General features: G+C 58.2%; 45 protein-coding genes and 15 tRNA genes (2 of these 60 cut by a window edge). 18 read left to right on the forward strand and 42 right to left on the reverse strand.

What is annotated here, in order from left to right; translation table 11 throughout:
* The 7 genes from HY011_00575 to HY011_00605 all read right to left on the reverse strand — a co-directional run.
* Positions 1-967, reverse strand: partial view of a polysaccharide biosynthesis/export family protein gene (locus tag HY011_00575; GenBank protein ID MBI3421421.1) — the 5' portion only. 173 nt of this gene lie to the left of the window's left edge; only the first 967 of its 1,140 coding nucleotides appear in the window; its start codon is at positions 965-967; the stop codon falls past the left edge of the window.
* A gap of 78 nt (positions 968-1,045) precedes the next feature.
* Positions 1,046-2,404 (reverse strand): O-antigen ligase family protein, encoded by a 1,359-nt coding sequence (locus HY011_00580; protein MBI3421422.1) that lies wholly within the window; start codon positions 2,402-2,404, stop codon positions 1,046-1,048.
* A 67-nt stretch (positions 2,405-2,471) separates the two neighbouring features.
* The gene (locus HY011_00585) at positions 2,472-3,662 is read right to left on the reverse strand and encodes a hypothetical protein (GenBank protein MBI3421423.1); all 1,191 of its coding nucleotides are present in this window, start codon (positions 3,660-3,662) and stop codon (positions 2,472-2,474) included.
* A gap of 482 nt (positions 3,663-4,144) precedes the next feature.
* Positions 4,145-4,780 carry a hypothetical protein gene (locus HY011_00590; GenBank protein MBI3421424.1) on the reverse strand — a complete coding sequence of 212 codons (636 nt, stop codon included), beginning with the start codon at positions 4,778-4,780 and terminating at the stop codon, positions 4,145-4,147.
* A 281-nt stretch (positions 4,781-5,061) separates the two neighbouring features.
* Positions 5,062-10,281, reverse strand: coding sequence for a PAS domain S-box protein (locus tag HY011_00595; GenBank protein ID MBI3421425.1), 5,220 nt, complete (start codon positions 10,279-10,281; stop codon positions 5,062-5,064).
* Between the two features lie 275 nt (positions 10,282-10,556).
* Positions 10,557-12,365, reverse strand: a complete 1,809-nt coding sequence (locus HY011_00600; protein ID MBI3421426.1) for a nickel-dependent hydrogenase large subunit — start codon at positions 12,363-12,365, stop codon at positions 10,557-10,559.
* Positions 12,366-12,508: 143 nt separating this feature from the next.
* Positions 12,509-13,444, reverse strand: a complete 936-nt coding sequence (locus HY011_00605; GenBank protein ID MBI3421427.1) for a hypothetical protein — start codon at positions 13,442-13,444, stop codon at positions 12,509-12,511.
* Between the two features lie 642 nt (positions 13,445-14,086).
* Between HY011_00605 and HY011_00610 the strand changes: the two genes are divergently transcribed.
* The 13 genes from HY011_00610 to HY011_00670 all read left to right on the forward strand — a co-directional run bounded on the left by HY011_00610 (position 14,087) and on the right by HY011_00670 (position 26,472).
* Positions 14,087-16,405, forward strand: coding sequence for an SDR family oxidoreductase (locus HY011_00610; protein ID MBI3421428.1), 2,319 nt, complete (start codon positions 14,087-14,089; stop codon positions 16,403-16,405).
* Between the two features lie 67 nt (positions 16,406-16,472).
* Positions 16,473-16,718, forward strand: coding sequence for a DUF4160 domain-containing protein (locus tag HY011_00615; GenBank protein ID MBI3421429.1), 246 nt, complete (start codon positions 16,473-16,475; stop codon positions 16,716-16,718).
* Positions 16,690-16,962, forward strand: a complete 273-nt coding sequence (locus HY011_00620) for a DUF2442 domain-containing protein (protein ID MBI3421430.1) — start codon at positions 16,690-16,692, stop codon at positions 16,960-16,962. The genes HY011_00615 and HY011_00620 overlap by 29 nt, the downstream gene beginning before the upstream one ends.
* 6 nt (positions 16,963-16,968) lie before the next feature.
* On the forward strand, positions 16,969-18,126 hold the full coding sequence (locus HY011_00625) for an SDR family oxidoreductase (protein ID MBI3421431.1): 1,158 nt from the start codon (positions 16,969-16,971) through the stop codon (positions 18,124-18,126).
* A gap of 103 nt (positions 18,127-18,229) precedes the next feature.
* The gene (locus HY011_00630; GenBank protein MBI3421432.1) at positions 18,230-19,642 is read left to right on the forward strand and encodes a polysaccharide pyruvyl transferase family protein; all 1,413 of its coding nucleotides are present in this window, start codon (positions 18,230-18,232) and stop codon (positions 19,640-19,642) included.
* Positions 19,643-19,653: 11 nt separating this feature from the next.
* The gene (locus HY011_00635) at positions 19,654-19,956 is read left to right on the forward strand and encodes a BrnT family toxin (protein MBI3421433.1); all 303 of its coding nucleotides are present in this window, start codon (positions 19,654-19,656) and stop codon (positions 19,954-19,956) included.
* The gene (locus tag HY011_00640) at positions 19,937-20,287 is read left to right on the forward strand and encodes a hypothetical protein (GenBank protein ID MBI3421434.1); all 351 of its coding nucleotides are present in this window, start codon (positions 19,937-19,939) and stop codon (positions 20,285-20,287) included. Before HY011_00635 ends, HY011_00640 begins: the two co-directional genes overlap by 20 nt.
* Positions 20,284-21,954, forward strand: a complete 1,671-nt coding sequence (locus tag HY011_00645) for an AMP-binding protein (protein MBI3421435.1) — start codon at positions 20,284-20,286, stop codon at positions 21,952-21,954. The genes HY011_00640 and HY011_00645 overlap by 4 nt, the downstream gene beginning before the upstream one ends.
* 118 nt (positions 21,955-22,072) lie before the next feature.
* On the forward strand, positions 22,073-22,876 hold the full coding sequence (locus tag HY011_00650; GenBank protein MBI3421436.1) for an enoyl-CoA hydratase/isomerase family protein: 804 nt from the start codon (positions 22,073-22,075) through the stop codon (positions 22,874-22,876).
* An 11-nt stretch (positions 22,877-22,887) separates the two neighbouring features.
* A complete protein-coding gene (locus tag HY011_00655) occupies positions 22,888-23,334 on the forward strand; it encodes a hypothetical protein (protein ID MBI3421437.1) in 447 nt (148 codons plus the stop codon).
* 38 nt (positions 23,335-23,372) lie between these two features.
* Positions 23,373-24,374: a ketoacyl-ACP synthase III gene (locus HY011_00660; GenBank protein ID MBI3421438.1), complete on the forward strand. Its 1,002-nt coding sequence runs from the start codon at positions 23,373-23,375 to the stop codon at positions 24,372-24,374.
* On the forward strand, positions 24,374-24,619 hold the full coding sequence (locus HY011_00665; GenBank protein MBI3421439.1) for an acyl carrier protein: 246 nt from the start codon (positions 24,374-24,376) through the stop codon (positions 24,617-24,619). The genes HY011_00660 and HY011_00665 overlap by 1 nt, the downstream gene beginning before the upstream one ends.
* Before the next feature lie 116 nt (positions 24,620-24,735).
* Positions 24,736-26,472 carry an AMP-binding protein gene (locus HY011_00670; protein MBI3421440.1) on the forward strand — a complete coding sequence of 579 codons (1,737 nt, stop codon included), beginning with the start codon at positions 24,736-24,738 and terminating at the stop codon, positions 26,470-26,472.
* Between the two features lie 283 nt (positions 26,473-26,755).
* Here HY011_00670 and HY011_00675 read toward each other — a convergent pair whose 3' ends face one another.
* Positions 26,756-29,962: a hypothetical protein gene (locus HY011_00675; GenBank protein ID MBI3421441.1), complete on the reverse strand. Its 3,207-nt coding sequence runs from the start codon at positions 29,960-29,962 to the stop codon at positions 26,756-26,758.
* 48 nt (positions 29,963-30,010) lie between these two features.
* Complete coding sequence (locus HY011_00680) at positions 30,011-34,612, reverse strand: hypothetical protein (protein ID MBI3421442.1); 4,602 nt, start codon at positions 34,610-34,612, stop codon at positions 30,011-30,013.
* Positions 34,613-35,005: 393 nt separating this feature from the next.
* Here HY011_00680 and HY011_00685 point away from each other — a divergent pair, with 393 nt between their 5' ends.
* The gene (locus tag HY011_00685) at positions 35,006-35,908 is read left to right on the forward strand and encodes a diacylglycerol kinase family lipid kinase (GenBank protein MBI3421443.1); all 903 of its coding nucleotides are present in this window, start codon (positions 35,006-35,008) and stop codon (positions 35,906-35,908) included.
* A gap of 61 nt (positions 35,909-35,969) precedes the next feature.
* Here the strand turns inward: HY011_00685 and HY011_00690 are convergent, their stop codons facing one another.
* The 33 genes from HY011_00690 to HY011_00850 form a co-directional block, all read right to left on the reverse strand.
* The gene (locus tag HY011_00690; GenBank protein MBI3421444.1) at positions 35,970-36,911 is read right to left on the reverse strand and encodes a glycosyltransferase; all 942 of its coding nucleotides are present in this window, start codon (positions 36,909-36,911) and stop codon (positions 35,970-35,972) included.
* Between the two features lie 240 nt (positions 36,912-37,151).
* Positions 37,152-37,616 (reverse strand): RES family NAD+ phosphorylase, encoded by a 465-nt coding sequence (locus tag HY011_00695; protein ID MBI3421445.1) that lies wholly within the window; start codon positions 37,614-37,616, stop codon positions 37,152-37,154.
* Entirely contained in the window at positions 37,613-38,044 is a 432-nt protein-coding gene (locus HY011_00700) for a DUF2384 domain-containing protein (GenBank protein MBI3421446.1), read from the reverse strand. Before HY011_00700 ends, HY011_00695 begins: the two co-directional genes overlap by 4 nt.
* Before the next feature lie 122 nt (positions 38,045-38,166).
* Positions 38,167-39,879 carry a M28 family peptidase gene (locus HY011_00705; GenBank protein MBI3421447.1) on the reverse strand — a complete coding sequence of 571 codons (1,713 nt, stop codon included), beginning with the start codon at positions 39,877-39,879 and terminating at the stop codon, positions 38,167-38,169.
* Positions 39,880-40,005: 126 nt separating this feature from the next.
* Positions 40,006-40,320, reverse strand: coding sequence for a cell division protein ZapA (locus HY011_00710; protein MBI3421448.1), 315 nt, complete (start codon positions 40,318-40,320; stop codon positions 40,006-40,008).
* Between the two features lie 116 nt (positions 40,321-40,436).
* Complete coding sequence (locus HY011_00715; GenBank protein MBI3421449.1) at positions 40,437-40,709, reverse strand: hypothetical protein; 273 nt, start codon at positions 40,707-40,709, stop codon at positions 40,437-40,439.
* A gap of 92 nt (positions 40,710-40,801) precedes the next feature.
* A complete protein-coding gene (locus HY011_00720) occupies positions 40,802-42,910 on the reverse strand; it encodes a phenylalanine--tRNA ligase subunit beta (protein MBI3421450.1) in 2,109 nt (702 codons plus the stop codon).
* Positions 42,900-43,187, reverse strand: coding sequence for a hypothetical protein (locus HY011_00725; protein ID MBI3421451.1), 288 nt, complete (start codon positions 43,185-43,187; stop codon positions 42,900-42,902). The genes HY011_00720 and HY011_00725 overlap by 11 nt, the downstream gene beginning before the upstream one ends.
* 33 nt (positions 43,188-43,220) lie before the next feature.
* Positions 43,221-43,661 carry a DinB family protein gene (locus HY011_00730; protein MBI3421452.1) on the reverse strand — a complete coding sequence of 147 codons (441 nt, stop codon included), beginning with the start codon at positions 43,659-43,661 and terminating at the stop codon, positions 43,221-43,223.
* A gap of 9 nt (positions 43,662-43,670) precedes the next feature.
* Entirely contained in the window at positions 43,671-44,057 is a 387-nt protein-coding gene (locus HY011_00735; GenBank protein ID MBI3421453.1) for a HEPN domain-containing protein, read from the reverse strand.
* Positions 44,038-44,382: a nucleotidyltransferase domain-containing protein gene (locus HY011_00740; GenBank protein ID MBI3421454.1), complete on the reverse strand. Its 345-nt coding sequence runs from the start codon at positions 44,380-44,382 to the stop codon at positions 44,038-44,040. The genes HY011_00735 and HY011_00740 overlap by 20 nt, the downstream gene beginning before the upstream one ends.
* Positions 44,383-44,408: 26 nt before the next feature.
* Entirely contained in the window at positions 44,409-45,455 is a 1,047-nt protein-coding gene (gene pheS, locus HY011_00745; GenBank protein MBI3421455.1) for a phenylalanine--tRNA ligase subunit alpha, read from the reverse strand.
* Between the two features lie 196 nt (positions 45,456-45,651).
* Positions 45,652-46,419 (reverse strand): DUF4332 domain-containing protein, encoded by a 768-nt coding sequence (locus tag HY011_00750; GenBank protein ID MBI3421456.1) that lies wholly within the window; start codon positions 46,417-46,419, stop codon positions 45,652-45,654.
* A gap of 311 nt (positions 46,420-46,730) precedes the next feature.
* Positions 46,731-46,934 carry a 50S ribosomal protein L35 gene (gene rpmI, locus HY011_00755; GenBank protein MBI3421457.1) on the reverse strand — a complete coding sequence of 68 codons (204 nt, stop codon included), beginning with the start codon at positions 46,932-46,934 and terminating at the stop codon, positions 46,731-46,733.
* 30 nt (positions 46,935-46,964) lie between these two features.
* On the reverse strand, positions 46,965-47,567 hold the full coding sequence (gene infC / locus HY011_00760) for a translation initiation factor IF-3 (protein MBI3421458.1): 603 nt from the start codon (positions 47,565-47,567) through the stop codon (positions 46,965-46,967).
* A 102-nt stretch (positions 47,568-47,669) separates the two neighbouring features.
* Entirely contained in the window at positions 47,670-49,634 is a 1,965-nt protein-coding gene (thrS, locus tag HY011_00765) for a threonine--tRNA ligase (GenBank protein ID MBI3421459.1), read from the reverse strand.
* A gap of 341 nt (positions 49,635-49,975) precedes the next feature.
* Positions 49,976-50,047 (reverse strand) — tRNA-Val (locus HY011_00770).
* A 73-nt stretch (positions 50,048-50,120) separates the two neighbouring features.
* Positions 50,121-50,912, reverse strand: a complete 792-nt coding sequence (locus HY011_00775) for an enoyl-CoA hydratase/isomerase family protein (protein ID MBI3421460.1) — start codon at positions 50,910-50,912, stop codon at positions 50,121-50,123.
* Between the two features lie 143 nt (positions 50,913-51,055).
* Complete coding sequence (locus tag HY011_00780; GenBank protein MBI3421461.1) at positions 51,056-51,604, reverse strand: HNH endonuclease; 549 nt, start codon at positions 51,602-51,604, stop codon at positions 51,056-51,058.
* Positions 51,605-51,658: 54 nt separating this feature from the next.
* Positions 51,659-51,733, reverse strand: a tRNA-Arg gene (locus HY011_00785).
* A 135-nt stretch (positions 51,734-51,868) separates the two neighbouring features.
* Positions 51,869-51,956: transfer RNA gene (locus HY011_00790), tRNA-Ile, on the reverse strand.
* Between the two features lie 11 nt (positions 51,957-51,967).
* Positions 51,968-52,044 (reverse strand) — tRNA-Arg (locus HY011_00795).
* Positions 52,045-52,081: 37 nt separating this feature from the next.
* Positions 52,082-52,156: transfer RNA gene (locus tag HY011_00800), tRNA-Phe, on the reverse strand.
* A 7-nt stretch (positions 52,157-52,163) separates the two neighbouring features.
* Positions 52,164-52,239: transfer RNA gene (locus HY011_00805), tRNA-Arg, on the reverse strand.
* An 11-nt stretch (positions 52,240-52,250) separates the two neighbouring features.
* Positions 52,251-52,322: transfer RNA gene (locus HY011_00810), tRNA-Pro, on the reverse strand.
* An 8-nt stretch (positions 52,323-52,330) separates the two neighbouring features.
* Positions 52,331-52,403: transfer RNA gene (locus HY011_00815), tRNA-Ala, on the reverse strand.
* Between the two features lie 94 nt (positions 52,404-52,497).
* Positions 52,498-52,570, reverse strand: a tRNA-Val gene (locus HY011_00820).
* A 5-nt stretch (positions 52,571-52,575) separates the two neighbouring features.
* Positions 52,576-52,647 (reverse strand) — tRNA-Gln (locus tag HY011_00825).
* A gap of 3 nt (positions 52,648-52,650) precedes the next feature.
* Positions 52,651-52,723: transfer RNA gene (locus HY011_00830), tRNA-Thr, on the reverse strand.
* A 4-nt stretch (positions 52,724-52,727) separates the two neighbouring features.
* Positions 52,728-52,800: transfer RNA gene (locus HY011_00835), tRNA-Gly, on the reverse strand.
* A gap of 81 nt (positions 52,801-52,881) precedes the next feature.
* Positions 52,882-52,954 (reverse strand) — tRNA-Asn (locus tag HY011_00840).
* Between the two features lie 251 nt (positions 52,955-53,205).
* Positions 53,206-53,278 (reverse strand) — tRNA-Asp (locus HY011_00845).
* Positions 53,279-53,290: 12 nt separating this feature from the next.
* Positions 53,291-53,365: transfer RNA gene (locus HY011_00850), tRNA-Ile, on the reverse strand.
* A 280-nt stretch (positions 53,366-53,645) separates the two neighbouring features.
* Between HY011_00850 and HY011_00855 the strand changes: the two genes are divergently transcribed.
* The 4 genes from HY011_00855 to HY011_00870 all read left to right on the forward strand — a co-directional run.
* On the forward strand, positions 53,646-54,650 hold the full coding sequence (locus HY011_00855) for a zinc-dependent alcohol dehydrogenase family protein (GenBank protein MBI3421462.1): 1,005 nt from the start codon (positions 53,646-53,648) through the stop codon (positions 54,648-54,650).
* A gap of 116 nt (positions 54,651-54,766) precedes the next feature.
* Entirely contained in the window at positions 54,767-56,005 is a 1,239-nt protein-coding gene (locus tag HY011_00860) for an MgtC/SapB family protein (GenBank protein ID MBI3421463.1), read from the forward strand.
* Positions 56,006-56,346: 341 nt separating this feature from the next.
* Positions 56,347-57,405, forward strand: coding sequence for an aspartate-semialdehyde dehydrogenase (gene asd, locus HY011_00865; GenBank protein ID MBI3421464.1), 1,059 nt, complete (start codon positions 56,347-56,349; stop codon positions 57,403-57,405).
* A 26-nt stretch (positions 57,406-57,431) separates the two neighbouring features.
* Positions 57,432-57,671, forward strand: partial view of a hypothetical protein gene (locus HY011_00870; protein ID MBI3421465.1) — the 5' portion only. The gene runs 72 nt beyond the window's last position; only the first 240 of its 312 coding nucleotides appear in the window; it begins with the start codon at positions 57,432-57,434; its stop codon lies beyond the right edge, outside the window.

The raw sequence follows: 57,671 nt of genomic DNA on the forward strand, positions 1-57,671 counted from the left end.
GGCCTCCGGTAGCGGGGTCGTCGCGAAAGATCACGGCGCGGTTGGAGGCGGCTTTGAAGAGCGTGCCTTGGGCGAGCGCCACGGCTTGGCGCAAGGTCGTGCCTTCTTTCAAGGGGTACGAGCCGGGCGCATTCACTTCGCCCGCCACGTAAAAGACATCAATCACCGGCACCGTCACCACATCGCCCGGCTCAATCAAAATGTTTTGCTCAAACTGGCCGCGAAACAGGCCGCTGATCTGGGCGGTAATCAGTTCGACTTGCGTGTCGGCCTCATCGCTGTTGACCTCGGCCTTGATCCCGGCGGCATTACCATTCGCGTTCGCCGCAGCCGGTTCCGTCTTCGCGCCTGCACCCTTCTTTTCGCGAATGACAAAGGCGGTCGAGCCATGATTGTCCTGCAAGCCACCGGCAATGGTCAGCAAGCGGAACAGGGTCGGGCGGCCTTCGATCATGTAAACGCCCGGCGCGCGGACAGCCCCCTGGATGAAAAAGCTACGGCTGTTGTATTGCTTGACGACGACGCTGACTTTGGGGTCTTTGAGATAACGCCCGCGCAAGCCATCCGCGACTTGCTTCGACAACTCTTCGGTCGTCAGGCCCGCCACCTTGATCTGCCCCAAATGTCCCATCAGGATCATGCCGGCGGCATTGATCTGAAAGTTGCGCGACAGTTCGGGCGCGTCTTCGATGGTGACTTCGATGACATCCTTGGCGGCCATCCGATAGTCTTCATTGGAGAGCATAATCACTTCCGGCCCGCGCGCATTGCCGCCACCGCCGCCGTTTGAAGTGGGAGGCGGATCGAACCGTTTGGTCGTCGCGGGCGCGCGTTGTTGCGCCCAGGCCGGCAAACCCAAACAGCTTGCCACAGCCAGCAGCGCCACAAACCGCAGCGTCAAGCGCCCAAACGACCATTGCCGATCAAAGAACAATTCTATTTCCCTTAAAGAGCCAAACTGCTTCATAACCACGACCTCCTTGTGAGGTGGAGGGATTCAGCATTTATCCGAGAACGGACGCGCGGGGCCAGCGACGCTGCTGAATCAAATTGTTTTTGCCGTCTTCTGGCTGCGCGCCGGGGTGCCAATGACAGAGACAAAGGCAGCGAGCAACAAAAACAACAGCGAATTCGAAGGTAACTGCAAATTGAAATCAAAGAAACTATGCACCAACATTGCAAAAACACCACTCCCGGCACCCAACACCAACGCAGCCAACGCCGGATCGGGATGTTGCACCCCACGGAAAAAGCTGCGAAAGAAAACGATCAAAAACCAAAGCGCCAAACCACCGCCAACCAACCCGGCATCTGCCAGCACTTGCAAATAATCGTTGTGAGCTTCGGCCACTGGCAGATATGCGCTATCCCAGTTCGTGAACTGCGGAAAGGCCGTTTGATACGCGCCCAAGCCAACACCCAGCACCGGATTGGCGGCGATCAATTTCAAGGTTCCATCCCAGATGACGCCGCGACTGGAATACAAGGTCTGTACGCCCTGCCCGGCTTCACCCGATACCCGACTTTTCGCCAGACGATCCAGCACCGGATCAACGCCCACCCAGAAAATCCCGCCCAGGATAGTCACGAGCACCAAAACCCCGACGCTCACCCGCGAGAGCAACAAGGCGCGTTGATGCAGCACAGGTTGCCCGGCACGGACACGCCTTTTTTGCGCGACCCATAAACTCACCGCCAGGGCAAAAAGCACACTGCTGAACATGCTGATTAAGCCGCCCCGGGAAAGCGAAATGACCGCCGCCACGCCCATCACCACAGCGGCAAATCCATAAAAGAGCCGCGCGTCCCGGCGCACGCTTTTGAGCAACACCATGGCCAGCGGGATGGGCATCAGCATCTCGACATAACCGGCAAAATGGTTCCGATTCACAAACGGCCCGAAGACTCCCTCTTTTGGGAACGTCGGTTCGATGAACCAAAAAAACTTGCCATTCCAGGAAAAATGTTGCGCCAACCCAAAAACTGCAAATAGCAAACCATAAAATGCCAGAAACCGGCCCACCGCTTCAATCCGCTCGCGTTTCGTCAAAAAGTTCGCCGCCAGCAACATCGCCGCTAACAAACAACCGAGTAAGAGCACGCGCAAGCGGGTCGCTTCGACATCCGCCGACAGGCTGCGGATTTGCCCATCCGCTTCCGTCACCGCCACACTTTGCGCCAAGCCAACCAGGAGCAGGGCGAAAACGGGCCAACAGAGCGCCGGCACCAACACAACCAATTGCTGATCGAGTACAGCCTTGACAGCCCAGAGTATCAGCAAAATCGTAACCGCCAATTCAAAGAGCGCCACCGACCAGGGTTCGACAGTCCCAAACGCCAAGGCTGTAAAAACCAGCAGCACGATCAATCCGGCAGAGATAATCTTATCCAAGGCGGCACCCATGGGTTGATTGCAGCCCGCGCCCAATCACAGCGGCGACAGGTCAAAGAGAAATTCCTGAACTACAAAACTACTGTTCACGCAGCACGAAATCATCCAACCAAATCGCCCCGCTCGTCGGATCGTCATAGGCGTATTTAGGAATACGTACCAAAGCGATATTGACCCCTGCACTGTCCAGCGGTGCCGTAAATTCAAACTGCAAATGCTGCCAGTCTTTTTGGCCCGGTTCGACTGGGGCCGACGTCGCCAGAATGCTGCCCGCATTGCGCACCGCCAAGCGCGGCCCTTCAGGCGTCACCAACTGCTCAACTTTGGCATAACATTCGAGATGGTATTGTACACCCGGCCTGACGGCCGCTAACTGAAAAGTTTCACCATTGAGCGTAGTGGTATCACGTCCGAGAAAGATCACTTTTAAGGCTCTTGAGCCGCCCCGGCCATGCTCGGCATCAATGCCAAAGCGCGCGAATTTGCTCTCACCCAAATACCAATCGAATTGGCTTAACGACTTCGCCACCGGCGGCAACTCGAAGTCTCCGTTCCAAAGCAAATTGCCCGCATTCGGCTTTGCAGCGCCAATCAAATCAAGCCAGACCATACGCGCCAAGGCAGTTTGTTTGCGCGCGATCAAGGTATTGATGAACTGTGCGCATTGCGGATCAAGTGCGGCTTTGTGCCGATCAAGCGTTTTGAACAGTGTTGCGGCCTCGGCAAACAAATCCTGTTCGGCAAAAAATTGCAGCAGCGCCATCTGCGCTTCAAACTTCGTGCCGGTCACTGCGTGCAGCAAGGCCAGTCTTTTACCTCCGACCTGCCACAATAAGTCAAAAGCCAGCGGATAAAGGCTCGCATTTAGCTCACCTGCTCGAGCAAAGGCTGGCACAGACTCTTCAACCCTATCCAAGCGAACAAGCAAATTCGCCAACGCCCAATTTGCATCGCTGTTGCGGGGCGCCAATGCGACCGCACGCTGCAAGGACTTTTCCGCCGCAGCCGCTTCACCCACGCCTTCCTGCGCTTGCCCCAATATCTGCCAGGCGGCGTCATTATGAGGGATCAGTTTCACGGCCTGCTCGGCATAGGGGAGCGCGGCGGCAAAATCGGTTTTGTCGCGAATCAAGGCTTTCGCCATCCCCAGGTTCAACCGGGCCGAATGCGGCCAAGTGCCTAAAGCAGCGGCATAAACACTAGCCTCAAAGGTGAACCGGACATCGGATAACTGCCGCACGATGAAATGTGCCCGGATCAGACTGAGCATTAAACCGCTCACCAAGAAGACTGGCAACAACAACGTAAGCTTTGCGGCAGGCCGATCAAGCTTATAAAAAAGTATCACGTGAATAACCTTATCATTACCCAAGGTGAGGAAAAACGGGTAAGGCAACGGCTTGATGATAACTGTCTCGTCACTAAATTATGCGAAAACCGGCGGCTGGCCGTGTCTGATTCAGCCAGCAAAGCACCATTCTCTTGTGTGCGAAGGTAAACGCCCTTCTCTCCGCCCACAGTGGCTCATCAAATATTTATTATTTTCAGTTTGTGGCGCCGTCCTTTTAATTGGACAGCTTCGGTAGTTGGAACGGCGATGTGAAAGGTCTACGGGGAATTATGTGCCGGTTGATATTTGATGAGCCGTCCCCGCGCGTACTGAGCCTAGTGCAAAGCCAATCAGCCGCTTGGAAATAAGCCAAACCTGAAAACTTTGCACCAGCCTCGACGCGCTTACTAGCACCTAAAATCTTACGGAAGCGTTACAGAAGCAGGAAAATCTTTCTGCGAGACGGCAACACCGGTAGCAATTGCAGCACCACCCGCACCCGCCAACAAGGCGGCGATTGCCCCCGCGCCCAAGGAGCCGCCACCGCCGCCGCCACTGCCTTTGGCAACCAACGGATTACAACGGCTTCCTTTTTGAGAATTGACCGCTAAGGTGGCAGGCTCTTTGCCATCCGCACCAGACATCCCGGCAGGGGTCGTAATCGCGACCTTTACCCCAGCCGTGTTATTGACTACGGCATTGCCAGTCAGCAATTCACCACTGATTAAGCCGTCAGAAAAACGCACGACCATTTGCGCGCCCGGCGACAATTCAATGTGACCGAGCTTGCCCAGATTAACCGTGGCACTATTGCCTGACGTGCAAGCCACACTGATGCGGCTATCACTCAAGACCGTGGTACCGGTAATCGCGCGCTTGCCATTCAAAGTGACCGAGCCGTTGACGGTTAACTGCCCTTTCAGATTCGTCTCGTCTCCTTTTTCAGCAATTGCTTTCGGAGCAGTCCCTGCAAAGGTTGGTGAGGGCAAAGGAGCGCCAAAGCTGCACAGTGCCAACCCCAAGACGATAACTGCTAATCGTCGGAGTTTGTTATTCACGTTTCTTCCTCCAGAAGATGACCTGATCAAAGGTCAGGAACTAAGGGGCACGGGGATGCAAGAGGCGTTACTACTTTAGGGGCGCGCGCAGATTAGCGCAGAAGCATATCTTTTTCAAACTTAAAATTATCGTCCGGTGCCGCAGGGGGAATTTTTGTTAGGCACTACTCAGCCATTGGCACGCGCTCAGAGCAATTCCCCATCACTAAAGTTGCCAGCCGCGGAAAATTTCTTTTGCACGCGGGTCTTATTGCAAGCTTGAGCCCTTGAAAAAAACCACGCTACAATTCGATGCCAGCCTCACTCCGGCCCAAGGTACGCGCGACCATGCGCGCCAATTCGACCGGCTCAATCGGCTTCGCCAAATGTACCTGGAAGCCGCTTTCAAGCGCTTTCTGACGATCCTGGCTGCTGGCAAAGGCAGTGAGCGCAAGGGCGGGCGTTGCACCGCCTTCTTCGGCAGCAAGGGCGCGCAGTTTAGTGATGAAGACGTAACCATCTTCGACAGGCATGCCGATGTCCGAAACCAGGAGATCGGGCCGCCATGATTTCAGGGTGCGCAACCCTTCGGCGACGGAGCCGCCCGTGCGAACTTCGGCGCCGAAGCGGCCCAGCATTACCGAGAGAATCTCACGCGTATCGCGCTCATCATCCACTACCAGCACACGCACACCGCGCAAACTGCCCCCCCCGCGCAATTCAAGCGTCTCAGCATTGGGCGCCCAGAGTTCCTGCGCGGTCGTTTCGGCATTCGGTGTCGCCAGCGGCAAGGTCACCATAAAGTCTGTGCCTTGGTCTTTCCCCGCGCTGTAGGCGTAAATCGCGCCGCCATGCATTTCGACCAGCGATTTGACAATCGCCAAGCCCAATCCTAAACCACCATGCTGGCGCTTGGTTGAGCTGTCGGATTGCCGGAAGCGCTCGAAAACATAGGGGAGAAATTCAGGTTCGATGCCCTGGCCCGTATCGCTCACGATGAGCAAAGCGCGGTCTTCCATTTTTTCCAGTCGAACTTCAATCAGGCCGGCGGGTGGGGTAAACTTGACTGCATTTGAAAGCAGGTTCCAAACGATCTGTTTCATGCGCTCCGGGTCGCCTTCAAAGGGACCAACCCAGGGTTCCATCACCACTTGTAAGCGCAGGCTCTTGGCTTCGACCGAGGGCCTGATGGCGTCAATGGCCGCGTCAATCAACTCGCGCAATTCGCAAGGCTTTTTATCCAGGCGCAGCTTGCCGGTGGCGATGCGCGAGGCGTCGAGCAGGTCTCCCACCAGGTGGGCTTGCGATTTGGCATTGCGTTCGATGGTCGCCAAAGCGCGCTCAGCAGCCGTGCGATCCATTGTTCCGGCACGCAACATTTGCGCCCAGCCTAGAATGGCCGTGAGTGGCGCGCGCAATTCGTGCGAAATCATGGCCAGGAAATCGTCTTTCAACCGGCTGGCTTCTTCGGCTTCGCGGCGCGCGGCTTGTTCATTGGCGAGTAGCGCGGCACGGGCTGCTTCAGCCTTGCGCCGCTCGACGCCCAGAACGATTTGATCGGCGACGGCGGCCAAGGCATTGAGCGTGTCCGGTTTGAGTTCGTGCCTGGCAAACATCGCCAGCACGCCCAGCAACTTGCCTTGCGAAAGTAACGGATACCCGGCAAATGCGGATAAGCCTTCACGCGCGGCCCATTCTTTGTCGCCGACGCGCGGATCGTTCAGAACGTCGTTTGTCAGATGCGGCATTTTCTCTTCCGCGATCAACCCGATTTTGAATTGGCCGAGGGGGACGAATTGATGCGCGCCGTCGGTGTGCGTGTAAAGCCCCGCGCTGGCCTGTAATTCCAGCGTGTCGCCACTATCATTGACCAGCCAGACACGCGCAAAAGCCGCGTCGAGATGGCTGACGACCGCGTGGGCGCAACCTTGCAGCATTTCAGGCAACGTCGTTTCCAGTTGATTGAGGGCGCTGCTGATTTCGATGCGCAACGCCGCGTGCTGATTGGCGCGGGCGGCTTCGCGCGCTTGCAAGCGAGCGCGCTCTTCCTGTGCGCGTTGGCGCTCAAGTCCGAGCACCAGCGTGTCTGAAGCCGCGCCCAGCGCGCTGAGCACGTCCGCGTCGAAGGGTTGGCGCGCATAGATCGCCAGCACGCCCAGCAACCGTTCACCGGCCAACAACGGATACCCGGCGAATGAGTTCAAGCCCGCCTGCTCTGCCAATTCCTGCTCACTTTGCGCCAGGGGGCGCGTGTCCAGTTCGATCAGTACGGAATCGCTGTCGCCGTGTTCAAACAGTCCGACGGCGCTGTTGGAGAGCAGCGGTTTGCGCGCCTGCGCGATCTGGCCGATGCGCCCCGGCGCGGTCGTGGCCTGGCTTGGCACCGAAACGGCGCTAGCCGCCAAAACCGTAGTTCCCGCCGAGGCCTGCAAGTCCAATTCACCGCTCTTTTCGTCGCGCAGCCAACAACGCGCCAGTTCGACCTGCATTTTCTCGACCACGATTTCCAGCGCCTGGGCGAGCAATTGCTGCGGACTGGCAGTGACATCGGCCAGCGCTTCTGAAAGCGCCAGCCGCAAGGCGGTTTGGCGGGTGAAGCGTTCCTGGGCGCGGCGGCGCTCGGTGATGTCATTCGCGATGGCCAGGTAGCCGGTGAGTTCGCCTTGCGCATCGCGTAAGGCCGAAACCGAGAGATTGACCGGCAGCCGCGCGCCATCTTTGCGCAGGTACGTCCATTCGGATTCGTTGGACTGCTGCAAGCGCGCTTTGGCAACCAACACGTCAAAGCCCGGCGCGAGGCGCTGCTCCAACTCCTCCGCCAGTGTTTGCGCGCGTTCGGCCAGTTCGCTGGGGTCGTGCAAGATCACGAGACTCTGTTGCCCGATCAATTCGTCGGCGTGATAGCCCAGCAACTTTTCGGCGGCTGGATTGAAGGTCGTAATCACGCCGTCGGGCGTGGTCGCAATGATCGCGTAGCTGGCGAAATCGAGGATGGCGCGCTGCACGGCGGTCGCTTCGAGCACGGCCTGTTCGGCCTTTTTCTTGGCCGTGATGTCGTTCTCAAAACCGACGAAGTGCGTCACCGCGCCCTGCGCATCGCGCACCGGCGAGACGGTCAGTTCATTCCAAAACAGCGTGCCGTCTTTGCGATAGTTGCGCAGCGTAATCGTGCAATCGCGCCCTTCGTTGAGCGCTGCGCGCAATTCAACCAAACCCGGCTGCTCGCGCTCTGCGCCTTGCAAGAAGCGGCAGTTCTTGCCGCGCACTTCGGCGGCGCTGTAACCGGTGGTGCGTTCAAAAGCCGGATTGACGTAGATCAATGGCATGTCGGGCGCTTGAGCATCCGCGATCAAAATCGGAAAAGCGCTAGCTTCGAGCGCGCGCATATTCAGGCGCAGTTTTTCTTCGGCCAGTTTGCGCTCGCTGATGTCGCGGATGATGCCCGTGCGCAGCCGTTTGCCTTCGCGTGTAAATTCATTGAAAGAGACTTCCAGGGCGACCTCGCGCCCGTCACGATGCAAACCGCGTAATTCAACGCCCTGCCAATCATAGCCGCGCTTGGTCGTGCCGTTGGTCGCTGTGGCTTTGTGAATGTGCTGATCGTAAGTCGGCATCAGCTCAGTCACGTTACGCCCGAGCAAGGCTTGCGCTTCGTGGCCGAACACGCGCGCCACGGCGGGATTGGCGAATTGGATCGTGTCTTCGTCATCCACGGTGACGATGGCTTCGCCGGCAGTGAGCGCCACGTTGCGGTAACGCTCTTCGCTTTCCTGAATCTGTTGCTCCATCCGGCGGCGTTCGGTGATGTCGCGGATGATGCCGGTGAAATAATGGCGTTCTTCGCGTTTGAATTCGCTGAAGGAGAGTTCGATTTGAATTTCGTGCCCGTCCTTGTGCAAGGCGGGCACTTCGATGTGGCTCCAATTGAGGCGCTTTTCGCCGGTCGTCAAATAGTGTTTGAGTTCAGCGGCGGAATCGCCTTTTTCCTGCGCGGGCAAAAGCAAGGTGAGCGGTTGGCCGGCCAGTTCTTCGGGCGTGTAGCCAAACACCCGTGTCATCGCCGGATTGGCAAATTGGATCGCCACCTGGTCATCCACGGTAAAGATCGCTTCGGCGGCGGTCAGCGCGACATTGCGATAACGCTCTTCGCTCTCGCGCAGTTTGACCTCGATGCGGCGGCGTTCGGTGATGTCGCGGATGAAGGCGGTATAGAGCACCTGGCCTTGCTGCTTAAACTGGCTGTTCGAGATTTCGACCAATACCTCGCCGCCATCTTTGCGCACCGCCATCGTTTCCTGCCGCGACTCGGCCTGCCGCAATTTGCCCGTGGTGACGGGTTGGCGTCCGGCTTCGGCTTGGCCGTGGTGCGGCAATAACAGGCTGACCGATTTACCGATCAACTCTTCGGGCCGGTAACCGAAGACGCGCAACGAGGCGGAATTGACAAAGCGGATGGTGCGGTCGGCATCCATCGTCAAAATCACATCTTGCGCCGTTTCAGCCAGCGCGCGGTGGCGGCCTTCGCTGTTGTGCAATTCCTGCTGAATGCGCTGCCGCTCGCTGATGTCGCGAATGACGCTCATCAGCAACAACCCGTCTTCGGTGACGATGGGGCGCTGGGTAATCTCGGTCAGGAATTCGCGGCCATGCGCATCCAAGACATAAAATTCGATTTGCTGCGCGCGCTCGTCCGCATTGCGCAAAATCAGCGCGTTGCGATTCTCTTCCTGGGGTTCGAGCAGAGCGCTGAGGTCGCTGAGATTAGCGTCGGCGCCGGAACTGGCGGCTGCTTCTTCGCCAGTTTTTTTGCGGTAGCGTTCGGGTACCAACAACTCTACGCTTTGGCCGAGCAGGGCTTCGCGGTTGTAACCAAACAGCTTTTCGGTTTGCGAATTGATCAGCACGATGTTGCCTTCCTGATTGGCCAGCACGATGGCATCCGGCGCAAATTCGAGCAACTCCTGAAAGCGCGTGCGCGCCGAAACCAGGCTGTCAATCAAATGCCGCTGCTGGCGCATATCGCGCGCCACGGCTAGGACGCCCGTGATTTTGTCCTGTTTGTCGTGCATCAAGGTCAGCGAGAAACTGACCGGAATCACCGTGCCTTCAGGTGGCCGCACATCCACATCCAGCGTGACGCTGCGCCAGCCATTGGCCATTTCCATCAGCTTCCAGGGCGTCGCCGGAAGTTCTTCGTTGTTGCAAACGACCGAGAGCAGACGGCCCAAAATGGCTTCTTCGCTGCACCCCAACAGCGCTGCCGCCGCCGGGTTGGCGCGCACGACGCGGCCCGCGCGGTCGGTCAGGAATAACGCCTCCGACATCGAAGAGATGATCTGTTGCACCAGATCGCGCGTCTCGGCGATTTCGGAAGCGCGCCGCTCCAATTCAAATTGCGCATTGGTCAGTTCGGCATACGCGCTTTGCAGATTGGCGAACATATCCGGCCAAGCCGTCTCTTGTTGCAGCTTGTCCTGAATTTCAGTCTCGTTGTTTTTGAATTTCCAACTGGGCAATCGCATGGGCAACCTCCTCAAAGAAGATGCTGGATGTTAGATGCTAGATGCTAGAGCGGATGCTAGATACTAGACACGGAAGCGGGATGCCGGAAGCGGGATGCCGGAAGCGGGATGCCGGATGCCGGATGCCGGATACCGGATGCCGGATGCGGATGCCGGATGCCGGATGCCGGATGCGGATGCCGGATGCGGATGCCGGATGCCGGATACGGAGGAAACCTGAGTTCTCCGCCATGAGCCTCTTCCTAGCATCTAGCATCTAGCATCTAGCATCTTTTTTACGGATCAAAACTGCGGATCGTCCGCATTAAGTCAATGCCGGTAAATTCGTCCGGTTCGGTGAACTCTTCCAGGATGGGCGTATTCAGCAAGGCCGCTTCGATGGCGCCCAGCGCGCTGTAACAATCGCGCGGCGACGCCAGCCAATTTTGCGGCGTGCTCAGTTGGTAGTTAAGCAACTTGCCCTCAGCAATCAATAGATGATGCAAGGCGGGGCCGCGTCCGCTTTCCCAAAAACCCACACCCATCGCCGCTTTTGGCACGTGGTAACGCACAGAAAGTTCGTGCTTGCCGGGGCGGCGCAAGTAATCGAACCCCTGCAATAACATTTCAAAGGCCGCCATCGCGGTGTAAGCCGTTTGCGCGGCGCGTGCGCGCACGCGCTCCAATGTGTTGGGTTGCGCCGGAAGCTGCCAGCAAAATTTGAAGGCCGGCAGTTGAAATTTCGGCAATTCGATTTCCAGCCCCTGCTGCGTCACCTGGATAAATTCACTGGTCAGCCGGTCGGCCAAGGCCGTGATCCACAATTGCGCCAAGGCGCCGGTTTCGACGGTTTCGCGATCCCAACGCGGCGCGGTCAACCAGGAATAACGCCCCAGCCAGGCGCGCGTCGCCGGTTGCGGCAGGGTCTGTTTGTTCCAGGGATGATAGGGCGACAACGGCGCGCCCGCCGGGTCTGCGTCACAATAATCGCCCGCCCAGGGCTGGTAATAAGAGTGCTCGACAAACTCCTCCACGCCCAGGTTGAGTTCGGCCAGCCGCGTCGTCCGTAACGCGCCACCGATGACAACGCCAGGCGTCAGCCAACGGTGTTCGCCCCAGGCGCTACAATTTTCATAACTGGCGTCGTAATGCTGCGGGTTATCCCACAGCCCGGCGCTCAGCAAGTTGGCCCGCGTCTGGCCCAGACGCTTGAAGCGCGGTTCGCTTTCGAGCAGGAAATTGATGAGGTCATTCCACAGCGCCAGCACGCGCTTGGCAAAATCCACCAATTGATTCAGCCGGCCTAGCACCTGCGTGAACAGCTCTTTGTCCGCCACAATCCCGATGCCACCCGGATACAGCGTGGTCGGATGCGGGTATTTGCCGAACAGAATGGCCGTCAGTTCGCGCGCCGTGCGCAGCAATTGCCAGGCCTCGCTGTGCAAATGCCCTTGCAGGCGATTCAAGCCCAGCATAATGCTGGCAATCGTGGGCATCCCGTGCAGCAGCGCGCCGGGCGCAGCCGACTGCTGAGCCTTGCGCCAGAGCGCCGGATTCGTGCGGCTCATCACGGCCTCTGAATAGTCCGGCCCCGATAGCATGAAAAGGCTGTAGAGGTTATTGGCGATCAGTTCGGCGCTTTGCCCCAGATTGCGCAGCAGCACCACCAGCGGCGGCGGCACTACGCCGTAAGCCATCTCCAACGCCATGATTGAGGCAATCGTTTGCGCGCCGCTGTCACGCCCACAGGCCCGGCTCGCAAAATGCGGCGCATCGGAAGGGTGACGCTGCAACAGCAGCGGTTCGTATTCGCGCAACAAGTTCATGCTCAGCCGCGCATCCCAGACTTTGCGCTGCACCAGATCAACCACGCTGTAAAGACCCAATCCGCCGCTGGTTTGCGTCAGCGTAGAAACTTCAAAGGTCTGCACTTCCTGTTTTTGACGAAGTTCCTGAATCACCTGCGCCCGCAGCCGCGCCTGTTCGCGCCGCTCAGCGCCGTTGGCCACCACGAATGGTTCCGGCCACACGCCTTCGCAAAGCGAGAAACCGCCCTCAGCCGCACTGCGAATGGGCAAGTTGTCGAAGCGCAGCTCAGACGCCAACCCGCTTACCGTTCCTGCTTTGGTTAGCACTGCTTCGTGAAAACCCAAGTCTTCCCCCTGTCCCTACTGGTCGGAAGCCGCGCCGAAGCGCTCGCTTGATGAATGGAGGCCTGCTGTTGTTTACAGCCAGGCCCCGTCAGGCGCTACGCCGCCACTACGTCAGGCCGCGCGAACGGCAAAGAATGGTCGGCAAAATTGCGCTCGGTGCAGGCAATGCAAGCGCCGCCCACCCGCGTGCAACCACCCAAACCGCGCATCCAGCCCTGGTCTGGCACCGGGCACGCCGCTTTGGCCGGACGCACCGCGTCGTAGGGCACATCCGGGGGATAATCGGCGCGCGGCGGCAGCGGATAGGTCGTTTTGTTGAATAACCAGCGGGGTCGGTGGTGCTCATCCAATTCAAGCGGCACCAGATGCGCCAAGTGCAAAAAGACGTACAGCAGCGTTTCCACCATCCACTCGCCAACAGGGGCACAACCCGGCAGGTGCACGACCGGCAAATCGCCCCGGCTGCGAAACTGCTTGCCCAAAACGTCGTCAATGCCTTTGACCGCGCCGCCCGGTACCGTCTCTGACGACAGCGCGGCAGGCAGCCCGCCGAAACTGGCGCAACTGCCCACGGCCAGCACGGCCTCGGCGCGCGGGGCCAGCAATTGCAACCACCCCGCCGTCGTCATCGGCTGGCCCGTGCGATCAACGCCAATTTGCGCAAAGCTCCCGTTCAATCCAGCGGGTTCTTCGTGCAAGGCTCCATCCAAGACCAAGAGAAACGGTTGCAATTCGCCGCTCGACGCACGCCGCAAGAGCGTTTCGTAGCTCTCGCCCGGCTTCCAGTAATTTTCATAAACGGGCAGCAGCGACCCCGTTGACCGGGATGGATTTTTCATTTGGGAGAAGTAGTGCGGGCCGAATTGCGGATGAATCAGCGCGAGCCGCGGCGCGTCCGGGAGGTTGCCGAGGAGCAAATCTTCCAGGCTGGGTTCCGCCGCACCCAATAATGCTTGGGTACAGCCGTCGCAACCCGCACCTGAAAGCCAAATCAGCCAAGCCGTTTCAGAAAAGCCATTCCCTTGTCTCATACCACCGTCACCTTGTTCGCAGCCACTATCGGCGTTGAACGAATCCAGAAGCAGGCCCAAACGCTGGCTAACCCACTGGCCAGAATACCTGCACGCCCTTACTTTGGAGAATTGCCGACGAGAATTGCCGGCGCAGCCCGGGAAAGTCGGGCGCGATTATAGTCCGGTCATTTCCGGCGTGGCAACTTAAACTTTTGCCGCGACTTACTCTTTGTACAGCGGACGGCCAGTTCGCTGTCGGGCGGGGCACAACGAACGCTGACCGAAATGATAATCTCCCTGCCATGTTCTGAATTGCGCGCCCCCAGCGGACTGGCCGTCCGCTGTACAACCCCAATTTGACTGAACTTCCGATTTCATGTCTCATGCAAGTTACGGATTGAGGCGCAGACCTCAACATAGGCACAACGCTAAACAACATTCCAATCGGGACAGCAAGCAAGGCATAAACGTGGCATCGCACACGGCTTTTGACCCAACACCGAGGTGCGCAAAGGTTCGACGGCTAATCCGCTGGGCAGGCTTTGCATTATGCGCCCGGCAAGACACAGACAAGACGCCAGCATCAACGTGAACGCATCCTCTAAATCACCGGGTCAATGCCCGCAGCAAGTTCTAGCGCCATCCACGGCGAACCACCCTTTGGCGGAGCCTTCCCGGCGCTGTCCGACAGACGGTGTTTACTGGCGCGCCGAAGGCAGTCTGCTCAATCTCAGCGCCGTCCGCCCGATTGGCTTTTTCACCTGGAATTCCCAACGCTTTTCTGAACGCTGGTTGCGGCGCGGCGGCCTGATGCTGTCGGCGCTGGTGCGACCGCTGCTCTATGCCGCCAACCGCAAATTCGCCACGCGCTGCTTGCACACCTTGCTGCGCGGCATCAGCCAGGATCGCCTGGATTTGCTGGGCGAGGAATACTTCCACTATCACGTCAAACCGCAACTCAAACCGCAGGGAGTGGCATCGCTAAAAGAAGCGCTGGCGCGGGGCGAAAAGATCATTCTGGTCAGTCAGGGTCTGGATCACGTAATGCGCCCGCTCGCTGAACACCTGGGCGTGAAATATCTGCTAACCAATCGCCTGGAATTCCGCGACGAATTAGCCACCGGACGTTTGCGCACACCCGTCATCCGCCCGCGCCAAGTGCTCGCCCGTTTTATCGGCAGCAAACCCGATGGCCGCTGGTCGGAGGAAAAACTCACCACCAAACTGGCTTACCCGATTGAAAGGCTGCGGCGCGCCGTGATGCCAACCGCGCGCCCGCTTGCGCCCTTGGCAACGCCTGCAGTCGTTTATGACGCACATCAGCAACTCGACCGGCTTTCGCCGAAAGAATCGTTGGCCGGCAAAAATGTTTTGCTCATCGGCTTCACCGGTTTCATCGGCAAGGTCTGGCTGGCCAAGCTGCTGCGCGATTTGCCCGAAATCGGCAAGGTGTATTTGCTCATCCGGCGCAACCGTTCCAACAGCGCCGTCCGCCGCTTTGAAAAAGTCGTCGAGGACTCGCCGCTCTTCGACCAATTCTATGAACAATATGGCGAGAAACTGCCCGACTTCCTCAGCGAAAAAGTCGAAGTCGTCGAAGGCGATGTCAGCCAGCCAAATCTGGGTTTTGACGAAGCGACGCGCTTGCGCTTGCAACGCGCTCTGGACGTCATCGTCAACAGTTCCGGCTTGACCGATTTCAATCCCGATCTGCGCCAGGCACTGGCAATCAATGTGGATGCGACCGTGCAGATGCTGGATTTCGTGCGCGCCTGCGACCACGCGGCGCTGCTGCACCTTTCGACCTGCTATGTCGTCGGCTTCCGTGATGGCCGCGTGAATGAGACGTTGAAACCGAACTACTCGCCAAAAGCCATCCCCGATTTCGACGCCGCCACCGAACACGCCGCGCTGCACGATCTTGCCAAAGAGATCGAAGCCCGCAGCGAATCCGAAGAAGTCACCGAACAGCTCAAGCAACAAGTCCGCGCCAAAGGCAAAGAGCTGAGCGACACCGAACTGGCCGCGCAAATCCGCAAACAGCGCCAACGCTGGGTGCGTTACGAATTGACCGAAGCCGGGATGAAACGCGCGAAGGAATTGGGCTGGCCCAACACTTACACGCTGACCAAAAGCATCGCCGAATCGCTCATCGTCAAGTTAGGCAGCGATCTGCCGATTGCCATCGTGCGGCCCTCGATTGTCGAAACGTCCACGCACGATCCATTCAAAGGCTGGAACGAAGGCGTCAACACGTCAGCGCCGTTGTCTTACCTGCTCGGCACCTTCTTCCGCCAACTGCCCTCGAATGAAAAGAAATGTCTCGACATCATCCCGGTTGATCTGGTGTGCCGCGGTATGATTTTGATCGTGGCGGCTCTGATCGAACGGCGGCACGCGCCGCTTTATCATCTGGCGACCTCGGCGATTAACCCTTGCGACATGCGCCGTTCCATCGAATTAACCGGCCTGGCGCACCGCAAGTATTACCGCGCCCAGGATGATTTCGATCACCGCCTGAAGCTCTATTTTGATTCGATCCCGGTGACGAAAGAACGCTACGAATCGTTCTCAGCGCCGCGCCAAAAACAGGTGATCAAAGCGCTGCAACGCATCGTTTCGCCGCTGCCGATGTGGCGCTCGCCATTGGTACGCAGCGAACGCGACCTGGATCGCGTCGAGAAATTGATTGAGTTGTACGAGCCTTTCATTTTGCATAACGACCACGTCTTCGAAGCGAAGAACGTGGAGATTCTTTCCGCCGCGCTTCCTGTTGCTGAACAAGCGGCGTTCGGCTATGACGCCAGCACGATTGATTGGTGGGATTACTGGATCAACGTCCACATCCCGGCACTGCGCAAATGGTCGTATCCGCTGATCGAAGGCCGCCCGCTCGAAAAGGACGAAAGTCGTCCGCTGCGCACCTTTCAAATGCCAACGCCAGCGCTCAAATCCGAGCCGAGTTTGGCAGCGAAGTGAGTGCCGTTTGCCGGGAAGCCAACATTGCGCTGAATAAGCACCAAGGCAAAATGACTGGGGCAAAACGATGCCAACGATTAAACGTAGTGGCTCTTACCGGTTCTACTTCTTCAGTCACGAACCCAATGAGCCGCCGCATATTCACATTGACCGTGACGACCTATCGGCTAAGTTCTGGCTGCAACCGGTCAGCTTGGCTCGCAATTTCGGATTCACTGCGCGCGAGTTGAACAAGTTGCAAGCACTCGTCACTCTTAATCAAACTGAATTTTTGGAGGCTTGGAATGGGTATTTTAGCGCTGGCGGCGGATGAACGCGTGGTGAACGTTTCCTTCACCAAAAATGAAATAAGTGTGCGGTTGCGGGATGGCCGCACTATCACAGTGCCGCTCGTTTGGTATCCGCGTTTACTGCAAGCAACGGTTGCTCAGCGCAAGAATTGGCAGCCTTGCGCGGGCGGCTACGGCATTCATTGGCCTGACATTGATGAGGATTTGAGCGTGGAAGGACTTTTGCGCGGCGCACCGGCTCCGCACGGGACGCTAACCACCGCCTGAATAGCTATGGCAATTTTCCTGACCGGCTCGACCGGTTACGTAGGCGCGCACGTGGCGGCGCTCCTGCTTGAACAACACCCGGATCACCTCAACCTGCTGGTGCGTGCCAAAGACGTGCGCGCGGCTGAGCAGCGGCTGTGGCAATCATTGCAACTGCACCTGGATTTCCCGCGCTTTCACGAATACCTGCAAACGCGCATCAGCATTTTTTGCGGCGACCTGACCAGCACGCAGTTCGGCTTGAATGACGCCGATTACGAGCGGCTGGTCAGCACGACCGATTCGATCATCCATTGCGCCGCCTCGCTCAACCGCAAGAGCGAAAAGGTCTGCCTCAACACCAACCTGCGCGGCACGCTCGAAGTGCTCAAGCTAGCCCGCGCCGCCCAAGACCAGCACGGCCTGCGCCGCTTCAGCGATGTCTCGACCGTCGCCGTTGCCGGTCACCGCAGCAACGAAGCCGTCGGCGAAGACGAATCCATTGACTGGAACCGTAGCGATTACGACCCGTATGCGCGCACCAAAAAGTTTTGCGAACACATGGTCAACGAATTGCTGCCCGATGTGCCGCACACGGTCTTCCGGCCCAGCATCATCCTCGGTGATTCACGTCGCGCCGAGACAACGCAATTCGACATGGTGCGCTCGTTCGTCTTTCTGGCGGGCTTGCCGGTGCTGCCCTTTCGCCCGACGGACAAGATAGACATCGTCAACGTAGATTTCGTCGCCGAATCCATCGTCACGATTCACCAGAAAGAAAAGCCGCTGCACAACATCTATCACCTGTCATCCGGCACCGGCTCACAGACGTTCAAAGAACTGACCGATGCCCTTTCGCAAGCGCGCGGCAAAGGCGGGCCGATTTACTTGCCCGCGCTCGAAAAGCCGTTCGCGAGTGTGAACAATTGGCTGGCCGACAACATGCGCGGCAATGCCATCGGGTTTGGCGCGACCTTGTTGAAGGTGTTTATTCCGTATCTGGTTTGGAACACGGTCTTCGACAACACGCGCATCTGCCGTGAGACAGACAAACAACCTGCGCCGTTTTCGGCGTATAGCTATCCCTTGCTGAAGTTCAGCAAGGCGGGCAATTTCACGTATCCGTACAAGGAGTGGCCGCACAATGTTGGACAAGCTGCCAGCTTGTCCGCAAGCGTGGCCTAAGACGCATCACGCGAGGCGGAACTCCCGGCCTCAGGTTCCAGCGATTAGCTGAATCGCCGGAACCTGAGCAAGCTGGCAGCTTGCCCGACACCGGACATCAACTATGAGCATGGACATCGCTCTCGAAGCCTGGGTCGCAGGCATCATCGAGTGGTCAAAATTGAAATGGATGCTGGGCGCGGGCCATCGCTGGCAACCTGGCGACAAGCTGAAGCTGCTCTTTGCTGGCTATAACGGCACGCGCAACACCGGCTCCGACGTGCGCGTTGAAGAGATGATCCGCCAGATTCGCCACGTGATTGGCGCGGACAAGTGCGAGTTGAGCGTGCTCACGCAGGACTTCAACCTGACCGCAGGCTATTTCAAAGACACGCGGCAGGTCTTGCTGCCGCAGATTTTCCCGCCGATGCTGGCGCGCGAAATCCCCAATTTCGACGGCGTCGTGGCGTGCGAAGGCTCGATGTTCAAGAGCAAATTCGCCAACGCGCTGACGACGATGATGGCGGGCAGTTTGGGCATTGCCGCCGCGCAAAACAAAATCAGCATCGGGTATGGTGCCGAAGCAGGTCACATGGATTCGCATCTGGCGAAGTTCGTCGCGCGTTACTGCCGCGATTCGCTGATCATCACGCGCAATCCCGAATCGCAGGAAGTACTGGGCAAACTGGGCGTCTCCACTGAACTGGGCGCGGATACGGCGTGGACATTTGAATCGTTGCCGCTGACTTACGGCGAAGCTGAATTGCGCAAGCACGGCTGGGACGGCGTGACGCCCGTGCTGGTCGTTTGCCCGGTCAATCCCTATTGCTGGCCGGTGCGCGCTTCGGTAGCGAAATTTGTCAGCAACAAACTGACCGGCGCGCACCAAGACAGTCACTACCGTTCGATTTATTTCCACGAAGAAGGGCCGGAAGTTGAGCGCAAGTTTGAACGCTACCTGACCGCGCTGGCGAACGCGGTGGCGCTCTTCCGCCGCGACAACAACGTCTTCGTCGTGCTGGCCGCGACTGAGAAACTGGACACCGAGGCCTGCCACAAGATCAGCGCGAGGTTGGGCCAGGTGCCGGTGTTCTCTTCGGCGAATTACAACATGTACGAACTGGTCAGCATCCTGCGCAGTTGCCAAATGATGGTATCGTCGCGCTTCCACGGCATCGTGACGTGCATGGAAGCGGGCGTCCTTTCGGCGGGCGTGACGATTGATGAACGCATCCGCAACCTGATGACCGAACGCGGCCAGCCGGATTTGCTGTTGACCGTAGACGATCCTGACCTTGAAGAGCGCCTGCTCGTTATCCTGGGCAAACTCAGCAAAGAAGGCGAAGCGATCCGCGACGGCATTTACAAAACGGTAGCGAAGAATTTGAAGGTGATGGCGCGCATGGGCGTGTACTTTGAAGAGCACCTGCAACGCCGCTATCCTGAATTCCCGATTCGGCAGGGCGTGCATTCGTGGGAAGAGTATTTGCCGCCGTTGGGTGTAAACTTGCGCAAGTTGCTAGAAACCTACGAATAAGAGGGATGCCAATGAGTGTAATCTTTGGCTTGCGTGGTAACGAGTTTGAATGGGATGAAACCAAAGCATTCAGCAACGAAGAAAAGCACCAGGTGTCTTTTGAGACAGCCTGTGAAGTGTTCTTCGATCCATTAGCGCGTTATGGCGACGCTTCGGTGGAACACGAGCGGCGTGAGTTCGTGCTCGGATGCACCTTTGAGCATGACGTGTTATTGGCGGTTTATGTTGAGCGTGGCTATCGCACGCGCATCATCACTGCGCGAGCAGCAACGCGCGCGGAAAGGAAGCGATACTATGAATCAAACCGAGACTGAACAACTGGAAATCCAGCAGGACGAGGACACGTTGGTTACCGAAGAAGGATGGGTCTTGCGCTTTCGCGCACGCGAGGAAGAAATCGTCCCCTTGGCCTTGCCGGTTGAAGCCTTAGCCAAAGTGGATCGCATCGCTGCACGCCGCTCGATGTCACGTAAGGCTCTTTTACGACTCTATATTGGAAAAGGGTTACGAGAAGACCTGGCCCGCACATATACGACTGAATTACTGGCCAACACCAAACAAGTGCTTTCGCAACATCTGAAATCTGAAGAAGAGGTAGCTGCGATTCTGCAAGAAATTCAAACTGCTTCCGCCGCAAAAGCATGAGCTTTCTAGAAATCATTTTCGACCGGCTCAACCAAACGCGGTCCCGCGCGGTCATCCGCGAAGTGCGCGACGGACAGTTCGTCACGGCGACTTGTAGCGAGTTCCTCGCACAGATCAAGGCCGCGCGCACCTACATTCGCCAACTTGGCTTGAGCACGGGCGACCGTTGCGGGTTGCTCGCGCCGAACAGCATCCGCTGGGCCGCGCTCGATCTGGCGTTGATGGCCGAGGGCGTCACAGTCGTGCCGCTCTATGCGCGCCAGGCGCCGAATGAGTTGGTCAATATGCTCAAGGATTGTGGCGCGTCGCTGGTCTGTTGCGCCGACGAAGCGTTGCGCAACGGCATCGTCGAGCATTGGCCGGAGATGCAAGCGCGACTGCCGCTGTTTGGAGAAATCTTCGCCACTGCGCCGGATGCCAACATCGCCGACAAACCCGCTGAATTGAGCGAGAGTCACATCGTCACGATCATCTATACGTCGGGCACGTCGGGCGAACCCAAAGGCGTGATGCTGAGCGTCAAGAACCTGAATCACATGGTTCCCTGCACCGGTATGCGGCTAGATCAATTGATGGAAGGGGAAACGGAAAAGTCGCCCGATCAGGTCTTCCACTACCTGCCGCTTTGCTTTGCGGGTTCGTGGATTTTGTTGCTGACGGCCTTGTCACGAAACAGCCTGCTCACGCTTTCGACCGATCTGAACAAGCTGGCCGATGAGTTGCGGCTGGCCGCGCCGAATTATTGCCTGAACGTGCCGACGCTGCTCGAACGCATCCGCACCGGCGTTGAAAAGCAAATCAGCGAAAAGCCCGGTTTCGTGCAAACGATCTATCGCAACGGCAAGGCCGCCTGGTTGCGCAAGTATGAAAACCAGGTTGGGTGGCTGGACGAGTTTTGGATCGGGTTGGCGCATTGGCTGATCTTCGCCAACATCAAAAAGAAGATTGGGGCAAACCTGCGCTGTTTGATTTGCGGCTCAGCACCGCTCAACAAAGAGACGCAGTTGTTTTTCATGATGCTCGGCATTCTCGTGCTGCAAGTGTACGGTTTGACCGAGACAACCGCGATTTGCACAATGGACGACCCGCGCGATTTCACGCCGGGCCGCGTAGGCCCCACGATTCCCGGCATCGAGATGAAGCTGGGCGAAGACGACGAATTGCTGGTGCGCGGGCCACACATCTTCGCCGGCTATTGGGACAGGCCCGAAGCAACGGCGGCGGCAATGCTGCCTGATGCGGATGGCGACTGGTTTCGCACGGGCGATCAGGGCGAAGTGGATGCCAAAGGCAATTGGGCCATCAGCGGACGCATCAAGGCCCTGCTCATTCTGCGTTCCGGCCACAACATCGCGCCGGAACCGATTGAAGAGAAACTGGCCTTCCGGCTGCCCACCGCGCAGCAATGCGTCGTGCTGGGCAATGATCGCAGCTTCCTGACAGCGCTCATCACAGGCGAAGTCACCCAAGCACAAGCCGAACAGGCCGTCGCGGCGGTCAACGAAGAGTTGCCGCATTACAAACAAGTGCTGGCGTTTCATCTGGAAAAAGAACCGCTGACGATTGAAAGCGGTTTGTTGACGGCCAACGGCAAATTGCGCCGCGAGGCGATTGCCAAACACTTCGCGTCCGCGATTGACGCGCTGTATCGCGCGCAGAAAGGTTAGGGGAATGTTCACGCTCGGATTGGTTTGCGTTTTCGTTTCATTCATTTTGGTGATTATGGGCCTGATGGCCTGGGGCAATACTTCGGACGAGAAGAAGGACGAATAAGAACCGCGATTTATGCAAAGCTTCAACGGCGAAACGCTCTCCTGGGAATTAAAAGACGGCTGTATTGAATTGGTCTTGCAGCGCGAACCGGCCAACGAGATCGGCCTGCAAACGCTGGCCGAGTTGGAGCAGTTCGTCGCCGCGCACGAGACGCTGAAAGACCAAGCCCACGCGCTCATCATTCACAGCACGGTCAAGGCTGGTTTTAGCGCTGGTGCCGATTTGCGTGATCTGTATCGCGGCGCAAGGGAGCTTGGGTTTGCCCACGCGGAACCGCAGGTGCGCGACTTTCTCACGCGCATCCACGCGGTGATGAATGCGCTCGACGCCTCGCCGCTCACGACGATGGCGGCGGTGCACGGCGTCTGTTTCGGTGGCGGCTTTGAATTGGCACTGGTTTGCGATCTGATCATCGCCGACAAAATGGCACGCTTTTGTTTTCCTGAGTTGCGGCTCGGCTTGATTCCAGGCTTTGGCGGCATCCCACGGTTGAAGCGCGATCTGGGTAATGCTTTGGTGCGCGACCTGCTGTTGACCGGGCGTAGCTTGAATGCGGCACGTGCTCAGGCAGTCGGCTTGGTCAGTCAACTTGTTGGTGAAGGCGATGCGCTCAAAGTCGCGCGCTTCACCGCCGCACAGGTCAAGAAATTCGACCGTGCGACCAGCGCCGCCGCCAAGCAATTTCTCAAACCGATTCCCTATGCTGAATTGCAGCAAGAGATCGAGATTTTTTGCAATCTATTCACGCAACCTGCGGTCGAGGCTGGCTTGCGCAAATTTGTCGAAAGTACTGACACGCTACCATACTTACCTTAATGAATTGCCTGATGAACCGGTTAAAGCTGGCACAATCTGTTTGCGTGAGCGCGGGGCTGCTTTTGGGCGCACTGAACGCGCCGCCGCCTGCCAACGCCCAGCAGCGGCATGCCCAGCCGCGCCGTACCGCTGCGTTGCGCGAAGAATTTTCATTCACACTCAAAGATTTCAAAATGGAGCATCAGGCTGAAACCAACAGCTTGAACATCCACATTCGTTACATCTACAAAACCGGCCTTGCCGAAAACGAATATCCGAACTTCATTCCGCTGGCCAAGGATGTAGAACAATTTCTGACCGCTTATCCGAACGAAAACACTTATTGGGAAATCGTCAATAAGGAGCTGACGAAGCTGGTGCTCGATAAATACAACGCGCTTTCTTCCATCACTTGCGAAATCGAGGTTGCACCATCCCGTCGTCATCCATACACCCGCGCCAGCCGCGTGACGCGCTAGCGTCGCACGCGCTAAGGCGGGAAAAGGAGTTTTAGAGCATGCAACAAAAACGCAGAGCCAAGATCACCGCGCTGGGCACTTATGTCCCGCCGCGCGTGGTCACCAATCACGAGCTGGAAAAGATGGTTGAAACCAACCACGATTGGATTGTCGCCCGCACCGGCATTCACGAACGCCACTGGGTCGAACCTGGCACGCCCACTTCCGAACTGGGCGCGCAGGCCGCTGCCGAAGCGTTAAAACAACGCGGCATCGAAGCCAGCGAAGTCGAATTGATCATCGTTTCGACCGTCACGCCCGACATGTTTTTCCCTTCGACGGCCTGCATGATTCAGAAAAAGATTCATGCCACGCACGCCTGGGGCTTTGACATTTCCGCCGCCTGCGCCTCGTTTCTATTCGCGCTGACCACGGGCGCGCAATTCATCGAAAACGGCACGCACAAAAAAGTCCTGGTCATCGGCGCTGACGTCATGACCAGCGTTCTCAACCCTGAAGACCGCACAACGCTCGTCCTGTTCGGCGATGGCGCGGGCGCAGTGTTACTTGAGCCTGGTGAAGAAGGCGAAGACTTCGGTCTGTTGGATTACCGGCACGAAATTGACGGCGCGGGCGGCGAGAATCTTTACATGCCCGGCGGCGGCAGCCTGCACCCCACTTCGCACGAGACCGTAGACAAGAAGATGCATTACGTCCATCAAAACGGCCAGGCCGTCTTCAAATACGCCGTGCGCAAGATGGAAGAATTGAGCACCGGCATGCTGGCCAAACACAGCCTGACCGGCAATGACCTCGCCTGTTTCATTGCGCACCAAGCCAACCTGCGCATCATTGACGCCACGGCCCAAAAAACCGGACTCGCGCCGGAAAAAGTCATCAAGAACATTCACAAGTACGGCAATACGACCGCCGCGACGATTCCACTGGCAATCAACGATGCGATTGCCGACGGCAAACTGAAGAAAGGCGACCTGGTGTTGTTTGCGGCGGTGGGCGCAGGGTTCACTGCAGGTTCGGTTTTGATGAGGTGGGCATACTGATGATGCGAACACAGGAACAAATCATTGACGAAATTCTTGCGCTGGCCGCCACGCACTTCAAAGTTGACCGTGCGGCGCTCACCGCTGACGACGACTTTTTCAAGGTGCTGAAGATTGACAGTCTACAGGCGCTGGAATTGCTGACGCGACTCGAAAACCATTTCAGCGTTGAGTTGCCTGATTACGAAGTGCAGGGTGTCAGCGATTTCCGCACGCTGGCGGATCGCATCGAAGCGCGACTTTGAGCACGCAATGCAGTACCGGGAGCGGTAGCGACCGGGTTAGATTCGGCCTGAAGTTCTTTGCCTTAAGCTAACCCAGTCGCTACCGCTCCCGGTACTGCGTCGGCGGCCCCATCCTTATGCCCAATTCCCAAGTCAAAATGATCAGCCTTGCCGAGCAGCCTTCGCTCGGCTCTGCCCTGCGCGCAGCTTTGGATCGGTTTGCCAACGAGACCTGCCTGATTGAAGCCGACCGTGAGCGCGAGAACCAGCGCTGGACTTACGCCGAATTCAAAGCACGCGCATTGCCGTTGGCAAAATACCTGCAAGCGCGCGGCGTCCGGGCCGATTCGCGCTGCGCCATCATCATGACCAATCAGTCGCGCTGGCCGCTCGCGGCCTACGCGATCTTTTACTGCGGCGGCGTAGTCGTGCCGCTCGATTACAAACTCTCTGCCACTGAACATGTCGCGCTGCTCAAACACTCGCAAGCCGCAGTCCTCATCACCGAATTCCATTTCTGGCGCGCGATCACGCAGGCCGCAGGCTTTGACGAACTGACGCATCTGAAAACCGTCATCGTCACCGATCCGCCCAAACGCGGCGACTTGCTCAACGCCGTGCCTTTTGACGAAGCGCGTGCGGAAGGCGAACCGCAATTCGTCGAACGCCGGCGTGACGATTGGGCCTGCATCGTGTATTCGTCCGGCACTGGCGGGCGTCCGAAAGGCTGCGTACTCACACACCACAACTATCTGGAGCAATGCGCGTCGCTCACGGCGCTCTATCCGTTTTGGCCGGGCGTGCGTTACTTGAGCATCCTGCCGTCGAATCACGCGATTGATTTTATGGTCGGCTTCCTTGGCCCGTTCGTCTGCGGTGCAGCGGTCGTGCACCTGCGCACGCTGCGGCCAGAGTTCGTCCGCGAAGCCTTTACGCGCTTCAAGATTACCTATGTCGCGCTGGTGCCGCTGATCCTGAAAAACCTGCAGGCGGGCTTGCAGCAACGCTTCGACGAATTGCCGCCACTCAAGCGCTTTGTCTTTGATCGCTTGCTCGCGCTCAACAAGGCGTTGACGAAAAAGCAGCCAAACCTGGCGCTCAGCCGCAAGCTGCTCAAACAGGTTCACGCGGCCTTTGGCGGCGAGTTGCGCGCGATCTTCACCGGCGGCGCGTTTTCGGATCCGCAGATGCTGCAATTCTTTTATGACTTGGGCCTTCAGGTCGGCAACGGTTACGGGTTGACCGAAGCGGGCACCGCGATCACGCTCAACGACTTCAAACCGTTTCGCGCCGATACCGTCGGCAAGCCGCTGCCCGGCATGCAAGTGGAGATTCGCCATCCCGACAGCGACGGCATCGGCCAAGTCGCCGTGCGTAGCAACACCGTAATGTCGCACTACCTCGACGACCCCGAACAGACGGCAGAGACGATTGTGGCTGGCTGGTTGTTGACGGGCGACCTGGGGCGCTTTGACAGTGACGGCCATTTACAACTGGTTGGCCGCGCCAAAAACATGATCGTCACCGCAGAAGGCAAGAACGTTTATCCCGAAGACATCGAGCAAGCGTTCGAGGGCCTGCCGGTCAAAGAGTTCTGTGTGTTTGCAGCCAATTACATCTGGCCCGAACGTTCGCTGCTGGGCGAAAAGCTGGTCATCGTCTTGCGGCTGAACGAAGGCCAGGAATTCAGCGAGGAATTGAAACAGGAGCTAGTCAAACGCAATGCGAAGCTGCTGAATTTCAAACGCCTCAGCGGCTACGTGCTTTGGAAGGCTGATTTCCCGCGCACGACCTCGCTGAAAATCAAGCGGATTGTGTTGGCTGAGGAAATACGCCAACGCTTTGAGCGGCAGGCGGCGTTGCGGGAATTATGAAGGCTGGCTACCTTTTTTATAGCTCAAATGCGCCTCACGGAAAGAGCGGAGTCCGATCGAAGAGGTGGTGCGGCTTGAGCATGAATTCCAACCACATCAAGTGGGCTTCCCTTTCCAAAGGCCGCCGCTGACGATTTCGCCGTCCTCATCCCGCACCAAGTGATGCGCCGAACTGGTGTATCACACAACCACATCTGTGTTTGCTACCGGCTCCGGCGGCGTGCTGAAGATAGGCAGGTTGACCGCGAAGATTTCTCCCGGCTGCTAGTAATCGCAGCACTCTTTATTTCTGACACACACCACCAATGAGACCGAGGCCCGTCCCTGGATCAGCCAGGAGTTTCGGGCTATGCGGGTCGGTGCTGAACCAGAACGTCTTGAACGGCACTTCGCCGTGGGGCATGTAGTGGTTCCGGAAAGTACTCGTCGAAGGATCGCAGACGTTCTGCTGGATTGAGAACTTGAACCCGCCAGTCATCTGGCTGAGGCTGGTCCAATCAAGATACGACGGCTGCGCCACGTGACAGGTGCGGCAATCCTTACGCACCACGTTCTGGTACAGGTCAGTGTTGCTCGACCAGCCAGACAGCCAGACGGGCGGCGTATCCGAGGCAATGCAGCCTGAGTTGTTGACGCCGCACGGGTACAGGCCGTTGATAAGTCCAACAATCGGGTCGTTCGCATTCGTGTTGTTCGGATGCGTGGCGGCGATGATGGCGTTCAACTGCCGGAATTGCTCCTGCTGATTGCTCAGGGTATACCCATCCACTAGGTCGTATACGAACGAAAACACGTCGAACGGCAGGAACGAGGCACCTTCAACCTTATTCGTGGAGGAATTGTAGCCTCCCCCGTGACAAGCGAGGCAGAGTTGCGGGAGTTCCTTGTTGAGTTCGCTGTCGAGCGCCGGATTCTTGAAAAGCGTGCCATCGGCCTTGTACGCGTAGAACTGCACTGCGTCGTCATTGGACGTGCCGTCGTACTCCATCGCCACAGTCGCGAGCACACTCGACAACTTGTTGTGGATCGCGTCGTAGATGGCGCTGGCGGCCGGGCCTGCAGGGCCTGTCCCATAGTTGCTGACGTAGCAGGCCGCTTTCCCGGTGGCCGCATTCTGCTGGCGGCAATGCATGTCGCGGCCAAATTGCAGGTCGCCATTGTTGTAGTAGACAGCGTTAGCTTCGCCAGCGACGGGGGGTATTGTCGGGTCGTCGTTGAATCCGTTGGTGGCTTTCCAGTGGCTGAACGTATCACGCTGAGTCGCACCAATCGCCCCAAGACTCGTGTAGTACGCGGTGGCGACCGGTGTCGGGTCAAGTGGGTCACTCCCTAGTGGCGGCGGGATGATCGGGAGGCCGAGATACGGCACGTCGTGTGGAGGCAGATCAACCGACAGGATGACCGGTTGGCCGGTGGTGGTGCTTGCCGGATCGAACCCCCTACAGGCGCCGTACGGAAAAGGCGGGAAGCCATCACTCGATCCGTCGGGTAGACCGGAATTCACGGTCAGCGTTTGCAAGATGGCATCGGGCCCGCTGTTTGGGTGAATCTCCAGCGTCACGGCTGTATTCGGCGGAAGCCTGAACAGACCATTGATCTTTTCCGTCACCTGGAAGTCATTATGGTTCGGCCCGCCGCTCGAACTGGTATAGCTCACGTGCAGCTTGAACGGAAACGCCGGCGCGCCTTTGAGGGCATTGGTCGGATCGTCGAACACGGTCAGCTTGATGCAAGCCGTGTTGCTGAAGACCGTGTCGGCGTTGAACGCGCTAAAGTGCCGCACTTTCCCGCGATACCGGTTGCCGACTTTTGTCAGCGTGCCGTCCTCCAGCCAGATGCCCCTCGCCTCGTCGAACGTGAAAAGTGGGATGGTCGCCGGCGCGGTCGCCAGGGCCGGCGGGTGAATCGTCAGCTCAATGTCAGCCGTGGTGCCCGGCGCAAGGCGCAACGGTTGGCCGCCGCCATCCGTGAGCGTGGCATCAATCGCGCCATAACTCACCATCGTGGCGTTCCGCCCTCGATAGACCGCGGCGCCGTCGCCGGGAATCGCGTTCGACTGGTTGAGGTCATAGGCGAACAGATACGAATGGACCGGCCCCGAGGCCGGGTTGCCCCTGGCATCCACCAGCGTATTTGGTCCAATCGTGACCTGCGCGCCGTTATTGCGCTCGAAGACCGCTCGCCCACCGGCGCCGGCATCGAAGGTCGCGTGCTGCGCCTGGTCGAGTTTCAGGCTCAACCCGGCAGCCGGCCCATATACGGCGCGTGAGAGCAGCGCAAAGGCAGCCTTCTTGACATTGATGACGTAACGCTTGCTTTCCGGGACGCTGGCTAAGAACGCGCCAGCGGGGTTGGTCTTCACCAGTGTGCCGTTCACGCTGACCGCTGCCTGGTCAATAGGCGCGCCGGTCGCGCGATTGGTCACGCTGCCGCTGATGCGCACCTGGTTGGGGCCAGTCCGGATGGTGAGCCGACTCGTCGCGAACCCGCCTTTCCCATCCGTGACCTGCACCGAGATGATATACGTGCTCGGCGCCGACGGCAGCTTCCAGTCAATCGCCGGGGCATCCACGGATTTCAGGCTCGCGTTGCTATCGGCCCACTTGAAATGCAGTCTGTTGCGGTCGCTGTCCGTCGCCGTGACCGTCACCCTGAGGACTTCACCAGGGCTCGCGCTACGCACATCCTGACCGCCGCGCGTCGCCCGCAGACCGAGGATTACCGGTAAAGAGTTGGTTGAGGTAATGTCGAAGGCGCTCGTTCCCAACAGATCGGCGGCCGCCAACGACACCGTCCGCGTAATGACACCGCCGCCAAAGGCCGCGCTGAGCCGATAGTTGCCGGCAGCCGGCACTTTCGGCAGCACATATTGTCCGAAGCTGTTGCCGGTGACAGGTCCCGCGACCACGGCGCCGCCGGAATTGACCAGCGAGACCTTGGCCGCCTCGAGCGTTCCGAACTGCTGGCTTTCCTGGTAACACCAGCGGGCGGGTTTGCCCATCAGCACCGTCCCGCGCAGCGTGCCAGGCTCGGGGGCGATCAGCGCATCGTGGTCGAGCACGATTGTCTCGCCCGCAATCGAAATGATCGCCGGATCGCAGGCAGAGATGAAACCGTCACCCTCCAGGCACAACTGGTAACGGCCCGGCTGTTGGCGCGGTATCGCGAAATAGCCGTGCGTGTTCGTGGCCACCTTGGGAGTCGCGGTGTTCTGCGTCAGGTTCTTGAGGAAAACGCGGATGTTCGGCAATCTGATCGGCGGGATTTTCAAATCCTGGCGACCGGCGCCAATAGCGGCAAAGCCGTGAACCTCGCCGCCGCGCAGCACGCGTAGTTGCGCGGCTTGCCGCGCGTTCTCGGGGCTAGCCAGCTTCTGACAACTCAGGATGGCTAACGCGAACAGAAGCGTTAGCGCGACAAGCAGCCTCTTCGCAGGCACGAGGGCTTTTATCGAAGTGCGAGTGTCAGACGCTGATGTTCCTGTCTTCATAGTGGTCTCCTTGTTTGCAAGCGTTACGGCAACCTGAATGACTGCTTATCAGGCTCGTTCAATGCGGTACCAGACCTTCCAGTCTCCCAGATTCTCCGGTTCGATCTGTTCGTCGCCCGGCCCGTAGCTGCCGAGCCAGGACTCCGGCGGGCCGGTGAAAATGCGCCGGTAGGGGCAGAGTTCGTCGTCCGGGTCGAAGGTGTCCAGTTCGATACCCATAATCTCAACTGCCAGATGATCCTCGACGAAATCCTCGAACAGGGGCAGGTTCAAATGAATCGTGTTGTGCCCGGGCGCGTCGGAAATGCTGAAGTGCCCTTTGCCCGGCAGGCGCAGTTCCCGGAGCAGTCCGCCATTGTTGCGAGAATGGACTCTGGCGTGGAAGCGGAATTCGCCTGCGCCTTTGATGAAAGGGTCGTGGTCATCCAGGATCTGAATCCGCTCCAGCACCAACCGAACTTTCTGTCCCTGCTCCCGTTCAGTCGGGTCTTCCCACTTTACATTGGGATCATTGGCCAACTCGACAAAGCCGCGCGCGCGCTGCCGCAGAAACTCGACCTGACGTTCCAACACCGGACGCCAGCGGCTGAGCTTCGGCGTCAGGTTCAGGCGTTGATGGAAGAGCGAGAGCAATCGCCGCTCAGGTTCGTGCAGGCGGGCGGCCTTGCTGACTTGAATGTTGATCTGGAATCCGCCCAGCACGCGGCGCTGGTCGGTGCGCACCTGGTTGACGTCCACGATGAACTTCTGCCCTTCCTTGATGCCCGCCGGCAGCGTGACGGTGACCAGCCCGGCCAGGTTGTCGCCCCAGAAAGGCGGGATCGGCAGATAGGTCGGCCCCGCGACAAACAGTCTCAGCGTGTGCGAATCGCGGATGCCCACGCTGCCGGGCGCATGCCGCAGATTGCGATAGTTGACGATCTCTTCGACATTGGCGCCGGGCAGGTAAAGCTCCACCACCGACTGGCGCGGCAGGTTGTTCCAGAAGAAGACCAACTCGTCCAGGCCTTCGGTTGACTTCCAACGTTCGGCATCGAATTGCCAGCGGGCGGTCTCGCTGGCTTCAGCCTCGCTGCGTTTGATCAGGCCTTCAACGACACCCGGCGCCTGAGCCAGCCAACTGCTTCTCAGGTGTTCAAAGCCGTGCCCGCCTCCGTGTTCGTGGCCGTTGCCTTTATCGCCTACGCAGCAGACGGCGGGCCGGGCTGGGCGCGGCGTTGGCCTTTCAAGCTCGTCTTCTTTCTCGTGGTGTCCCGCGTGTGCGCGCTGTGGCGTGGGTTGCTGGTTGGGCTGCCGGCGGCGCGCGCGTGTGAGATTGATGTCGAAGCTGTGTTGAATGGCGCGCGTGATCTCAGACCCCGGATTGGCTGTCCTGAGAATCAGCAGATTGCGTTGCGACAGATTGTCAGATGTGCCCGGCGTGGAGCCGTTGACCGTCGGGTCGGGCGGATACCAGACCTCGACCACCATGCATTGGTGTTGGCTGATGAGCAGATCGCGAATCGGAAACAGACCGCTTCCGAATCCGCCATCGCCGGTGAAGGTTTGCGGGAATCTGGGCGCGCCCTGGTTGATGTCCAGGTACGCGCCGAAGAAGCTCGGCAATTCGCCGCCGCCGGTGGGCGGGAAATGCGTTAAGTTTTTCGGGTCGGTCTGCGTCGTCATCGCGGCGCTAGTCGCCACGCGCGGCTCGGCAAAGAACGGAATCGAAGCCAGTTCGTTGGTCGCGGTTCGCCCCAACAGCGCGATGCCGCTGGCGGCATCAGTGCGATAGGTCAGCGTGTTGTCGAACTCGACGTTCGCCGTGCCCCAGCGCAACAGTCTGAACGAGGCGCGCACTTTCGGCGCCGTCGGGCTGGTGTCGGTGCCGGTGACGCTCTGCATCCGCACTTTGGCCAGCGCGAAGTTGTGGACGTTGACCCCGCTGACCTGAGTCGAATATTCCAACACCGACTGCTCCTGGTCGGGCGTCAGAGAGTCGAAGTTGTCGGCGCCGGCAGTGCCGTCGCGCAGGTTGTCTATCGCCTGCTGGATGAAAACATTTGGGTCTGTCCAACCCGCCGGCACGCCGAACCGGGCCACGCCCTGATTCACCTTGAGAACGCGCGTGTCAATGCTGAGCCAGGAAGTTGTGCCGTCGAGCATGTAGGGGTTCGAGTCGATCTGCAGGCGCACGCGCGAGGCATCGTCCATCGCCTCGTTGCCCGAACGGTCGCGGGTTTTAATGACAAGCTTGAGGTCTTTGAAGTCGCCAGCGTTCATTCCGGCGAATGTGGCATTGCCGCTGAAAGTCACGCGGTAACTCCAGGTCACGCGCTGCGGCGCGCTGGGATGCAGCGACGGGTCTTCGGGCAGACCGTTGCCAATCGCGGCGACGTCCACCAGCCCGGCCAGCGAGACGTCGGTAATCGCATCCCGCAATTCGAGCGCGGGCGCGTGGGCGTTGTCGGTGTAAAGCCCGGCGGCGCGCACCGGCGGCGCGATCAATCCCTGCAATTGCGGTTCGACCTCCGGCGGCCAGACGATGGGCGCGGCCCGCGCCGTGCGATCCTGCACCAGCACGTAAAAAGCATTGTCGAACACGCTCTGCCCGCTCAATGCAATCGCATCAACTTGATCCTGCGAAAAGCTGCTGCGATCCAGATAAACGGTGATCTCCGGCGCTTGTTTTTCCTGAAGCAGCGGAATCTCGATGATCTCCTCGTGGTCGAAGCCGTCCAGCCGTTCGTAGGTCGTTCCCGCCGGAAGAGCGGCGGCGAAGGCGTCGAGCAGCGTCAGCGTGGTGTTCGAGCCGATCAGGGCAATCATCCGCACCTGCCCCGCCGCTCGAATCAGATCGCCCTGTCGGAAGAAGGTTTGGAAACTCGTGCCGCTGCCGGTAATCGTCGTGCCGCTGCTGGAGACGGTTCCGGCGGCAGCCGGGATTGAGCCGTCAGGTTTGTGTTTGCAGGTCAGATGGCCGGTCACGCGAATCAGGCTGTTCTTGAAGCCAGTGGCAGTCGGCGTGAAGCTGAGATTGTCCGAAGCGAACGGCCCCTCCGGAACTGTGTCAACGTCAACTGTTCCCGCGCTGCCATCGAAGACGAAGTCTTCAATGAAATTCACACCCTGTTGCCGCTCGTTCGGATTGATCGGCGCGCCGGTTGTGATGATCAGATTGCGCGGCGGTAACGCGATGACCGGAGCAGCGCCGCCCGCTTCGCGCAGCACTTCACATTGCAGCATCAGTTCAAGCGGCCGGCCAAACGGCGGGTTGAAGGAGGTGGGATCGGGTCGCACATTTATCTTGACGCGCAGAGTGCCGTTGCCGTCCGTAAGGTTGATGCCCTGAATGGCGTTGGCAGGTTCGACGCTGTCGGTGCTAGTCGAGAATTCGCGCAGGATGGTCAGAATCTGCGGTGACGGGTATGCCGATCCGTCGGCTTGAACCGGCGCGAAGGTTACGAAACGCGGTTCGCGTTTCGCCCACACGTCGTCAATGAAGCCATGCCAGGCAAAGAAGCGTGGGACGTGGTTATTCGTGACGGGCGGTGCCAGGTCGCCGTTCAGGTAGTGCCCCGGACCGTGGTAGCCGGAATCGGATGCGCCAGCTACCGGGATCATCTGACCAGAGCTCGAGGTCGCGGGTGTGTCTAAGATAAAAGGGTTGAAGTCCCTGGCGAAGAACTGCCCCATCTCGCCGGCGTTTGCGAATTCGCCCAGGTCCCCATTCCAAAAAGTGGTGTGGACTGGGGCGATATCCACTGTCGGCGGCGTGTTGCTCCAATCAACGACCGGGTGGCCGGGGCCTTGAGCATTCCATACCACATCCAGATTGGCAGGTGGGGGAGGATTGGAGGGAGTGTCGTGCGCACACGTGTTGAGGGATTGCACTGCGTCCTGGCCCGTGCGCGCCAGCCAACGGTCGAACAACACCAGGTGATCGCGATGGAAAGTGAAGAATTCAGCGCCGACCTGTGTGCGGCTGATCTGCTTTTTGCGCCGATGCTGCCCGACGCCAGTCTTGAAAAACGGCGTGGCCACCGTCCACGACGCCGCTCCGCTGTTCGGATGCCAGACGTGATGCACCTGATGAAAGATGTCGGTGAAGTCCTTTTCCGAAAGGATCGTGCCATCGCGGTCATAAATGGGCGGCACGGGGAAGACCGGCTGGCCGAGCAGCCGTTTGCGCAGATCGAGCACCCAGCGCATGAACGCCCAATAGCGATAGCTGAATGGAGCTTTGATCTCGTCATCCAACTCCATCCCATTGCCCGAGCTGACGTAATTGCGGAGAGTGTTGTAGTAGTTTCTCGCCGCAGTACCCAGATCGTTTGTTGTCCAGGTACCGGGGAACGGGCTGCCGTTCAACGCCGCTGGCACGCCCGGCCCGACCGGAAGTGTCAACGAATCGTTGTCGGGGAAGACATCCCAGCCGTCCCACGGGCGCACCGGCGGCAGCAGGTACAAGCTGCGCCAGGCTTCATAGCGGCTGAGCATCACATTGAGGTGGTGATCGAGAAAGGCGTTCCCGGCCACGTTCGAGGTGGGGCGATTGTCGAACGTCCAGACGAGGTGATTCTTAGTTCCGCCGGGCGGCGGGCCCAATTCCGCCGTCCCCAGGTCTCCATAAATCAGCGAAGTGACGAAGTTGATGTTATTGGCTCCCATGATGGTGCTCCTTCCGTGTTAGTGATGAAATGAAATTCAGGCTGCTTGTAATTGTGTGTAGAACCCGCAATCGAAGTGTCAGTTGCTGGCAAACCAACCGCTATCCGACAAGCTGCCAGCTTGTCGGATGACTCTAAAGCGCATGCATTCGGACAGGGGTTTCGAACACGCTCTTAGTCTGTAGCGCCGCGTTCGTATCACCTCGGCGCCCTGCGGCTGCTTTCAACTACATATGGGTTGAGACACAAAATCATTTCGGCCCTGCGCATCTAAATTTCCAGTGGCCTGCGCAACCGTGTGACTTTCCGAACGCACGCCAACCCAACGCGCGCATTGAGAACCCTGCCCCCCTGTGCCAGAATCCCCCGCACTTCACCAACCAACGCAACACTGATGAACAAAGCAACGCTCGCCATCGTCAATCCCGCCGCCGGCTTCGGCAAATGCGCCACGCTGCTCGGCCCCGCGCTCGACCGTCTGCACCGGGCGGGCGTTCGCTTCGAGGTCGCTGAAACCAAACACGCCGGGCACGGCGCCGCACTTACGAAAGAAGCCTACGCCGCCGGCTATCGCCGCTTTCTCGCTGTCGGCGGCGACGGCACTTCGTTCGAGATCGTGAATGGGTTGTTTCCACAGGCCCACGACGAAGGCGAGATTCCCACGCTCGGTTTTTTGCCGCTCGGCACCGGCAATTCGTTTCTCAAGGATTTCACTAACGAGGGCGTCGAGTACTCCGCCCAAGCCATTATTGCGGGCCGCACACGCCCGTGCGATGTCATTCGCATCAACCATCGTGACGGCGCGGTACATTACATCAATATTCTCAGCTTAGGCTTTGTCTCTGAAGTCTGCGTGCTGGCGAATCGCCGTTTCAAATGGCTGGGCGCGGCGAGTTATGGCTTGGCCGTCGTGCTTTGCCTGGCGCGATTCAACAAACAAATCTACCGGCTGAAACTGGATGGGACGGAACAACCCAATCCGCCCGCCACGGCGCTGCTGATTTTCTGCAACAGCAAATATACGGGCGGCCATATGATGCTCGCGCCGAATGCCGACATCGCCGACGGCAAAATCGAAATCGTGCGCTGGTCGGCTGATCGCTTCGATTTCATCTTCAATTTCAAAAAATGCTACGACGGCTCGCACATCCGTCATCCGCTGATTTGGCAGGGCCGCGCCAAACGCATCGAGTTGAATTTCGACCAGCCAATTGATGTGATGGTGGATGGCGAGGTGCTGACGTTGCAGATGGATTCGCTGGAAGTGTTGCCGTCGGCGTTGCGGGTGATGGTCTAAATCGAACCACACAACATTGAGACAGCGCTCCCGGTTCCGTACCAATGTTGCGTGTTCCGATTTAGGCGCTCTTGTGCTCTTCTTCTTTCTGATTGAATTCTTCCGGCGGCACTCCCCGCACTAAATTTTTCAGTTTGGTTGCCGCGTGGGTGGGAATGGCTTGCGGATAGTAACGCGCCAGGGTCAATACGCCCCCCACAACCTGCCGCCACTGCCCCGCGCGTAAATTCAGCCGGATGTCTGTCGTCAATCGCTCGCCGTAATAGCTCCGCGCCCGGTGTAAACCTGCCCGATACGCCGTCGTGAGCTCAGGATGGGCGCGCACGAAGTCTGCTTGCGCGGCAAACACCGCTAACGCATCGCGCAACATCGCCGCCGAATTGCGCGACATGCTGGGCAGATGCTGGCGGTATTCGGCGACGACTTCGGCGTGACAACAGATCGGATAACGCTGGGCGAGGCGCAAATACAGTTCCCAATCCGCACAGCCACTGCGCGCTTCATTCCAGCCGCCCACAGCTTCCAGTTCGGCGCGACGATACAGCACGGCGGCAGGCAACCAGACGCAAGCGCCGCCGCCCAACAAGGTCGCATAATGATCGCTGGTCACACAACGCTGCTGCGGTATACCCAGCACTTTCCCATCGCCCGCAATTTCGCGGTAATGTCCAGTGGCGATGACGCAAGCGGGCCGTGTTTGAAGCTGCTGCAAATGCGCTTCGAGTGCGTTCGGGGTTAACCGGTCATCCGCATCCAGAAACATCAGAAATTCGCCTTGGCTTGTGCGCATGCCGTGATTGCGGGCGGCTGAGACGCCCCGATTGGATTGCTGAATGAGTTTGACGCCGGGATAACGCGCGACAACCGAGGCGGGGTCGGCGCGCGAACCATCATCCACCACGATGATTTCGCGGTGCGGCCAAGTCTGGGCCAGCACGCTCGCAATCGCGTCGCCGACGAAATGCGCCTGGTTGTAACAAGGGATGATGACGGAAACGAGCATGGGCAGTTGGTAGTTGTCGGGTGGCAGCGGCGATTTAGATCGGTTTTCACATCGGTGTAGGGGAAAAGTCGCACAGCGGGACAGTACCGCGCGCGTGAGCAAGCGGCGCGTCAAGCTTTCGCCATTGGTTGAGCCGCCCACCCTCCGCTTGCTCACGCGCGCGGTACCGTCCCGGCACAACGCGCTCCCGTAAACGCAATTGCAAACCGCTCTAAGTCAGGTAACTGCCAACCGCCAACCCTATTTCCACAACCGTGGGTCGAATTGAAAAGGCACCGCGACGTGCCGCACGATCCGGATGAAATCTTTGTGTTCGGGGTTGAGCAGATAATTTTCTTCTTGCGGAACAACAACGGAAGGCACCGCCAGCACGGCGGTTTTGCCTGCGCGCAACCAATCGGAACCGATGCGACGCAAGACATCCGGCGCGGGGTAACGCCGCCAATCCACTGGCAAGTCAGCGAGCAAAATGCGCGTTAGGCGCAATTGGCCGGGCAAATCGGCGGCGCTGGCGACGTAATCGGCGGGCAGTAATTCGGGATCGAGATGCACAAACGTTTCCAGCGCCGCCAGCGCCAGACTGTCTGCCGTATACACCATCGCCGCGCCTTCTTCATTCCAGCGACCGCCATATAGCTTTGCGCCGAGACCCGTGAAGGCTTGTGCCGCGTACTTCCGATTGCACAAGCGCCAAACCCTTCTCAACTCCAAACTCCGTGCGCGATGCGACCCAGCACGGCTTCGACCTGGCGCGTGCCTTCGTCGGTATCGAGCAATGACAGCGGCGTCACATGCGCCAAGGCGCGGTTGGGCCGCAACAGCCAGGCGCGCGCCCTTTCGACCTCACCCAAGACAGCTTCAGCCAACGCGACGACGCGGGCCAAGCGATACACGCGATCCGATTCGGCGGCAGACAGGCGTTGCTCGCCTTTGCGCCGCGCAATCGTGCGCGTCGGCAGGCCGAGCGCGACCAGCACAGCCTCACGTGAAATACCGATGGCGCCGATGATGGATTCCAACGCGCTGTAATCCAGCCCGCGGCGCACCACCGGAATCATATCGGACGCCGAAGCGACTTTGGCGCCGAGCGCTTTTTCACCACCCAACATTTTGACGACTCTGGCAGTCTCCATCCTGAAACGCACCTCCCAAAATGGATTGTGTACCGGCAATCTGGCCGGGATTATCCGGCCATCTGGCCAGAGCCGTCAATGCACGTGGAATAAATCAATTGCGCCGCGCACAAAGACGTCGCTTAATTTCCCGAATACTGCGCGGGCAACGGTTTGTCCACTTTCACACGCGCGCCCCGATTCGCCAGTTCCCACAGCGTGGCATAAACGGTGCGCGTGACTTTTTCCATCTTACCGAAATCAATCTTCTCAACTTGATCGCTCACCTTATGGTAATCCTCGTTGATGCCATCAAAATAAAAGATGATCGGGATGCCTTTGCGGGCGTAATTGAAATGGTCGCTGCGATAAAACAGCCGCTGCGGATCATTCGGCTCGTCATACATATAATTGAATTTGAGCTTGAGGTAAGAGTCGTTGACGGCTTCACTGAGCGCGCCTAATTCGCTGCTCATCATCTTGGAACCGATGACGTAGATTTCATCTTCCAGCGTGACACGATCACGCTTTTTGCTATCAACCTCTTTAGCACTGCGGCCAATCATATCTATGTTGAGTTGCGTGGCGATTTGATTGAGGGGCACCGGCGGATTGTTGGTGACGTATTCCGAACCCCAGAGTCCTTTTTCTTCGCCCGCGTGCCAAACTAGCAGGACTGAACGTTTCGGACGCGGAGCCTTGGCCAGGGCTTCGGCAATGGCCAGCACTGCCGTGGTGCCCGAACCGTCATCGTCAGCGCCATTCGACAAGCGGTCATCGTTGCCGAGCACACCGGCTGATTCCAAAAACAGTTTGTAGCGTGACCAGCCATCGGTCTTGCCTTCATCGGATTTGGGCCGCACGCCGACGTGGTCGTAATGCGCGCCGACGGCGATGTATTCATTTTTCAGGATCGGATCGCTGCCTTCCCAAATGGCCACGACGTTCTGGGTCGGCAGGGCGTCCAGCTTGCCCAGCACGCTCAAGCTGAGTTGCTTGTCGCTGTTGAGCGCAAAGCCAGGGGAGTATTCATTGGTCGCCGCCTGTTTCAAGATGGCTGCGCCATCCGTGGCTTCGCCTTGAAAGATAGCTGTCAATAACTTTGCCGAAGCCGTCACCGTGGGCAGCCCGTTCGGATCTTGCGCGCTGCCGAGCGTGGCGCGTCCGCCGCCTTGGGCTGAACGAGCCAACATTTCCCAGCGGCCCAGCACCGTCGGATTGGGCACCAGCACCAGCCCTTTCGCCCCGTGCGTGCGGGCATAGTTGGCGGCGGTGTCGTAATCCTCGCCCAGCTTGCCTTTCAGATCGCCGGGCTGCACGCCTTTGGGATAGCCTTCGGCAACGACCACGATTTTGTCTTTCACGTCCAGCCCGGCGTAGGGGTTGACGTTTTTGGCTTTGACCAAATAGCCGTGGCTTACATACACCAATTGGCCTTTGGCCGTGCCCTGCACCGCGCGCGGGATGAAGTCTTCGCCGAGTTTGAAGCTCTGCCCGCCCAATTCAACTTTGGTTTGGCTGCCATCCAACTGGCCGCGCTGCAAGGTGAAGCCTTGAAAGAACGTGCCGTTGTCGCCGGCGGGTTTGAAACCCCAGCGCGACAGATTGAACGCCAGGAACTTCGCCGCGACGTTCAAACCGCGCGACGGCGTGTCGCGGCCTTCCAATTCATCAGCGGCGATGAAGGTCAGGATTTCGCGCATCTGCTGGGCGGTGATCGTTTCGATACCGGCAGGCGCACCCGTCGTTTTAACAGACGCCGCTGCTTTGTTGTCTTTGCGCTGCGCGTGGGACAGCGGTTGCAACGTCAGACAAGCCAGCAATACTGACAAACCGAATAGACTAACTCTTCTCACATTTCCTCCAATAGTTGGCAATAATTGGGCGCTCAGTCCCTGTTGACAGTCTGGCAGGAGATCAGGCCAGCGGGTATTTATGAAACTATGCCAGGATTGCTTGCGTGCTGCTACGGGCAGAAACACTCAGCGCTGATTTTTCAACGCCTGGTCGAGCACATCGGCGCATTCGGCGCTGCGCTCGGCAATGCGGCGGTTCAAGGCTTCGTAACGCTCATTCGCCTTGTCCAACTCATCCGCGATATGCAGTGCAGCCAGGATGGCAATTTTCAAGGAATCAGCCGTCGCCGCGCTACGCGCGATGTCGCGCATGTGCTGATCCACCTTGGCGGCCAGCGCCTGCGTGCGGTGCACTTCGCCATCTTCAGGGCGAATCAGATAGCTTTGGCCGAAGATTTCAACCTTGACCGGGTGACGCGGATTCAATTCATTACTCGCCATCTGCATCCTTTCAAGAAAGTCCTGAGAAGTCCTGAGAAGTCTTGAGTGACAACAATCATTCTTTCGACGCAAGGGGAGCGACTTTTCAGGACTTCGCTGGACTTCCCCAGACTTACTCACCGCTTCATCTCGTTTTCCATTTCCAGCACCGCCACGGCATCGAGCATCGCTTCGACTTTCAACCGCAGCGAATCGCGCTCGGCTAAGAGCTTCTGCAACTGTCCTTCCGCGCGTTCTTTCTCGCCAATCAATTTCGCCATCTCGGCGCGCATCAAAACGTTGTCGCGTTCGAGTTGCTCTTTCTCCATGCGCAACCGGCAGCACAATTCGACCGTGCGATAGATTTTGTCTTCCAAATGCGAAAACTTCTCCATTCCAGCGGTGGTCATCTTTGTGAAGCTCCCGATTGATTGCGGATTGCGGATTGTTGAATCTCCAATTTCAAATCCCGGCGGCATAACTCAAAATCCACACACTGCCCTCATCTGATTTCTGCGCCAAACGTCTCGCGCAACACCTGCACCACGCGTTCGTGCGCGGCATTCACTTCTTCGTCCGTCAAGGTGCGGTTGGCCGCGCGGTAACTCAGCGAGAGCGCCAGCGAATGTTTGCCCGCCGGCAATTCCTTGCCCGCATACAAATCAAACAGGCGCACGCCGGTCAATTCAGGAATTTGCAACGCGTGAATCGCCGCTTGCAGCGCGGCAAAATTCACCGTGGTATCTATCAACAACGCCACGTCGCGTTGGGCCTGCGGGAACTTCGGCAAGGGACGATAGCGCGCTTCGGTGCGTTCGCTGGCGAGGAACGCGCCGAAATCCAGTTCCGCCACGAAGACCGGTTGTTTGAATTTGTACCTCGTTGCAATGCGCGGATGAAGCTGGCCCACGCGCCCGAGCGTGTGACCGGCGTGCATTATTAGGGCAGCGCGCCCGGTATGCAAATATCCGGGCGATTTGGCCGCGCTCTCTACCGACGCGAATTCCAGACTCTGAATTGACAGCACCTCGGCCAATGTTTCGAGCACGCCTTTCACGTCGTAAAAATCCAACCGCCCTCCGGTTGGCAAAGCGGACGCCTGCCAATCATCGGCATTGCGCACACCCGTCGCCACCAGGGCCAGTTTCTCTGCTTCGATAGGCCGTTCAGCATCTGCATGGGCAAAGCATTTGCCAAACTCAAACAGCCGCACGTTGCGCGTGCCTTGATTGAAATTGCGGGCCAATGCTTCCAGCAAACCGCCCAGTAAATTCGTGCGCATCTGCGCTAACTCGACATCAATCGGATTGCTCAAGCCCACGCGCCCAGTTTCGCTGATCTCGCTGAACAGCGCGTCATTCGCCGCATTCACAAAACTGAAACTCACCGCCTCGTGATAGCCCGCCGCCGTCAACGCCTGCCGCACGCCGCGCCGTTCGCGTTCGCCCGGCAAGAGCGAACCCGCACCCGCGCTGCCCGGTAAGGTCGTTTGCAATTTATCGTAACCCTCGATGCGCGCGACCTCTTCGATCAGGTCTTCTTCGATCTTGATGTCAATGCGCCACGGCGGCGCAACTGTCGTCAGCGCTTGCGCGGCTTCATCAACTTCCGCAGGCATGCCCAACGCGCCCAAAATGCGCGCCGCCGTGTTCAATTCGACATCCAACCCGGTCAACGCCTGATAGCGCGCGCGCCGGAACGGAATCGGCTGTCGCGCAGCGTGAATCGCGTCTCTGCCCTCTTGCCTGCCCGGATAAATGTCCAGCAATTCATCCGAAATCACCCCGCCCGCAAGCTCTGCAATCAACGCTGCCGCGCGGTCGGACGCTATCGCCGCAATTTCAGGATCAGTGCCGCGCTCAAAGCGATAAGACGCCTCGGTCGCCAAACCCAGCGCTTTGGATGTCGCGCGAATCTGCGCGGGGGTGAAGTAGGCGGCTTCGAGCAACACATCCACAGTTTTGTCGGTAATGCCTGAATCCTCGCCGCCCTTGATGCCGCCCAACGCCACCGGACGCTCGGCATCGGCAATCACCAGCATCGCACTGGTCAGCGTGCGCTCTTCTTTATCGAGCGTGACGATCTTTTCGCCCTCGCTCGCCCGGCGCACGATGAGGCGTTGGCCGCGCAGCATATCGAAATCAAAGGCATGCAGCGGCTGCCCCAACTCCAGCATCACGTAATTGGTGATGTCGGCCACGTTATTCACGCTGCGCTGCCCCATTACTTCCAACCGCTTGACCAGCCAATCCGGCGAAGGGCCAATCTTCACACCCTTGATCAAGCGGGCCGTATAACGCGGGCACAACTCCGGCGCGGTGATTTTCACTGAGGTCAAGGCAGCCGTGTTAAGCGATTCATCCCCCCGCCCCCCCGTCGCCACGTCTTTCTTTAACGGTGCATCCAAAATCGCCGCGACCTCGCGCGCCACACCCAAATGCGACAGACAATCGGGTCGGTTCGATGTCAGGTCAATTTCCAGCACTGCATCGCCGCCGTGTTCTTCAACGGCATCCACCGCCAACCCCACCATCGTCAACCGCTCAGCCAATTGGCGTGGCGGGATAGCGATGTCCACGAATTCTTTGAGCCAGTTGTAGCTAATTTTCATTTGTGTAAATTTCAGGCCAAGCTTGCTTGGCTTGCTTGTGAACGTAGCCCTTGAGGACTGACGACAAAAGTAAGATCAGGACGAACCCACTGAACAACAACGCGAATTCGAGCAGCGCCTCGGCTTTATGCGCCGCCTTCCAGGCACTCAGCAGCACGGGGGTAAGCACGGCACCCAGCAAGCCGATGTAATAGCCCTTATCCCCAAGTTGCCAAAGCCAGCCAAGCTGACGGCTCCGCGCTCTGATCTGTGCATATTGCGGATAATCAAGTGACACTGCGCCAGACCTCATCTGTATTTGGTGCGTCGTTCAGCCCAAAATCTGCCGCAAATGCATCTGCAAGTGCCGCACGTAATCTTCGACCAGAAAACCCAACGTTACTGGTTCGCCCCCGCCAATTCGCACCGTCCGCGCCAAGTTCTCAGCGGGCATCAATGCCGTGACCCGCGCTAAGTGCTCGTTGTAGCACTTCCAGAACAGCAACAACTCCGCCCAGGCCGTCTGCTGGTAACCTTGCACAACCACCCAGCGTTCCTGCTCGTAGCCCGGCAACTCCAGGTCGTCGTAAAACTGCCCGCGCACGAAGCGCTGATGGTTGTTCGAGGCCGAATCAATCAGATGACCGATGATCTCTTTCGGCGACCATTTGTCAGACGCAGGTTTGACAGCGCTGTCGTCTTCGCTGATCTGAACGAGGCGGTAGTGACTGTCCGTAATTGTTTGGCGGAATTCTTCCAGCAAGTTGTGCATGGATCACCTCTAAACCGGCAAACCGAAGGACTGCCGAATTGTCTTGCGAACGGCCTTGCAATCTTTCAGCGCGTGTTGAGCGTTGAGTTTGCTAGCGGTCTGTCCCGGATAGCGAGTTGCGACCGAATAAGCATTCAGGCCTGTCAATTCGGGCTGCAAGCCACTCCAGCTTGGTTCGACTGACTGCACCTGGGTCAGCAACAAAATCAGGTTATGAGTTTTCTGAATCGGCAAGCCTGCTTCTTCAAGCCGTGCTTTGAGATACTTCTCGGCGCATTGCTGCGCGTGAAAACAGACGAGGCCATAATTTGGACGTGTGCGGGCGCGCTGCAACCGTTGCGCCGCATCCCAATCGTCTTCGGCGCGCTCGATCCATTCAAGCGATAGGGGCTTCATACAAGACCTTTCCCCGCTCAATGATTTCGCGCATAAACCGATCGCCCAGGGTCAATCGCTGCTGAACCTGTTCAGGGGTTTTGACCAATAGATCAATCGGCAGCATCAAATTCAGCTTGCGCAAGATGGTCACAGCCTGTTCCAGCGGGTCGCCGGTAAAATGCATCACGACCAGCAAGTCCAGGTCGGAACCCGGCGTCGGTTTGCCATACGCCTGTGAACCGAACAGGATGATCCGCTCCGGCTGAAATTCCCGCGCAATCAGCGCGCAGATTTGTTTGAGTTGCGCTTTGACGGTTTGACTGACTTTGGCTCTGGCGGCCATTGCATTCGCTCCTTTCAGCTACGGCTTCAACTAAACTGCTCCAAAAACCGCACATCATTCTCATACAACAACCGAATGTCATCCAGCCCGTACATCAGCGCGCACAACCGATCCAGCCCCAACCCGAAGGCGAAACCGGAGAACTCCTGCGGATCAATGCCGACGCCGCGCAGCACATTCGGATGCACCATCCCTGACCCGCCCATCTCGATCCAACCGGATTGTTTGCAGACGCGGCAGCCACTGCCGTGGCATTTGAAGCAGGTGTAATCAATCTCTGCGCCCGGTTCGACAAAGGGAAAGTACGACGGGCGGAAGCGCGTTTTGGTGTCCGGCCCGAACAGGCGGCGCACGAACTCTTCGACCGTGCCTTTCAAATCGCCGAGCGTGATGCCGCGATCCACGAGCAGCCCTTCGACCTGATAGAACATCGGGTTGTGCGTAGCGTCGGGCGTATCGCGACGGAACACGCGGCCGGGCGCGGCGATGCGCAGGGGCGGGCCTTTCGCTTGGCGCTTTTGCATGGCGTGAATCTGCATCGTCGAAGTCTGCGACCGCAGCGAGAGCCGTTCGCCGTGTTCGCCCGCCAGATAGAAGGTGTCTTGCGGGCTGCGCGCCGGATGATTGGCCGGGATGTTGAGCGCCTCGAAGTTATAAAACGCGGTCTCAATCTCCGGCCCGTCTTCGATCTCGTAGCCCATCGAGACAAAGATGTCTTCGATACGCTGGCGCAAGAGCGTAATCGGATGCAGATGCCCGGCGGCAATGCGGCGGCCCGGCAAGGTCACGTCAATGCGCTCTTTGATCAACTGTTCGGCTTCGCGCTGGGCGGCGAACTGGGCGAGCAGTTTTTCGATGTCGGCCTCGACCGCATCTTTCAATTCGTTGAGTTGCGCGCCGAAAGTCTTGCGCTCTTCGGGCGCAAGCTTGCCGAGCGTTTTCATTTCGGCGGTGATGCGGCCCGCTTTGCGCCCGACCCAACGGTCGCGCAAGGCGGCGGCGCTCGCTTCAGCGGTTACGGCCTGCAACTCTTGTTGGAATTCGGCGCGGAGTTGTGCGAGACGATCTGACATAGGTTTTTGCAGTGAATGCGTGCCCGTCGCCTGACCGTGAGGGAGGCGGCAAATTTCAAATTCGCAATTTGAAATGGGAGATTACAACCTCCTTCAGGGTCGGGCTTCTGACACGTACTAAACAAATACCCAGGGCTGCGGTCAGCGCGCCGCGCGAAGCCCTGGGTATCACGAATTCAACTCGGCGGCGTGCCGCTTAGTGGCTAATCACGCGCGGCAATTCCTTGGCCTGCGCGACCCAATTTTCGACTTCCTCGACGGCCGGGACAGCTTCGACCAGGTTCTGCGCGGCGTTGGTCTCGGTTAGCTTGGCGTGCAGATTGGCGGGCACGCGCGCCGCCAATTCGACGACTGTGTCCACGCCGGCGGCTTCGAGCAGATTCGCCAGTTGTTCCGTGATGCCGTTGACGCGGCAAAACAGGTCGGCCTGATTGACCCAGCGCAAGACGCTCTTTTCTTCGACACCAGCTTTGGCGGCGAGGGCGGCGCGCCCACTCTTGCTCGCGCCTTTTTCGAGCAATTCAGTGCACTGCCAGATGCCGCTGGCGTTCAGCTTCTGATCGTCGTCGGCAGTCAGGTCAGCGATGCGTTGCAGATCGGACAGCCGTCCTGTATCCACACCTTCTTCCGCACCTGCCGCGACTTCAGCCTCAGGCGCCGCCGCTGCTTCAGCCACTTCCACTGCCGCTGCTTCAACAGGCGCTGCTGCTGCTTCAGCCACTGGCACAGCTTCCACCGGTGCTGCTTCCGGTTGCGGCGCGGGTGCCGCCTTTGCCGCAGGCGCGCTGGGTGCGGGCGCGGCAGTGGCTGCCGTGCGGGCAACTTTCACGGGCTGTCCGTCACCCTTGGTCAAGGCCTGTTTCGCTTGCGCCGCCAGATCGGCAAACGCTGCCGGTTGGTTGACGGCTAGGTCGGCCAGAATCTTGCGATCCAATTCGATCTCAGCCAGTTTCAGCCCGTGCATGAATTGGCTGTAGTTCAACCCATTCAAGCGCGCCGCCGCGCCGATGCGAATGATCCAGAGCGAGCGATAGTCGCGCTTCTTGATCTTGCGTCCGACATAGGCGAACTTGAGCGCGCGTTGCACTGATTCGCGCATCGAACGATACAGTTTGCTCTTGGTCCCACGATACCCACTCGACAGTTTCTCTAGTTTTTTGCGCTTCTCTAGGCGCTTATTTCCGCGTTTTGCGCGAGGCATAATCCCCTCCGGTAAAAAAACACAATCTCAAGGTTCCGCACGCTTTTGGTCGCTGGCGGCACCGCCTACACAACTTAGCTGCGCCCATAAGGCAGCATGCGTTCGACACGCTTTTTATCGCCATCCGAAACCAGCACGTCAATGTCGAGCATGCGTTTCCGCTTAGCGGTCTTCTTGGTCAGGATGTGGCGCGCGTGCGAATGTCCACGCTTGATTTTGCCGGTCGCGGTGGTACGAAACCGCTTGGCCGCGCCTTTATGAGTTTTGAGCTTAGGCATAAATCCTCCGTTAATGAATAAATTGGCAGGCTATTGATTGCCGTGTTTCGGCTCGCCTGCCGGACGGTTGTCTGCTTGTTTCTCTGGTTGCCGTTCGGGGCGTTTCTCTTTCGGTTTCTCGTTGTGCGGTTTGTCCTGCTTTTTGGCGGCGAAGATCGCGGTCATCTGCATGCCTTCGACACGCGGGCGGACTTCAATGATGCCGCTTTCTTTTAAGTCCTGTTCCAGGCGTTGCAGCAACTGCATACCCAGTTCCTTGTGCGTGATTTCGCGGCCCCGGAAGCGGACGGTCGCCTTGACCTTGTTCCCTTCCTGCAAAATCTCTTTGGCATGCTTCATCTTGAAGTTGTAGTCGTGATCGTCGGTCGCGGGACGGAACTTGATCTCCTTGACCTCGATGACGACCTGCTTGCGCTTGGCCTCGTGCGCGCGCTTCTTCTGCTCGTATTGGTACTTGCCGAAATCAATGATGCGGCACACGGGCGGCTGCGCTTGCGGCGCGACCTCGACCAAATCCAGGTGACGCTCACGCGCAATTTTGACCGCTTCTTGCGGCGACATGACTCCGATCATCTCGCCTTCTTCGTCAATGACACGAACTTCACGAACGCGAATGCGTTCGTTGATGCGCACGCTGGGGCCGCGATCCCGCCGCTGCCAGCCACCGCCACGATTGAAACCAGTGTTAATAGAAACACCTCCTACGAATTTCAAATCTCAAGTTTGAGATTTCCGTTAAGTTTGCAAAGCGCGCGCGCTGACCAATTCTTTCAGCTTCGCACTAAACTCTGCCACCGGCACCGCGCCCGTGTCCCCTTTGACGCGGTCACGTACAGCGATGGTGCCGCTTTCCGCTTCGCGCTCGCCAATGACGAGCATGAAGGGAGTCTTTTTCAACTGCGCATCGCGAATTTTGGCGCCGATTTTTTCGCTGCGTAAATCCGCCGCGATGCGATGCCCGGCGGCTTTCAACTCGGCCTCGACCTTTTGCGCCTGTTCGTTGAAGCGATCCGAAATCGGCAGCACGACCGCCTGCACAGGTGCCAGCCAAACCGGGAAGGCGCCTGCGTAATGCTCGATCAAGATGCCGAAAAACCGCTCGAACGAACCCAGAATCGCGCGGTGCACCATAATCGGCTGGTGCCCTTTGTTATCCGAACCGATGTATTCCAGGCCGAATCGTTGCGGCAGATTGAAATCCACCTGAATGGTGGAAAGCTGCCACGTCCGCTTGATCGCATCCACGACCTTGAAATCAATCTTCGGCCCGTAAAACGCCGCTTCGTCTTCCATCCGCTGGTATGGCAAGCCATATTGATTCAGTGCATCGGTCAACGCCGCTTCGGCCATCACCCAGACTTCATCCGCACCCATGTACTTGGAATGATCTGTTGGATGACGCACGGACAACTCGGCTTTGTATTCAAAGCCGAAGGCTTTCATCACAAAGTCCACCAAGTCCAAACAGGCAATGACCTCGTGTACCAACTGCTCCGGCGTGCAAAAGAGATGCGCATCGTCTTGCGTAAAACCGCGTGCCCGCATCAAGCCGTGCGTCACGCCCGAACGCTCGTAGCGATAAACCATGCCGTATTCCGCATACCGCTGCGGCAGCTCACGGTACGAACGCTGCCGTGACTTAAAGATCTGAATGTGGAACGGGCAGTTCATCGGCTTCATCCGATATTCGATCTCCTCGTTCTCTTTGTCCTTCATCGCCGGATAAAGGCCTTCCTGATAATTTTCGAGGTGACCGGAAATACGGAAGAGTTCGGACTGCGTCACATGCGGCGTATTCACAAAGCTATAGCCACGCCGGTAAAGTTCATCATTAAGGAACTGCTCGATACCTTTGCGAATCAGCGCGGCGTTTGGATGCCATAACACCAAGCCTGGCCCGATCGCATCGCTGAAGCTGAACAGATCAAGCTCAACGCCCAACTTGCGATGATCGCGCTTTTCGGCCTCTTCCTTCTGCTTGACCCACTCATCCAACTCTTCCTGCGAGAAGAAGGAGGTACCGTAAATGCGCTGCATCTGCGGGCGCGCTTCGTCGCCCTTCCAATGCGCGCCAGCAATCGAGAGCAGCTTGATCGCCTTGATCTTGTTCGTCGAAGGGAGATGCGGCCCCAAGCAGAAATCTACAAAAGGCGTGCCCTCGATGGTGTAGCAACTGACGACCGCGCCCGCTTTCTGTTCAATCAACTCGCACTTGAGCGGCTCGCCCAGCGCGGCGAACTTTTGTTCAGCCTCGGCTTTGGGCATTTCGATGCGCTTGTACTCCAGGTTGCGCTTGATCAAGTCGCGCATGCGTTTCTCGATCTTCTGCAAATCTTCCGGCGTGAAGCGGCCATCCTCACGGTGAAAGTCGTAATAAAACCCGCCCTTCGGGTCATCCAGCAACGCCGGGCCGATGCCCAGCTTCGTGCCGGGAAACAAATCCAACACCGCCGCTGCCAAGAGGTGCGCCGTCGAATGGCGGTACACTTCCAACGCCTCGTTACCGGCTTCCGGCGTCAGTGCCTCAACGGTCTCGCCATCTTTCAGTTGATAGCTCAAATCCACCAGCTCGTCCTGTTTGACGCCCTGGCGGAACAGCCGCGCAGCGATGGCCTTTTTGGCCGCCTCGCGGTCTTGTTGTTTGATCGCTTCAAACGCCGAGAGACCGGCGCCTACTTGTGCTACTGCTTGATTTTGTATTTCGCTCACTGCTGTCTCACTCAAAAATGATGGGCTTGGCCTTGCACAACCGGCAAAGCCTAAGCATGAAAGCTGAAGCTTCAGCTTTCAAATCTCATATTTGCTGACGGACAGTCCCAAAAGCTTCCGAACAAACGGGAATTACTGCTTCAGGTAAGGTCCTACGCCAGCGGTTGCCATACAGAAACTTGCCACGCGGATCGTTTGGGGTGGTCCATCTAGGATGATCCGGCGCGGCTACTTAGTTCGATTTGTCGTAAAGCGCTTCTGCATATTAGCGGCAACTCTTCGGGAGCTGACGTTGAACAAATGAATCGCACCCTTGCGGGCACATCAGAGAATAGGCTGGAGCGGATTTGAACCGCTGACCCCTACAGTGTCAATGTAGTGCTCTACCCCTGAGCTACCAGCCTAAAAGTCGTTTTCAAGAGCGGGCAAAATAACAAGCGGCGTGCAAAGGTGTCAAGCCGGACTTCCGCAAAACCATCAACGCCCTTGAAACCGTGGGGGGCGTTTCGCCAAAAACGCCTCTAAGCCTTCGCGGTGATCGGCGCTTTCATAACAGCGTTTGATGGCGGCCAGACAGGCCGCGCGGTCACGCTCGTCCGCTGCCAACTGCGCCTGCTGAATTGCCAGTTTGTGTGCAGCCAGTGAAAGCGGCGCCGTTTCGGCCAGCCGCAACGCATATTCCCGCGTGTGGGCTTCCAACCCTGCGGCGGGCAAGACGCGATTGATCAATCCCATCTGCCGCGCCTCATCCGCATCAAAGGCGCGGCCCGACAACAGCACATCCGCCGCATTGGCGGGGCCAATCAAATTGACCAGGCGCAGCACGCCTTCTTCAAATGGATACGCCAGCCCCAATTTGCCCGCCGGGATGCCGAATTGCGCCGTCGCGCTGGCAAAGCGCAAATCGCAAGTCGCCGCGACTAAAACCCCGCCGCCAAAACATGCGCCATTGATCATCGCAATGACCGGTCTGGTCGCGGCGGTGATGGCGTTCAATCCGGTCAATGATTCGCGGATGTTCGTTTCAATCAGTTCGGCGTTTGCGGTCTGCGCTTTCAATTCGGCAATGTCCGCACCCGCGATGAACGCCTGCTCGCCCGCGCCGGTGACAATGATGACGCGCACTCCATCATCCTGCGCCAATGCATGCACGGCTTCGCCTAACGCCTGCCACATCGCCGCGTTCAGCGCATTGCGCTGTGCCGGACGATTCACAATCACCCAACCCAGCGGCAATTCACGGCGCACAACAATCAATTCTTCACTCATCGTGTTCTGCTTTCAGATAAAGGTTGACCACGGCGGACTCTTGTACCTGCGCCGCGCGCAAGCTTTCAACCAACAAAAGACGCTGGCGCAGCAGTCATCGCCGCGCCAGCGTCTTTCTTTCTTCTTTTCAGTTTTGCCCTGACTTACGCGCGCAACGCTTCGCGCTCGTCTTCCAGGAATAGATATTTGCGCCATTCGGGCCGACGTTCGGCGGCCTGTTGCAAGGCGGTGCGTTCCAGGCCATAAAACAGGGCCGCCGGGTTCATCAGCATCGGCATGCGCGCTTCTTCCGGCGTCCGGTCGCCTTTGCGGTTGTTGCAGATTTGGCAAGCCGTGACCAGGTTTTCAGCCACCATCTTGCCCCCGCGCGAACGCGGCATGATGTGATCGAGCGTCAAATCGAAGGGCGTGCCTTTCTTGCCGCAATACTGGCAACGATGCCGGTCACGCGCCAGAATGCGATGGCGCTGCGTCGCGCGATTCTGCCGCGTGCGCACGTTGACGTAAGTCATCAACCGAATCACCGACGGCACGTCAAACACGAAACGCGGCGAACGCAAGATGTGGCCGGGGTCTTTCTCAACGACTTCGGCCACCCGCCGCCAAACCAGCGTCAGCGCTTTGGGCGCGCCCACAACGCTCAACGGCTCATACGAAGCATTTAACAGAAGCACTTTGCGAGAATGAACCATAGACTTGCTGTCTCCGCAGCGCCTGCTCCCACACGAGAAGAGCACACGCGATAAAGGGTCTGGCAGGACTCGAACCTGCATTGAACTCGTTTAGAAGACGAGCGCCTCTTCCATTTCGACCACAGACCCGACGAACTTATCAATCTCACCTGAAACCGGTGTTAGCACCAAGCAACTTTGTCAAAAGCGCCGGGATAATAACAAAATCTGGGACAGTTGCCCACCCCAGCCCCAATTCATAGTGACCCGAAGCTTTCTTGACAGAGCCAGCAGCCGGAATCGAACCGGCGGCCACTCGCCTATCAAACGAGTGCTGCCACTAATAAGCCAAGGTAGGCTGAGCTATGCTAGCCGATAACGTTAAGGTGATGGTGAGACTCGAACTCACGACCTCTGGCTTCGGACACCAGCGCTCTCGATTTCCGCTGAGCTACATCACCACGCCCCAATCTCAAATCTGAGATTTGAGATTGGGAATGGTTGGGGTTGGCCTCGAACCAACGGCCTCCGGCTCTTCAGACCGGCGCTGCTACCAAACTGAGCTACCCAACCAGATGCATGTCCGTGGAGAGACTCGAACTCCCGACCTCCGCGTTCGTAGCGCGGCGCTCTGATTCCAACTGAGCTACACGGACAAAGTCAAAAGTCAGGATGGCAGGATTCGAACCTGCGTCAGCCAGTTCCCAAGACTGGTGGGCGACCACTGCCCCACATCCTGAAAGCGAATGGAATCGGCGGGATTTGAACCCGCAATAGCTGGTTTGCAAGACCAGTGCCTTCCCAATTTGGCTACGATCCCAAGAGTTGTCCGACAAGCTGCCAGCTTGTCGAGGCTTTCCCACAGGACGAATTGCGGGAAACTGCGACAAGCTGGCAGCTTGTCGGACATTTCATAGGAGCGGTGGGAGTCGAACCCACGACCCTCTGTTTGTAAGACAGACGCTCGTTCCGCTGAGCTACGCTCCCAAACACTGGGAGACGAGGGCTCGAACCTCGATAGACGGAGTCAAAGTCCGCCGTCTTGCCGTTTAGACGATCTCCCAAAAAGCTGGCGGTGAGAGTCGAACTCACAACCGATCGCTTACGAGGCGATTGCTCCAGCCGTTGAGCTACGCCAGCACAGAGTGAGCGACGGGAATCGAACCCGCTATCTCCAGTTTGGAAGACTGGCGCGCAGCCAGTTGCGCTCCGCTCACAAATGCGGCGACGAGGAATGATGAAACGTCAACATTTTCCAGAATGTAGTTCCATCAGCATTCGCCGCGTTTTCAAACAAGCTGTGGGGGCGGGACTCGAACCCGCGCTGGCTCGCTTAACAGGCGAGTGCCTTGCCAACTTGGCTACCCCACAAAACCCTAATGGCTTCGAACAAAATCAGCGCGCCCCTCGCAGCCGGACGGCAACATCCGTTCTCTGCGCCGTCCGGCTTTTTTGCGCGTTGCAGTTGTCACGTTCAACCAGATGGCTGTCCCATTCAACCATCATTCCGCCGCAAAAGAATGGATCGGGAGAGACTCGAACTCTCAGCATCGCAGCAAAGAGGCCGCTTAAGAGGCGGGCACTCTCGCCGTTTGAGTTATCGCTCCCCTTACACAAAATGACGGGAGCGAAGGGACTCGAACCCTCGATCTCTCGCGCGACAAGCGAGTGCATTCGCCGCTTTGCTACGCTCCCAAACTTTTCCGATGTACCTGAAAGGAATTGAACCTTTGCCCTCACGCTTATCAGGCGTGCGCTCTCATCCATCTGAGCTACAGGTACAACAACCCGCTGCCGTTTGCGCCGCTGGACATCAGCGTCTCGCCCGGCCTTAGTGCAGCCCGCGTGCCACGGCTGAGCGCACCGCTTAACTTGTTGAAAAGCCAGCAAGTCGGTATTCGCCGCCCGCTGTTCAGACGCGACTCCCCTAGCCAATTCGCTAGCGATCTAGCCAATTGGCTAGCCACCGCCACCAGCCATCCGGCTTGGCATTTCGGTTGCTCTCGCCAACAATCAGGCGGAATTTTCCGCGCACCAAAGGAGCCCCCGAAAGGAACAGAGGATGAAAGCCTGTCTGCTCACTCGCAACGCCCCCATCGAAACCAATCCGCTCGAACTGACCGAAGTACCGACGCCAGTGCCGCAACCACATCAAATTCTGGTCAAAGTCAGCGCCTGTGGCGTTTGCCGCACCGACTTGCACGTCATCGAAGGCGAATTGCCCCTGCAATACCTGCCCGTCATCCCCGGCCACCAGATCATCGGGCGTGTGGCCGCGTTGGGCGCTGAAGTCACGCGCTTTCAACTGGGCGTCCGCGTCGGCATCGCCTGGTTGCACGAAACCTGCGGCCAGTGCGAATACTGCCGCGCAGGCAAAGAGAATCTCTGCGAAGCGGCGATCTTCACCGGCCATCTGGTCAATGGCGGCTATGCCGAATACGTCGTCGCGCCCGCCGCGTTTGTCTATGCGATTCCCGCAGTCTTCACAGATGTTGAAGCCGCGCCGTTGCTGTGCGCAGGCATCATCGGCTTTCGTTCGTTGCGGCTGGCAGGCATTGCGAGGCCGAGTCCAGGCCAGCGGCTGGGTCTGTATGGCTTTGGCAATGCGGCGCACATCGCGATTCAAATTGCACGGCATTGGGGCGTAGACGTTTACGCCTTCACCCGTGACACCCGGCATCAATCGTTAGCGCGGCAACTTGGCGCAGTCTGGGCGGGTAACAGCCAGGATCAACCGCCGCACAAACTCGACGCCAGCGTTATCTTTGCGCCAGCAGGTGAATTGGTGCCACCCGCCTTGCAAGCCTTGAAGAAAGGCGGCACGCTGGCGCTGGGCGGAATTCACATGAGCCAGATTCCGCCGCTTGATTATCAATGGCTGTATCACGAGCGCGTCATCCGCAGCGTCGCCAACAACACGCGGCAGGATGGCGCAGATTTTTTGCGCGTGGCGGCAGAGATTCCGCTGCGCCCGCAAGTCGAATTGTTCCCGCTGGCCGAAACCAATCGCGCCTTGAACGCGCTTAAACACGACGCGATTCGCGGGGCAGCGGTCATTCAAATCTGACCTGGGTACGCACCGCTTCCAGCGTGCAGGCTTGGCGAGTGGCGCAGTGGAATTCATTGCGTCTTTGAATCAGTCCCGCACGCTGGAAGCGGTGCGTACCCAGGCTGCAAACCCAAATGGAACTTTCCTATCTCTTTCAACAACTCGGCATCGCGCTCGGCCTGGGGCTGCTGGTCGGCCTGCAACGCGAAAGCGCCGCGTCATCATTGGGCGGCGTGCGCACCTTTCCGCTCGTGACGTTGTTTGGCGCGCTCTGCGGACTGTTGGCGTTGCCTTACGGCGGCTGGATCATCGGCTTCGGCTTACTCGCGCTGACCGGCTTGATCGCGCTGGGCAAGCAGGCGGAGTTGCATAAGCAAAAGCCGGATTCCGGCCTCACGACCGAAGCCGCGATGCTGCTGATGTTCGCGGTCGGCGCGTATCTCATCAGCGGCCAACGCGCCATCGCCATCACCGTCGGCGGTTGTGTCGCGGTGCTGCTGCATTACAAAGGCCAATTGCATAACGCCGTCGCCCATCTGGACGAGAACGATCTCAAGGCGATTATGCAATTCGCCCTGCTCTCGCTGGTCATCCTGCCGGTGTTGCCCAATCGCACCTATGGGCCTTATGCCGTGCTCAACCCGCGCCAGATCTGGTGGATGGTGGTGCTGATCGTCGGCATCAGCCTGGGCGGCTACATCGTCTACAAATTCTTCGGCACCCAGGCGGGCATCCTGTTGGGCGGCATTCTGGGCGGAATGATTTCGAGCACGGCGACGACGGTCAGCTATGCCAAACGCACGCGCGCCACGCCGAATCTGGCGAATCTGGCGGCCATTGTGGTGATGATCGCGTCGGCAGTCGTGTATGCGCGCTTGCAGTTGGAGATTGCCGCCGTCGCTCCGCAGTTCCTAAGCGCGGCAGCAGTGCCGCTCTCGGCGATGCTGGTCGTTCTGGGGCTTTGTTCAGCCGCGCTTTGGTTTCTCAATCGTAACGAAGCCAGCGAGATGCCGACGCAGGAAAACCCTTCGGAATTGAAATCGGCGCTATTTTTTGGGCTTCTATATGCCGCGATTCTTTTTGCCGTCGCCGCTGTCAAACAGCACTTCGGCAATCGCGGCCTGTACGTCGTCGCCGTGCTTTCTGGCTTGACCGATGTGGATGCGATTACGCTTTCGACTGCACAACTGGTACACACGGCGCGCATGGGCGCGGAGGAAGGCTGGAAGATCATTCTGACCGCGACGCTTTCCAACTTGGTTTTCAAAGCAGGCTCTGTTGCCGTGTTAGGCAGCCGTGCCTTGCTGTTGAAAGTCGCCGTTTGTTATGGCGTCGTAATGGTGGCCGGGATATTGCTGCTGTTTCTGCGCTAAGTCACAAAATCTATTCAAGCCCAGCCACAGAGGCACAGAGCTTTTATGACTGTCGCAAGCTTCATTGCACAGACAGAAAGTCGTTTCTGCCAACCTCTCAATACATCTCGCGCCTGGCTCTGTGACTCCGTGCCTCTGTGGCAATCATCTCTGTCATTGCGCGCCTGTTGGCTGAACAAACGGTTGACAGCCTTCGGCGCAACCCCCTACCATCTCGCTTCGTTCGCACAGTGTTCTTGCAAGGATTGAGTTGTCACGCTCACCTTCCGCGCCCGCCCAAACCAAGCGCAGCGAACTCACTCCGAACGAAGATCCCAATCAAATACGAAGTAGAAGGAGCAATGAAAAAACTAGCCAAAAGACGTGTAGGCATTCTCGGCGCGACCGGCACCGTCGGTCAGCGCGTGATCCATATGTTGCGCAATCACCCATATTTCACGGTGACTGCGTTGGCCGCTTCCGACCGCAGCGAGGGTAAGCGTTTCGCGGACGTGTGCAAGTGGAAGCTGCCTTTTGAGATGCCTGACGCCGTAAAGGATATTAAGGTTTTCGGCTGCAAACCGCCGCTTGATTGCGACGTAATCATTTCCAGCCTGCCCTCTGATATCGCGGTCGAAGCCGAAAGCGCATTCGCTGCTGCGGGCTATCCGGTCATCAGCAATTCGTCTTCGTACCGCATGCCCGACGACGTGCCACTGGTCGTGCCGGAGATCAACCCCGACCACCTCGACATCATTCCGTATCAACAAAAGAAACGCGGCTATGGCAAAGGCTACCTCGTGACCAATCCGAACTGCACAACTATCGGTTTGGTGATGATGCTCGCGCCTTTGCACAAAGCGTTCGGCGTGGAAGCCGTGATGATGACTTCGATGCAAGCGATTTCCGGTGCGGGCTACCCCGGCGAGCCTTCGATGGACATCATTGACAACGTCATCCCGCACATCGGCGGCGAAGAAGAAAAGGTCGAAATGGAGCCGCAAAAGATTCTGGGCAAACTGACGCGCACCAAGATCGTCTCCGCGCCCTTCCTGGTCAGCGCGCAATGCAACCGCGTGGCCGTACAGGACGGCCACCTCGAATCCGTGCGCATCAAGCTGAAAAAGAAAGCCACCGTCGAACAGGTCATTGCGGCTTTGGAATCGTTTACCGGCTTGCCGCAGGAATTGAAACTGCCGACCGCTCCGGCACGCCCGATCATCGTGCGCAGCGAAAAAGACCGCCCGCAACCGCGCCTGGATCGTGACGCTGGCAATGGCATGGCGACGGTCGTAGGCCGCATCAGCAAAGACACGATCTTCGATTTCAAGCTGACGCTGATCAGCCACAACACCGTGCGTGGCGCGGCGGGAGCGGCGTTGTTGAACGCGGAGTTGCTGGTCGCCAAAGGGCTGTTATAAATACCTTGCACAATGACTGAGGTTTTATGCCGGGTTTCAGAGAAGTACTGGCTAGCTTGGTATTGTTCGCATCCGGTTGGATTGCGATCACTCCTTATCTTGTTTTTCTGACCCGCGCGTATAAAGCCTACAAAGGTAATCCCGACACTAGCGGATATGCCTTTTTGCCCGAAATCATCATGCCCTTGATTGTCCTGGGCATTTCTTATCCGTTGTATGCGAAATTCCCTTGGGCGAGAAGTTGCGCACTTATCATTGTTCTCATT

It is taken from the genome of Acidobacteriota bacterium, assembly GCA_016196035.1.
Classification (GTDB): Bacteria; Acidobacteriota; Blastocatellia; order RBC074; family RBC074; genus JACPYM01.

Excerpts from the sequence above, each read along its gene's own strand:
- rpmI (MBI3421457.1), bottom strand. The coding sequence starts at position 46,934 with ATGCCTAAGCTCAAAACTCATAAAGGCGCGGCCAAGCGGTTTCGTACC.
- HY011_00680 (MBI3421442.1), bottom strand. The coding sequence starts at position 34,612 with ATGGGAGCCAATAACATCAACTTCGTCACTTCGCTGATTTATGGAGAC.
- HY011_00620 (MBI3421430.1), top strand. The coding sequence starts at position 16,690 with ATGGGTATTTTAGCGCTGGCGGCGGATGAACGCGTGGTGAACGTTTCC.
- HY011_00595 (MBI3421425.1), bottom strand. The coding sequence starts at position 10,281 with ATGCGATTGCCCAGTTGGAAATTCAAAAACAACGAGACTGAAATTCAG.
- HY011_00630 (MBI3421432.1), top strand. The coding sequence starts at position 18,230 with ATGAGCATGGACATCGCTCTCGAAGCCTGGGTCGCAGGCATCATCGAG.
- HY011_00665 (MBI3421439.1), top strand. The coding sequence starts at position 24,374 with ATGATGCGAACACAGGAACAAATCATTGACGAAATTCTTGCGCTGGCC.
- HY011_00625 (MBI3421431.1), top strand. The coding sequence starts at position 16,969 with ATGGCAATTTTCCTGACCGGCTCGACCGGTTACGTAGGCGCGCACGTG.
- pheS (MBI3421455.1), bottom strand. The coding sequence starts at position 45,455 with ATGTCAGATCGTCTCGCACAACTCCGCGCCGAATTCCAACAAGAGTTG.
- HY011_00730 (MBI3421452.1), bottom strand. The coding sequence starts at position 43,661 with ATGCACAACTTGCTGGAAGAATTCCGCCAAACAATTACGGACAGTCAC.
- HY011_00605 (MBI3421427.1), bottom strand. The coding sequence starts at position 13,444 with ATGAGACAAGGGAATGGCTTTTCTGAAACGGCTTGGCTGATTTGGCTT.
- HY011_00750 (MBI3421456.1), bottom strand. The coding sequence starts at position 46,419 with ATGCACGGGCTGAAACTGGCTGAGATCGAATTGGATCGCAAGATTCTG.
- HY011_00655 (MBI3421437.1), top strand. The coding sequence starts at position 22,888 with ATGAACCGGTTAAAGCTGGCACAATCTGTTTGCGTGAGCGCGGGGCTG.
- HY011_00585 (MBI3421423.1), bottom strand. The coding sequence starts at position 3,662 with ATGCTCAGTCTGATCCGGGCACATTTCATCGTGCGGCAGTTATCCGAT.
- HY011_00720 (MBI3421450.1), bottom strand. The coding sequence starts at position 42,910 with ATGAAAATTAGCTACAACTGGCTCAAAGAATTCGTGGACATCGCTATC.
- HY011_00715 (MBI3421449.1), bottom strand. The coding sequence starts at position 40,709 with ATGACCACCGCTGGAATGGAGAAGTTTTCGCATTTGGAAGACAAAATC.
- HY011_00780 (MBI3421461.1), bottom strand. The coding sequence starts at position 51,604 with ATGGTTCATTCTCGCAAAGTGCTTCTGTTAAATGCTTCGTATGAGCCG.
- HY011_00855 (MBI3421462.1), top strand. The coding sequence starts at position 53,646 with ATGAAAGCCTGTCTGCTCACTCGCAACGCCCCCATCGAAACCAATCCG.
- HY011_00670 (MBI3421440.1), top strand. The coding sequence starts at position 24,736 with ATGCCCAATTCCCAAGTCAAAATGATCAGCCTTGCCGAGCAGCCTTCG.
- HY011_00640 (MBI3421434.1), top strand. The coding sequence starts at position 19,937 with ATGAATCAAACCGAGACTGAACAACTGGAAATCCAGCAGGACGAGGAC.
- HY011_00735 (MBI3421453.1), bottom strand. The coding sequence starts at position 44,057 with ATGAAGCCCCTATCGCTTGAATGGATCGAGCGCGCCGAAGACGATTGG.
- asd (MBI3421464.1), top strand. The coding sequence starts at position 56,347 with ATGAAAAAACTAGCCAAAAGACGTGTAGGCATTCTCGGCGCGACCGGC.
- HY011_00645 (MBI3421435.1), top strand. The coding sequence starts at position 20,284 with ATGAGCTTTCTAGAAATCATTTTCGACCGGCTCAACCAAACGCGGTCC.
- HY011_00740 (MBI3421454.1), bottom strand. The coding sequence starts at position 44,382 with ATGGCCGCCAGAGCCAAAGTCAGTCAAACCGTCAAAGCGCAACTCAAA.
- HY011_00635 (MBI3421433.1), top strand. The coding sequence starts at position 19,654 with ATGAGTGTAATCTTTGGCTTGCGTGGTAACGAGTTTGAATGGGATGAA.
- HY011_00580 (MBI3421422.1), bottom strand. The coding sequence starts at position 2,404 with ATGGGTGCCGCCTTGGATAAGATTATCTCTGCCGGATTGATCGTGCTG.
- HY011_00690 (MBI3421444.1), bottom strand. The coding sequence starts at position 36,911 with ATGCTCGTTTCCGTCATCATCCCTTGTTACAACCAGGCGCATTTCGTC.
- HY011_00710 (MBI3421448.1), bottom strand. The coding sequence starts at position 40,320 with ATGGCGAGTAATGAATTGAATCCGCGTCACCCGGTCAAGGTTGAAATC.
- HY011_00860 (MBI3421463.1), top strand. The coding sequence starts at position 54,767 with ATGGAACTTTCCTATCTCTTTCAACAACTCGGCATCGCGCTCGGCCTG.
- HY011_00615 (MBI3421429.1), top strand. The coding sequence starts at position 16,473 with ATGCCAACGATTAAACGTAGTGGCTCTTACCGGTTCTACTTCTTCAGT.
- HY011_00700 (MBI3421446.1), bottom strand. The coding sequence starts at position 38,044 with ATGGAGACTGCCAGAGTCGTCAAAATGTTGGGTGGTGAAAAAGCGCTC.
- HY011_00675 (MBI3421441.1), bottom strand. The coding sequence starts at position 29,962 with ATGAAGACAGGAACATCAGCGTCTGACACTCGCACTTCGATAAAAGCC.
- HY011_00685 (MBI3421443.1), top strand. The coding sequence starts at position 35,006 with ATGAACAAAGCAACGCTCGCCATCGTCAATCCCGCCGCCGGCTTCGGC.
- HY011_00775 (MBI3421460.1), bottom strand. The coding sequence starts at position 50,912 with ATGAGTGAAGAATTGATTGTTGTGCGCCGTGAATTGCCGCTGGGTTGG.
- HY011_00660 (MBI3421438.1), top strand. The coding sequence starts at position 23,373 with ATGCAACAAAAACGCAGAGCCAAGATCACCGCGCTGGGCACTTATGTC.
- HY011_00650 (MBI3421436.1), top strand. The coding sequence starts at position 22,073 with ATGCAAAGCTTCAACGGCGAAACGCTCTCCTGGGAATTAAAAGACGGC.